The sequence below is a fragment of the Paenibacillus jilunlii genome, assembly GCF_900102965.1.
GTDB classification, from domain to species: domain Bacteria; phylum Bacillota; class Bacilli; order Paenibacillales; family Paenibacillaceae; genus Paenibacillus_AQ; species Paenibacillus_AQ jilunlii.
In genome coordinates, this window is the sequence record NZ_FNGM01000003.1 from 173,015 (window position 1) to 230,685 (window position 57,671).

Annotated in this window: 56 protein-coding genes, 1 pseudogene and 2 riboswitches (2 of these 59 running past the window's edge); of the genes and pseudogenes, 44 read left to right on the plus strand and 13 right to left on the minus strand. The window is 49.7% G+C overall.

All coding sequences use genetic code 11. From position 1 onward, the window contains the following. Both BLQ82_RS07885 and BLQ82_RS07890 read right to left on the minus strand, forming a co-directional pair. Window positions 1-137 carry the 5' end (the start) of a hypothetical protein gene (locus BLQ82_RS07885; protein WP_244280727.1) on the minus strand. It extends 265 nt beyond the left edge of the window, so the window shows 137 of its 402 coding nt (coding positions 1-137); it begins with the start codon at window positions 135-137; the stop codon falls past the left edge of the window. 346 nt (window positions 138-483) lie between these two features. Continuing rightward, a complete protein-coding gene (locus tag BLQ82_RS07890; RefSeq protein WP_062528416.1) occupies window positions 484-1,416 on the minus strand; it encodes a Gfo/Idh/MocA family protein in 933 nt (310 codons plus the stop codon). 116 nt (window positions 1,417-1,532) lie between these two features. Between BLQ82_RS07890 and BLQ82_RS07895 the strand changes: the two genes are divergently transcribed. Then, complete coding sequence (locus tag BLQ82_RS07895; RefSeq protein ID WP_062528415.1) at window positions 1,533-2,489, plus strand: helix-turn-helix transcriptional regulator; 957 nt, start codon at window positions 1,533-1,535, stop codon at window positions 2,487-2,489. A 144-nt stretch (window positions 2,490-2,633) separates the two neighbouring features. On the opposite strand, the gene BLQ82_RS07900 is transcribed toward BLQ82_RS07895, so the two are convergent. Next, the gene (locus tag BLQ82_RS07900; RefSeq protein ID WP_062528414.1) at window positions 2,634-3,872 is read right to left on the minus strand and encodes an MDR family MFS transporter; all 1,239 of its coding nucleotides are present in this window, start codon (window positions 3,870-3,872) and stop codon (window positions 2,634-2,636) included. Between the two features lie 181 nt (window positions 3,873-4,053). On the opposite strand from BLQ82_RS07900, the gene BLQ82_RS07905 reads away from it, so the two are divergent. From BLQ82_RS07905 to BLQ82_RS07915, 3 genes are all read left to right on the plus strand, one after another. After that, the gene (locus BLQ82_RS07905) at window positions 4,054-5,907 is read left to right on the plus strand and encodes an ABC transporter substrate-binding protein (RefSeq protein WP_074648020.1); all 1,854 of its coding nucleotides are present in this window, start codon (window positions 4,054-4,056) and stop codon (window positions 5,905-5,907) included. A 38-nt stretch (window positions 5,908-5,945) separates the two neighbouring features. Then, on the plus strand, window positions 5,946-6,359 hold the full coding sequence (locus BLQ82_RS07910) for a VOC family protein (protein WP_062528413.1): 414 nt from the start codon (window positions 5,946-5,948) through the stop codon (window positions 6,357-6,359). Window positions 6,360-6,471: 112 nt separating this feature from the next. Further along, window positions 6,472-7,455 carry a cation diffusion facilitator family transporter gene (locus BLQ82_RS07915; RefSeq protein WP_062528412.1) on the plus strand — a complete coding sequence of 328 codons (984 nt, stop codon included), beginning with the start codon at window positions 6,472-6,474 and terminating at the stop codon, window positions 7,453-7,455. A 129-nt stretch (window positions 7,456-7,584) separates the two neighbouring features. On the opposite strand, the gene BLQ82_RS31860 is transcribed toward BLQ82_RS07915, so the two are convergent. Further along, window positions 7,585-7,752, minus strand: a complete 168-nt coding sequence (locus BLQ82_RS31860; RefSeq protein ID WP_167529895.1) for a hypothetical protein — start codon at window positions 7,750-7,752, stop codon at window positions 7,585-7,587. A gap of 99 nt (window positions 7,753-7,851) precedes the next feature. After that, the gene (locus tag BLQ82_RS07920; protein ID WP_062528410.1) at window positions 7,852-8,601 is read right to left on the minus strand and encodes an SDR family oxidoreductase; all 750 of its coding nucleotides are present in this window, start codon (window positions 8,599-8,601) and stop codon (window positions 7,852-7,854) included. Window positions 8,602-8,806: 205 nt separating this feature from the next. Between BLQ82_RS07920 and BLQ82_RS07925 the strand changes: the two genes are divergently transcribed. Both BLQ82_RS07925 and BLQ82_RS07930 read left to right on the plus strand, forming a co-directional pair. Beyond that, window positions 8,807-9,379 carry a TetR/AcrR family transcriptional regulator gene (locus tag BLQ82_RS07925; RefSeq protein ID WP_062528409.1) on the plus strand — a complete coding sequence of 191 codons (573 nt, stop codon included), beginning with the start codon at window positions 8,807-8,809 and terminating at the stop codon, window positions 9,377-9,379. A gap of 328 nt (window positions 9,380-9,707) precedes the next feature. Beyond that, window positions 9,708-10,937 carry an aminotransferase class I/II-fold pyridoxal phosphate-dependent enzyme gene (locus BLQ82_RS07930; protein WP_425281071.1) on the plus strand — a complete coding sequence of 410 codons (1,230 nt, stop codon included), beginning with the start codon at window positions 9,708-9,710 and terminating at the stop codon, window positions 10,935-10,937. A 12-nt stretch (window positions 10,938-10,949) separates the two neighbouring features. Here BLQ82_RS07930 and BLQ82_RS07935 read toward each other — a convergent pair whose 3' ends face one another. Beyond that, complete coding sequence (locus tag BLQ82_RS07935; protein WP_062528407.1) at window positions 10,950-12,284, minus strand: outer membrane protein assembly factor BamB family protein; 1,335 nt, start codon at window positions 12,282-12,284, stop codon at window positions 10,950-10,952. 266 nt (window positions 12,285-12,550) lie between these two features. Between BLQ82_RS07935 and BLQ82_RS07940 the strand changes: the two genes are divergently transcribed. Then, window positions 12,551-13,123, plus strand: coding sequence for a nucleotidyltransferase domain-containing protein (locus tag BLQ82_RS07940; RefSeq protein WP_341874784.1), 573 nt, complete (start codon window positions 12,551-12,553; stop codon window positions 13,121-13,123). Window positions 13,124-13,447: 324 nt separating this feature from the next. Here BLQ82_RS07940 and BLQ82_RS07945 read toward each other — a convergent pair whose 3' ends face one another. Together BLQ82_RS07945 and BLQ82_RS07950 are read right to left on the minus strand one after the other, a co-directional pair. Further along, on the minus strand, window positions 13,448-14,206 hold the full coding sequence (locus BLQ82_RS07945) for an alpha/beta fold hydrolase (protein ID WP_062528406.1): 759 nt from the start codon (window positions 14,204-14,206) through the stop codon (window positions 13,448-13,450). A gap of 247 nt (window positions 14,207-14,453) precedes the next feature. Then, window positions 14,454-15,404: an alpha/beta hydrolase gene (locus BLQ82_RS07950; RefSeq protein WP_062528405.1), complete on the minus strand. Its 951-nt coding sequence runs from the start codon at window positions 15,402-15,404 to the stop codon at window positions 14,454-14,456. 176 nt (window positions 15,405-15,580) lie between these two features. Here BLQ82_RS07950 and BLQ82_RS07955 point away from each other — a divergent pair, with 176 nt between their 5' ends. Further along, the gene (locus BLQ82_RS07955) at window positions 15,581-16,117 is read left to right on the plus strand and encodes an RNA polymerase sigma factor (RefSeq protein ID WP_143013375.1); all 537 of its coding nucleotides are present in this window, start codon (window positions 15,581-15,583) and stop codon (window positions 16,115-16,117) included. After that, window positions 16,114-17,190 carry a DUF4179 domain-containing protein gene (locus tag BLQ82_RS07960; protein ID WP_062528404.1) on the plus strand — a complete coding sequence of 359 codons (1,077 nt, stop codon included), beginning with the start codon at window positions 16,114-16,116 and terminating at the stop codon, window positions 17,188-17,190. The genes BLQ82_RS07955 and BLQ82_RS07960 overlap by 4 nt, the downstream gene beginning before the upstream one ends. Window positions 17,191-17,295: 105 nt before the next feature. Here BLQ82_RS07960 and BLQ82_RS07965 read toward each other — a convergent pair whose 3' ends face one another. Then, entirely contained in the window at window positions 17,296-18,606 is a 1,311-nt protein-coding gene (locus tag BLQ82_RS07965) for an APC family permease (protein WP_062528403.1), read from the minus strand. Window positions 18,607-18,736: 130 nt separating this feature from the next. Here BLQ82_RS07965 and BLQ82_RS07970 point away from each other — a divergent pair, with 130 nt between their 5' ends. Together BLQ82_RS07970 and BLQ82_RS07975 are read left to right on the plus strand one after the other, a co-directional pair. Continuing rightward, window positions 18,737-19,672: a LysR family transcriptional regulator gene (locus BLQ82_RS07970; RefSeq protein ID WP_062528402.1), complete on the plus strand. Its 936-nt coding sequence runs from the start codon at window positions 18,737-18,739 to the stop codon at window positions 19,670-19,672. A 60-nt stretch (window positions 19,673-19,732) separates the two neighbouring features. Then, entirely contained in the window at window positions 19,733-20,644 is a 912-nt protein-coding gene (locus BLQ82_RS07975) for a tyrosine-type recombinase/integrase (protein ID WP_062528401.1), read from the plus strand. 281 nt (window positions 20,645-20,925) lie between these two features. On the opposite strand, the gene BLQ82_RS07980 is transcribed toward BLQ82_RS07975, so the two are convergent. Next, the gene (locus BLQ82_RS07980) at window positions 20,926-21,852 is read right to left on the minus strand and encodes an L-lactate dehydrogenase (RefSeq protein WP_062528400.1); all 927 of its coding nucleotides are present in this window, start codon (window positions 21,850-21,852) and stop codon (window positions 20,926-20,928) included. 279 nt (window positions 21,853-22,131) lie between these two features. Between BLQ82_RS07980 and bcaP the strand changes: the two genes are divergently transcribed. From bcaP to murB, 16 genes are all read left to right on the plus strand, one after another. Next, window positions 22,132-23,517: a branched-chain amino acid transporter BcaP gene (bcaP, locus tag BLQ82_RS07985; RefSeq protein ID WP_062528399.1), complete on the plus strand. Its 1,386-nt coding sequence runs from the start codon at window positions 22,132-22,134 to the stop codon at window positions 23,515-23,517. A gap of 28 nt (window positions 23,518-23,545) precedes the next feature. After that, window positions 23,546-24,835 (plus strand): WD40/YVTN/BNR-like repeat-containing protein, encoded by a 1,290-nt coding sequence (locus BLQ82_RS07990; RefSeq protein WP_163704421.1) that lies wholly within the window; start codon window positions 23,546-23,548, stop codon window positions 24,833-24,835. A 211-nt stretch (window positions 24,836-25,046) separates the two neighbouring features. Beyond that, window positions 25,047-25,223 carry a hypothetical protein gene (locus tag BLQ82_RS31865; protein ID WP_020432222.1) on the plus strand — a complete coding sequence of 59 codons (177 nt, stop codon included), beginning with the start codon at window positions 25,047-25,049 and terminating at the stop codon, window positions 25,221-25,223. Between the two features lie 280 nt (window positions 25,224-25,503). After that, window positions 25,504-25,896, plus strand: a complete 393-nt coding sequence (locus BLQ82_RS07995; protein WP_062528580.1) for a DUF2500 domain-containing protein — start codon at window positions 25,504-25,506, stop codon at window positions 25,894-25,896. A 261-nt stretch (window positions 25,897-26,157) separates the two neighbouring features. Further along, window positions 26,158-26,580 carry a cell wall hydrolase gene (locus BLQ82_RS08000; RefSeq protein ID WP_062528397.1) on the plus strand — a complete coding sequence of 141 codons (423 nt, stop codon included), beginning with the start codon at window positions 26,158-26,160 and terminating at the stop codon, window positions 26,578-26,580. Between the two features lie 361 nt (window positions 26,581-26,941). Beyond that, entirely contained in the window at window positions 26,942-27,343 is a 402-nt protein-coding gene (gerQ, locus tag BLQ82_RS08005; protein WP_244280745.1) for a spore coat protein GerQ, read from the plus strand. Window positions 27,344-28,005: 662 nt separating this feature from the next. Continuing rightward, window positions 28,006-29,322, plus strand: coding sequence for a hemolysin family protein (locus BLQ82_RS08015; protein ID WP_062528396.1), 1,317 nt, complete (start codon window positions 28,006-28,008; stop codon window positions 29,320-29,322). 175 nt (window positions 29,323-29,497) lie between these two features. Further along, on the plus strand, window positions 29,498-31,417 hold the full coding sequence (locus BLQ82_RS08020; protein WP_062528395.1) for an ATP-binding protein: 1,920 nt from the start codon (window positions 29,498-29,500) through the stop codon (window positions 31,415-31,417). Window positions 31,418-31,511: 94 nt separating this feature from the next. Next, the gene (locus BLQ82_RS08025) at window positions 31,512-32,267 is read left to right on the plus strand and encodes a DsbA family protein (RefSeq protein ID WP_062528394.1); all 756 of its coding nucleotides are present in this window, start codon (window positions 31,512-31,514) and stop codon (window positions 32,265-32,267) included. Further along, window positions 32,267-32,698 carry a disulfide oxidoreductase gene (locus tag BLQ82_RS08030; protein ID WP_062528393.1) on the plus strand — a complete coding sequence of 144 codons (432 nt, stop codon included), beginning with the start codon at window positions 32,267-32,269 and terminating at the stop codon, window positions 32,696-32,698. The genes BLQ82_RS08025 and BLQ82_RS08030 overlap by 1 nt, the downstream gene beginning before the upstream one ends. Before the next feature lie 228 nt (window positions 32,699-32,926). Further along, a riboswitch (cyclic di-AMP (ydaO/yuaA leader) is annotated at window positions 32,927-33,085 on the plus strand. A 126-nt stretch (window positions 33,086-33,211) separates the two neighbouring features. Then, a complete protein-coding gene (locus tag BLQ82_RS08035; protein WP_062528392.1) occupies window positions 33,212-35,029 on the plus strand; it encodes an APC family permease in 1,818 nt (605 codons plus the stop codon). 213 nt (window positions 35,030-35,242) lie between these two features. Further along, window positions 35,243-36,280 (plus strand): iron-hydroxamate ABC transporter substrate-binding protein, encoded by a 1,038-nt coding sequence (locus BLQ82_RS08040; RefSeq protein WP_062528391.1) that lies wholly within the window; start codon window positions 35,243-35,245, stop codon window positions 36,278-36,280. A gap of 190 nt (window positions 36,281-36,470) precedes the next feature. Further along, the gene (locus BLQ82_RS08045; protein ID WP_062528390.1) at window positions 36,471-37,529 is read left to right on the plus strand and encodes a FecCD family ABC transporter permease; all 1,059 of its coding nucleotides are present in this window, start codon (window positions 36,471-36,473) and stop codon (window positions 37,527-37,529) included. Further along, window positions 37,526-38,560: a FecCD family ABC transporter permease gene (locus tag BLQ82_RS08050; protein WP_062528389.1), complete on the plus strand. Its 1,035-nt coding sequence runs from the start codon at window positions 37,526-37,528 to the stop codon at window positions 38,558-38,560. Before BLQ82_RS08045 ends, BLQ82_RS08050 begins: the two co-directional genes overlap by 4 nt. A gap of 116 nt (window positions 38,561-38,676) precedes the next feature. Next, on the plus strand, window positions 38,677-39,471 hold the full coding sequence (locus BLQ82_RS08055) for an ABC transporter ATP-binding protein (RefSeq protein WP_062528388.1): 795 nt from the start codon (window positions 38,677-38,679) through the stop codon (window positions 39,469-39,471). Window positions 39,472-39,681: 210 nt separating this feature from the next. Next, window positions 39,682-40,593, plus strand: a complete 912-nt coding sequence (gene murB / locus BLQ82_RS08060; protein WP_062528387.1) for a UDP-N-acetylmuramate dehydrogenase — start codon at window positions 39,682-39,684, stop codon at window positions 40,591-40,593. Window positions 40,594-40,647: 54 nt separating this feature from the next. Here the strand turns inward: murB and ymzB are convergent, their stop codons facing one another. Further along, entirely contained in the window at window positions 40,648-40,983 is a 336-nt protein-coding gene (ymzB, locus tag BLQ82_RS08065) for a protein YmzB (RefSeq protein WP_062528386.1), read from the minus strand. Between the two features lie 155 nt (window positions 40,984-41,138). Here ymzB and BLQ82_RS08070 point away from each other — a divergent pair, with 155 nt between their 5' ends. From BLQ82_RS08070 to BLQ82_RS08115, 10 genes and pseudogenes are all read left to right on the plus strand, one after another. Continuing rightward, window positions 41,139-41,876, plus strand: a complete 738-nt coding sequence (locus BLQ82_RS08070) for a ZIP family metal transporter (protein WP_062528385.1) — start codon at window positions 41,139-41,141, stop codon at window positions 41,874-41,876. 79 nt (window positions 41,877-41,955) lie between these two features. Further along, window positions 41,956-41,999, plus strand: a riboswitch (PreQ1 riboswitch). Window positions 42,000-42,199: 200 nt separating this feature from the next. Next, window positions 42,200-42,700 carry a preQ(1) synthase gene (queF, locus tag BLQ82_RS08075; RefSeq protein WP_025708122.1) on the plus strand — a complete coding sequence of 167 codons (501 nt, stop codon included), beginning with the start codon at window positions 42,200-42,202 and terminating at the stop codon, window positions 42,698-42,700. A gap of 30 nt (window positions 42,701-42,730) precedes the next feature. Beyond that, window positions 42,731-43,393, plus strand: a complete 663-nt coding sequence (gene queC / locus BLQ82_RS08080) for a 7-cyano-7-deazaguanine synthase QueC (protein WP_062528384.1) — start codon at window positions 42,731-42,733, stop codon at window positions 43,391-43,393. Then, entirely contained in the window at window positions 43,393-43,875 is a 483-nt protein-coding gene (locus BLQ82_RS08085) for a 6-pyruvoyl trahydropterin synthase family protein (protein ID WP_062528383.1), read from the plus strand. Before queC ends, BLQ82_RS08085 begins: the two co-directional genes overlap by 1 nt. Beyond that, entirely contained in the window at window positions 43,868-44,590 is a 723-nt protein-coding gene (gene queE, locus BLQ82_RS08090) for a 7-carboxy-7-deazaguanine synthase QueE (protein ID WP_074648032.1), read from the plus strand. Before BLQ82_RS08085 ends, queE begins: the two co-directional genes overlap by 8 nt. Window positions 44,591-44,750: 160 nt before the next feature. After that, window positions 44,751-45,278 (plus strand): cysteine hydrolase family protein, encoded by a 528-nt coding sequence (locus tag BLQ82_RS08095; RefSeq protein ID WP_062528381.1) that lies wholly within the window; start codon window positions 44,751-44,753, stop codon window positions 45,276-45,278. Window positions 45,279-45,302: 24 nt separating this feature from the next. Further along, a pseudogene (locus BLQ82_RS08100) lies at window positions 45,303-46,099 on the plus strand (VanW family protein). Window positions 46,100-46,192: 93 nt separating this feature from the next. Next, on the plus strand, window positions 46,193-47,329 hold the full coding sequence (locus BLQ82_RS08105) for a zinc-dependent alcohol dehydrogenase (RefSeq protein WP_062528380.1): 1,137 nt from the start codon (window positions 46,193-46,195) through the stop codon (window positions 47,327-47,329). A 115-nt stretch (window positions 47,330-47,444) separates the two neighbouring features. After that, window positions 47,445-48,359 carry a DMT family transporter gene (locus tag BLQ82_RS08110; RefSeq protein WP_143013376.1) on the plus strand — a complete coding sequence of 305 codons (915 nt, stop codon included), beginning with the start codon at window positions 47,445-47,447 and terminating at the stop codon, window positions 48,357-48,359. Between the two features lie 32 nt (window positions 48,360-48,391). Continuing rightward, the gene (locus BLQ82_RS08115; protein ID WP_082722844.1) at window positions 48,392-49,246 is read left to right on the plus strand and encodes a class I SAM-dependent methyltransferase; all 855 of its coding nucleotides are present in this window, start codon (window positions 48,392-48,394) and stop codon (window positions 49,244-49,246) included. Window positions 49,247-49,595: 349 nt separating this feature from the next. Here the strand turns inward: BLQ82_RS08115 and BLQ82_RS08120 are convergent, their stop codons facing one another. Beyond that, on the minus strand, window positions 49,596-50,498 hold the full coding sequence (locus tag BLQ82_RS08120; RefSeq protein WP_062528379.1) for a LysR family transcriptional regulator: 903 nt from the start codon (window positions 50,496-50,498) through the stop codon (window positions 49,596-49,598). 317 nt (window positions 50,499-50,815) lie between these two features. On the opposite strand from BLQ82_RS08120, the gene BLQ82_RS08125 reads away from it, so the two are divergent. The 5 genes from BLQ82_RS08125 to BLQ82_RS08145 all read left to right on the plus strand — a co-directional run bounded on the left by BLQ82_RS08125 (window position 50,816) and on the right by BLQ82_RS08145 (window position 55,441). Continuing rightward, a complete protein-coding gene (locus tag BLQ82_RS08125) occupies window positions 50,816-51,778 on the plus strand; it encodes a phosphate ABC transporter substrate-binding protein (RefSeq protein WP_062528378.1) in 963 nt (320 codons plus the stop codon). 98 nt (window positions 51,779-51,876) lie between these two features. Continuing rightward, entirely contained in the window at window positions 51,877-52,779 is a 903-nt protein-coding gene (pstC, locus tag BLQ82_RS08130) for a phosphate ABC transporter permease subunit PstC (protein WP_062528377.1), read from the plus strand. Then, entirely contained in the window at window positions 52,776-53,672 is an 897-nt protein-coding gene (gene pstA / locus BLQ82_RS08135; protein ID WP_062528376.1) for a phosphate ABC transporter permease PstA, read from the plus strand. Before pstC ends, pstA begins: the two co-directional genes overlap by 4 nt. A 37-nt stretch (window positions 53,673-53,709) precedes the next feature. Then, the gene (gene pstB / locus BLQ82_RS08140; protein ID WP_020432278.1) at window positions 53,710-54,486 is read left to right on the plus strand and encodes a phosphate ABC transporter ATP-binding protein PstB; all 777 of its coding nucleotides are present in this window, start codon (window positions 53,710-53,712) and stop codon (window positions 54,484-54,486) included. A 157-nt stretch (window positions 54,487-54,643) separates the two neighbouring features. Then, window positions 54,644-55,441, plus strand: coding sequence for a hypothetical protein (locus BLQ82_RS08145; RefSeq protein ID WP_062528375.1), 798 nt, complete (start codon window positions 54,644-54,646; stop codon window positions 55,439-55,441). A gap of 84 nt (window positions 55,442-55,525) precedes the next feature. On the opposite strand, the gene BLQ82_RS08150 is transcribed toward BLQ82_RS08145, so the two are convergent. Continuing rightward, on the minus strand, window positions 55,526-56,539 hold the full coding sequence (locus tag BLQ82_RS08150) for an alpha/beta fold hydrolase (RefSeq protein WP_062528374.1): 1,014 nt from the start codon (window positions 56,537-56,539) through the stop codon (window positions 55,526-55,528). A gap of 232 nt (window positions 56,540-56,771) precedes the next feature. On the opposite strand from BLQ82_RS08150, the gene BLQ82_RS08155 reads away from it, so the two are divergent. Together BLQ82_RS08155 and BLQ82_RS08160 are read left to right on the plus strand one after the other, a co-directional pair. Next, a complete protein-coding gene (locus BLQ82_RS08155; RefSeq protein ID WP_062528373.1) occupies window positions 56,772-57,491 on the plus strand; it encodes an MBL fold metallo-hydrolase in 720 nt (239 codons plus the stop codon). Window position 57,492: 1 nt separating this feature from the next. Next, window positions 57,493-57,671, plus strand: the beginning of a protein-coding gene (locus BLQ82_RS08160; RefSeq protein WP_062528372.1) for a TetR/AcrR family transcriptional regulator. Its footprint extends 409 nt past the window's final position; only the first 179 of its 588 coding nucleotides appear in the window; its start codon is at window positions 57,493-57,495; its stop codon lies beyond the right edge, outside the window.

The following is a 57,671-nucleotide window of genomic DNA, read 5'->3' on the forward strand; positions in this document are numbered from 1 at the left end:
CTCATGGTTTCCATGTGCCAGACGATATTTTCCGGCTCTATACCGTGACGAGAGTGGGGGAGACCTGCAATATTGGGCTCTGGACTTTTTATGAATTCCACATAACTTGCCTCTTTCTGGTCATCGTCCTCTTTCATCCAACATTCCTCCCAAGCATGTATTTTACCTTATTATAGCAAAAAGACGGGCTTGGATTCTGAGTGAATCTCCAATAGTTAAGTCAAATTCAGAAAGGGAACAATACACAGTTAACATAATAATAACTATGACAACAACTTGCGAGTTATTATAGGTCTATGCGCCAAAAATTCCAGGCTAAAACAGACATATAATGAATATTACAACATATGAAAAATTCACAATAATAAAACAAAAACCAGACACCACCCACCCACTTCACTCAAATACACCATACGACGGTCCTTTTATACAACAAGACAGAATAAGGTGGAGGTGCCCGGCTCTCAAAACAGCTATGTATTGTCAAAACAATTTTCGGCTAATCTCAAAAGCAGCTTCAGCGGCATTTACGGCATGATCCAGTGAAATAATGGAGGCGGAGCCGCCGGCGAAGCTTTGGAGCGCGTAGCGTAAGCTTTTCTCATAAGGGTTACCTTGATCCAGTACAATCTCCTGTTTTCCGGCCGGTCCATATTCGTGCAGTGTGGCTTCCACTTTGCCATCCGGATAATCTACTTCATGGAACACAAGCTTAGCTTGTTCAAAATAGGCTTCATACCCTACGGTGAACGGATAAGCTTCCGGCATTTGGGAGGAGACAAGGATTTCGGCAGAGAACTGTGGTGTATCAAAATCTGCATGGACCAGCGCTTGGCCATCTTTGCTGCTGCTTCCCCAGATGGAGGAGATTGGAGGATTACCCAGCAGCCAGGTTACCATATCCAATTCGTGGATCATGAGGTTTGCTGCAATTTTACCCAAACCCAGGTCGCCCCATAAGGGTGCGGTTTCTCTTTTCAGGCTTACATGCAGCAGCTTGCCGTACTGTCCACTGTTTACGGATTCGTACAGATAGGTATAAGCATGATCGAATTTGATAAACTGATTGACCATGATCCGCTTCCCAGAACTATCTTGAGCTTGCCGCATAGCCAATGCATCCGCACTGCTCAGGCAAACCGGAGTTTCGCAAAATACATGTTTTCCGGCTTTCAGCGCCTGGATGGCGTATTGACTGTGCAGATGAGATGGCAGGCAAATATCGATCAGATCCAGCGAGGGATCGGATATAATCTCTTCGATGGAGGTAGTAGTTTCAACTCCCAGTTCCTCCTTCAGCTGGCCCAGCTTGGCTTCATTTCTGCCAAAGATGACGATGCGTGTGACACCTTCCATTTTTGCGAATAGGCTTGCATGATAGGCTCCAAAGCCTGTTCCCAGTATGCCAATATTCATTTACAGCAGCTCCTCTCTTTGATACATTCATCATACACATGTATTGTTGACAACAGAGTGGCGAGAATAGTGTGACATGGCAGAATATATTTACTATCGCATGAGGGGGCTAAAATATGAGGCTGCATCGCTTGATTGCAATACTTCTATTGATTGAATCCAGAGGGAAAATGAAAGCCAACGAGCTGGCGGAAGCGCTTGAAACCTCAGTTCGCTCTATATACAGAGACATTGATGTCTTAGCAGAATCCGGGATTCCTATGGTAACAACACCTGGTCCGGGAGGCGGGATCTCGCTGATGGAAGGCTACTCGGTCAACCTGCAGAAGCTGCACGGTGAAGAAGTGATCAATCTGTATTTGACGGGGATGGGTATTCCTTTTGACGCTCAGACTGAATCAGGACTAAAGCTTAAGAATGCGCTGCTGAAGCTCGAAAATACCTTGCACGCTGCCTATCAGGAGGATATTCACAAAGCCAAAACCCGGTTTTATTACGATAACGCCCCATGGTGGGAGGAACGGGCAGAGCTTCCTTGCCTGGAGCAGCTTCGCTCGGCCGTCTGGAGATGCCGGTTGATCCGCATTCAGTACCGCAAAGTAAATGGAGAACTGTCCTCCCGCATTCTGCATCCCTATGGAATGATTGTGAAGCAGGGGGAGTGGTACCTGGCAGCTTACTGCGAGGCAGCGGATGAGATTCGTACGTTCAAATGTGAGCGGATTGTATCCGTTGATGCGATGGATGGAGAATACACAGTCCCGCCAGATTTCTCCCTGGAGGAATATTGGCTGCGCGGGAATGATGTTTTTAAGCAAAACTGCAGGCAAGAAGAGTTCTATCCTGTGGTGGTGCGGGCAGCCAAGGAGCGGCAGCAGGGCTTGAGACAGTACGAGATCGTCGAAGCAAAGGAAACCGAGGAACACCTGGAGTGTACACTGAATCTGTACAGCTATGAATTGGCATGCAGGCAGGTAATGAATCTGCTGAACGATGCGGTAATCTTGCAGCCTACAGAAATCAGGGAATACATTAAAGAGCAGCTTCAAATGCTGCAAAAGGTGTATGTTTAACAAAGTTCATGCAACGAGGTTACATATTAAATATTATGTTAACTTAACCTGTTTAAGGCAAAACCCCGCCCAACAAAGACCCGCTAAGCGCTTCGGCTGCTGGCGGGTCTTAATAGTGAGGTTCAGGCTAGAGCATTTTCTGGATTAGGCGCTTTGAGAGGGGCTTGCGGCTTCAGCGCGTTCTCTGGCATGCAGTCGTTTATGTGCAGTGATAAGGAAAGGAAGGCCCAGTGCAGTGCTTAGAGCCAGCGGTACAAATACAGCCGGGCCATTCGTGGCGCCAAATTCATCAAGCAGCAGCCCCCCGAGAATAGGTGCCATCACATTACCCAGATTATTAAAGCCTATCGTGCCAAAATACGTGCCTTTCCATTCCGGCTTGGCAATCCGGTCAATCAGCATATCCATCATGGTAAAGAGAAGGACCTCCCCGACGGTGAACAGCACCACACTGAACATCAATAGGGCTACCCCGCCTGCAACACCGAACAGAACCAGACTGAGCGCTACGCAGATATTCCCCAGAATTAACGGAACAAGCGGCGGATATTTGCTGGCTGTACGGACGATCGGGTATTGGACCACAAGTACGGTGACTGCGTTAAGCGACAGCATGTAGGAAAAGACCTGACTTCCATTCGAGAAATGAGTGTCGACCGCCAGATACTGAGCCAGCGTGGAACTGAAATGCCCATAGCCCAGCACACAAAAGATAGTCCCCACCAGCACCGGCAGAAATACACGGTCCCGCCCGGTGACTGCGAGCGCTTCACGCAGTTTGGGAGCACGTGCTTCCGAACGCACAGGCAGACTGGCGCGATGGGCCGAGAATTGCATAAAGAGTACGATTCCGTAAGCAATATATACCACTCCGGCGATCACGAACGGGAAGGTGGATTTAGCCGAGCCCAGCTGCAAACCGATAATCGGGCCAAATACTACACCCAGATTGACTGCCGCATACCGCAGATTGAAAACCAGCAGTTTATGATCCGGAGGGGTAATATCCGAGAGCAGTGCACGCGAAGTGGGTTCAAATACGGCACGGCACAGGCCATTCAGCGTATTCACCAGGAAAAAGACCCAGACATGCTGCGCGGAAGAGAAGCCGAAAAAGACACACGCCCAGCCGAATACGGAGACCAGCATGACGATTTTACGGCCGAAGACATCGGAAATGTATCCGCCATAGAAGCTGATCAGCACGCCTGCCAATGAGCTGACAGCTACGGTTATGCCGGTTTGTGAATGGGATGCGCCAAGAACCTGGGTTAAATAAATGGATAAAAAAGGAATACTCATCGAAGTTACCAGGCGGCCGAACATGGTGCCGATGATAATCGTCCAGGCCAGGGGATGGATTTGCTGCAAATGCTGTTTCATGTAATCGTGGATCTCCTAATCTGATTGCTGTATTTTTGGGGGAAAGCTTACGGGTTTCTGTTCTAATATACGGATAGATAGGACACAGCCGTGTTTGCATGTGTATAATTGTATAGATAAAAGGGGGAAATAAAAGTGTAAGCTTTCTCTCCTCTCTTTCACCTTTAAAGGAGCACTTTATATGGATAACAATGTCGTACATTTTCTCCGGCTGGTTTCGGCCTTGAATACTCCCTCCAGACTCCAGGAGCCGATTCCGGTGACCATAGAGCTGCTGGCTTCGGTCCTGTGCTGTACTCCCCGCAATGTGAAGTTCATTCTGCGCAAGCTCGAAGAGAAGGGCCTCATACAGTGGCAGCCGGGACGGGGGCGGGGACATAAGTCCGGGATGACCTTTATGCGGAGCGTAGAAGAGGTATTGGAGGAGCATCTTCAGGACCTCACCGGCAAGGGGAAAATCAAACAGGGGATCGAGCTGATTGGATTGCCCGAGGTGAACGGTGCGCTGCAGGAGCGCCTCTTGTCGCTTTTGAATATGCATATGGGCTACCACAGTGAGACTGAATCCATTACCGGGCTGGATACTCTGCGCATTATCCGCAACCGGCGAATGGAGAAGCTGGACCCCGCTTCCGTGTATACAGCCTTTGAATCCTACCTGATCGAACAGATCTGCAGCACGCTAGTAACTTATGATGCCAAGAGCAACAGCTTTTTGCCGGGACTGGCCCATATGTGGGAGGCTAATACGGAGCATACCAGCTATATTTTCTATCTGCGCAAGAGAGTCCGTTTTCATCACGGCAGGTTTCTGACTTCAAAAGATGTGAAAGAGACACTGCTGCGACTGACAGATGAGAAGAGTCCTGTTTCGTGGCATTACCGGGATATTGTGCGGATTGAGCTTCAGGGGGATCACCGCATCCGCATCGATCTGGCACGCCCCAATCTGTTCTTTCTGCATTTATTCAGCTGTGTGCACATGTCCATACTGCCTTACGATGTGGATGTCCTGAATCAACCGATTGGAACCGGCCCTTACCGCCTATTGGATTACAACGAGAATGTTCTGGTGCTGGCAGCTTTCGATGATTATTATGCGATACGGCCGCTGCTCGACCGGGTTGAAATCTGGTATGTGCCGGAGCTGGGCTATAATGACCGTACTTATCAGCTGCCTGACGCGGAGACGGGCGGGACCGGCGCCGGAGAGGGGGAGTGTGCCAATCTTAGCATTGACTATCCGGCACTGGGCTGCAGGTATATTATGATGAACTTTCACCGGAATGGGCGGCAGCATCACCCGTTATTCCGGCAGGTGCTGCGGATGCTGTACCACCCGGAGGCGCTGGTCCGTGAATTGGGGGGCAACCGGATTACACCGGCGGACAGTTTTTTGCCCTGGATAAGCCGCCGCACCCTCTGGAAACAGCCTTCCATGGAAGAAGCGCAAAAGCTGCTGCGGGCCGCCGGCTATCAGGGAGAAGTAATCATGCTTGCCTATGCATCCAGACGGGAAGAAGAACGGGAAGAAGCGGAGTGGCTGCAGCGGCGCGGAGCACGGATTGGTCTGAATATACGTCTTGCACCCTATTCCAATTTTAATATTAGGGAGCTTTTGCTGCAGGCCGATCTGCTGCTTGCGGAGGAGGTGCTGGAGGACGACTGGCAGTGGGGAATGATTAACTATTTTATGAATCAATCCAATCACTTTTATTCTCTGCTGCAGCAGAGTCAGCGGGACGCGATCGAAGCACAGCTGCAGGATTTTGCCGAGGTGCCGGAGGCAGCTAGAATTCTGCTTTTGGAATGTACGGAATCCTTGGTCCGTGACAACTGCTGGGTATTATACGGCTCTCATCTGAACAAAAGAGCGCAGCTCAACCAGAGCCTGTTCGGTCTGCATGCCGGTTCTTTTGGTTTTCTTGATATCTCCAGGCTGTGGATCAAAACGGGATTTGCAGAAAAAGCGCATGGAGGCGGCATTGGCACTGGTACTGGAACTGGCATGTCCAATTCCGATTCGGTAGAATAAGATAGGGAAGCCAAATTATTAAAGGGAGCTGTGAACAAATGAACCATGCACAACCAGGGATCAGCACATTTCTGATGTTTGAAGGACAGGCTGAAGAGGCGATGAATTTCTATGTTTCATTGTTCGACCGTTCAGAAGTAACCAGCATTAAGCGTTATGGCCCAGGTGAAGCCGGAGCAGAGGGAACGGTCATGCATGCGTCATTTACGATCAAGGGAGCTTCCTTCATGTGCATTGACAGCTATGTGAAGCACGGCTTTTCCTTTACACCGGCGATTTCTCTGTATGTAAATTGCGCAAGTGAAGCAGAGCTTGATACTGTTTTTGAACAACTATCTCAGGGGGGCAATGTTCTGATGCCTTTAGGCGAATATCCCTTCAGCCGCAAATTCGGATGGGTTGCCGACCGGTTTGGCGTGACCTGGCAGCTCAACCTGCCGGACCCGGAGTAAATTAACAAGTGCCTCCTATCTCCGCAAGTGATAGAAACCGGCTGCAAAGGGTAAATACCATACATGGCCCCGCAGCAATGGCTAATCACAGCGTAAGGAGGCATTCATTCCGATGGAACAAACCAGTGAATCGCTTGGAAGCTTAATCCGTAAAGGAAACAAATCGTCAGGCTCGGCCGCGATCGGCAATACCTGCATTGCCGTCGTCAAAGCTGTCGCTTTCGCGCTCACCGGCAGTGGCTCGATGTTCGCCACGATGATGCATTCGATTGCCGATGCAGTGAACCAGATGTTTGTGTTTACCGGAAGTGTGCTCGCTGAGAAAAGACCGACCCGCCGCTTCCCGGACGGCTTCGGCCGTGTCATTAACCTGTTCTGTATGGTGGCCGTGATTGTCGTAACCATTATGGCTTATGAAACGATGCTGGAGGGCTTCCATTTGCTGAAGCATCCGGCGGAGGAATCGGGCGGGTATTGGATCAATGTGATCGTACTGCTGCTTTCCATCGGTGCAGATGGCTTTGTCTGGGTGAAGGCGATGAATGAAGTGCTGCATGAATCGAGAGTCGAAGCCAAAGGATTGAGGAAACTCACCGCATCACTCAAAAATGTAAAAAGAGCCGCGCCGCCGACCCGCCTGGTGTTCTATGAAGATCTGGTGGCCACAAGCGGCGGGGCACTCGCGATGCTCGCCGTGCTGGTGACCGCTTTTACCAGTTTCAAGCTGCTTGATGGTGTGTCCAGCATTCTGATTGCCTTTATGATGATCGGTGTTGCTTTTCGAGTAGGGTATGACAATATGGTCGGGCTGATCGGTGTAGCTGCCCCTCCGGAGATTGAAGACCGGGTCGCCCGGATCATCTTCAGCGATCCGCAGGTGACGGATATTTACCAAATGCGTATTTTGCAGGAGGGACGATATTATCACGTTGAGGGGCTGATTGAGCTGAAGAAGGGGATGTCCCTGGCGGATGCCGATGATATCAAATTCAAGGTCAGAGACAAACTGCTGGCAGATCCGCACATCTCGGACGTGACACTCGGAATTCTGGAGGATAATGGCATCCGCAACTGGGAGCCGCAAGCAAATGGCTGAACTTGTTTATGTAATGTAAAAGGAATAAACATGGAAGGGGAGTGCTGTGAATGCGGCATTCCCCTGTTTGTTTTTGACGATGGGGAAGGGGGCAAAGTCCGCCATCTCAACTAATCCTTCTGTCAGTACTTACCCCACTTGTTTCCCATCGCATTTTTTGCAGACCGCAAGCTTGTCGCCGGAGGGATCTTTGCCAAAATATAAAAGCTTGATTCTTGTGCTGCCGCAGATCGGGCAGGTGCCTCTGCTCCGGGAGGGAGTCCGCCATAAGGCTTTGCCGCGTTTGTTCTTAGACATATTCTGTTCCACCTTCGCGCTTGATATCCTATCATATGCCCAAATTGAGGGCAGCGTGAAAGGAGACGAAGGGAGAATGGGAGGTGTCTAATAGGTGGATCAATGAATCTTTGGAGGTTGAGACTTCATCGAATCGTTAAACTGGGTCACAAAAACACCTTCGTTCGGGCCAGAGTTATTTCGAAACATTTTTGCTTCTTCAACCAGAACTTCGTCTGTATCCGTACCAAGTACCTTTATCGTTGCTTCAATGAATGACGCGAGTGGCATCGCACGCGGTTCATTGTTGTTGCTTTGAACCCATGGCGGCACAATTTCTAATACTTTTACCGATGTGTCTTTAAGCATGTACCGTTGGGACAGTGTATAGGTATGAAGTGCCGCCTTCGTCGCGGAATATACAGCAGTCGCCGCTAATGGCATAAATCCAAGTATCGAAGTCGTGTTGATGACAACCGCTTCTTCTTTGGATTTCAAATGCTCGATCAATGCAGAAGTCATACGAATTGGTCCTAGCAAGTTTGTCTTGACTGTCGAAACCAAAACATCCTCATCAATCACACCCGCCGCGTTATCGGAGTGGATGATGCCGGCGTTGTTAATCAAGACATTTAAATCCGGGTGTTCTTCGATTAACTGCTTAGCGGCCGCCTCTATGCTGGCAGGATCTTGTACATTCAATTCCACTGCGGATATGCCGGGATTCGCGTTGATTGTCTCCTCCAGACGCTCTTTACTCCGGCCAGAGATAATAACTTTATTTCCAAGATTGTGTAGAGCTTCTGCTAACGCACGCCCAATTCCCGAGCCGCCGCCTGTAATGAAAATCGTGTTTCCTGTAAGTTTCATTTTGTAAACCCTCCTGATTTAATATAAACGATTTTTGTATACCTCTTCTTAAATTAAACATATGTTGAATTAATAACATACGTTTTATATAGTGAATGTACCAGAGCGAAAAATGGTGTTCAATGGTTAAAGCAAGCTCCGTTGTTGATTTTTCAACAAAGGGCTTCGATGTGTTCATTCTATATGGGATAAAGGAGAGAAGGATATGGACAGGCGTATTCAAAAATCGAGGCAAGCGATTATTGATGCTTTTATGAGGCTGATGTCAGAAAAGGAATTCGAGAGCATAACGATCAATCAAATTGCTGAGGAAGCGAATGTCAATCGGGGAACGGTGTATTTGCATTTCAAAGACAAGTACGATCTGCGCGATCAACACTTGGAAGCTCAAATTAACCAGTTACTACATAATTGTATGTCTGAAGATAACATGGTTCATCTCCCTTCCAAAACCACACTATTACGCACGTTTGAATATTTGGAGCAACATGCTTCGTTCTATTCCTTAATGCTGACGAGCAAGGGAAACACGGTTTTTCGAAACCAAGTGGAGACAATGTTGCGGCAAAAACTGACCGAGCATCTGGATTCGATCAACCTCGATGGGAAACTGAACAGGGACATTACGGTGCAATTTTTAATTTCAGCGGCAGTGGGTGTATTGGAATGGTGGATTATCCGTTCGATGCCATATCCGGCATCGGTCATGGTGGAACAGTTTTGGAATTTGCTGAATCAAGGTATCGAAGGACACCAGCATGGTGCTATTTCCGATTAGATAACGACCTGAATTTATTTTACGCATTGTGAATTAGGGTCAGAGAAATCCAAATGATTGCCGGCAATTGGAGATTTAGAGAGTATGTGCAAATAGTCTATTTAACGCCGAAAAAACAGCGTATAACATAAATTATACGCTGTTTTTGGTGAGAGCGATTTTATTTAAGGAAGAGGGCACTTGTACGACGAAAATCAATGATATAAAGAGGTAAAATATAATAATATAGTTTATATATAACTATGGAATTGAACTTATCAACATCCGCCTAAAATTTCGAAATCAACGACTGCTGCATCGTGCTATAATTATTCAAAAAAACAAGTAGGTGGACTCGTTGACATATAGCAGTTCCAAACGAAGCTGGAGATCGGACAAGTTGTCCCGGCTCGGCTCCTCGATATTTGCGGAAGTGGCAGCATGGAAAGGGGAGGCGGCCAAATCAGGCCTGGACGTGATCGATCTGGGGATCGGCAGTCCGGACCAGGCGCCCGCTCCAGAAATCCGGCGGGCTCTAAGTGAAGCCGTACTCAGAGAGAATAGCTATTCCTATCCGTCGTCCAAAGGAAGCCCGGCATTCCGCAGGCAGGCAGCGGCATGGATGGAAGCAAGGTTTGGTGTAAAGGTGGATTCGGACGATGAGGTCGTGGCACTTATGGGCTCACAGGATGGACTTGCACACTTGGCGCTTGCCGTCTGCAATCCGGGCGATCTGGCAATCGTGCCTGACCCCGGTTATCCGATTTACTCCGGTTCGCTCGCAATAGCCGGTGTGAAGGCGTGGACGCTGCCTCTGCTGGAGCAGAACGCCTTCGTCCCTGATTTGGACAGCATTCCAGACGGGGTATGGCAGGAGGCAGTATTTATTCTGCTAAGTTTCCCCGGCAATCCCATCTCGACAACGGTGGATCTGGCATATATGGAGAAATTAATTACGCTGGCCCGCAAATGGAACGTGCTGGTCATTCACGACCTGGCTTATTCAGAAATGGGTTTTGACGGGTATAAGCCTGTGAGTATACTGCAGGTGCCGGGGGCCTTGGATACCGCAGTTGAATTCCATTCCTTCTCCAAAAGCTTCAACATGGCCGGCTGCCGGATTGGCTTCATGACCGGCAATCGTGAGGCAGTTGGAGCGCTGAGAGAACTTAAAAGCAATGTGGATTATGGCGTATTTGACCCAATCCAGGAAGCAGCCGTTGCTGCGCTGGAGCTGGCGATGAAAGCCGGAGCGGACCAGGGTGTTGCCCCGCTGTATGAACGGCGCCGGGATATGTTCATCGCGGAGTTAGCCCAGCAAGGCTGGGTGGTTCCGAAGCCCAAAGCGACAATGTTTATTTGGGCGCGCCTACCTGAAACTTACAGTGCCGGACTGGAAGAAGGAAGATCACGCAGCTTCGCGCGTGACCTTTTACTAAAGACAGGAGTAGCAGTCATTCCTGGGGACGCTTTTGGAGAACAAGGGGACGGATTCGTCCGAATAGCGCTGGTAGAAGAAGAAAGGCGGCTCTTGGAAGCCGCCCGGAGAATAGGCGAGTATCTGCGTAGAATTGGCTAATCTTCTGGAGCGTTATTGCCAATCTTTTGGCAAGGCTACCGCAATTAGTCGGTGCTCCGTTGGAATCAGTGCCGTACCGTTAACAATGCTGATATTTCCAAAATAGGGGGTAGCGGCTCCGCTCTTAATCATCCCCAGCAATGCTCCGGTATCGGAATGATTAATGGAAATGTACCCGTTCTCGTAAATTGCGAATACAGCCTTGCCAACCCGCTCCAGATGTTCTACCTTGCTTGCCGGATTGTCGAATGTAACCACGCTGTCGTCGGCGAGATGAACACCGGTAATTTGGGTGCCTTTTTGAAAAAATGCCATCCCATCAACAGGTCCGGCCAGCCATTTTCCGAAGCTTTCATAGCTTTTTGGGGCAGTGCTGGCATTCGACCCGCGAGTAAAGCGCGTTAAAATATATTCGTCCTTGTCGAGATTACCGTCTACTGAATAGACATAAGGGTTCTGAATGGAAGTGAAGAAATTTCCCTGTCTGGAGATGTCGTTCAGAGCCTGGTAGTTTTCCTTGGTGGTCACTTTACCTGTAACGGGATTCATGCTCACCAGTGTCATTAGATGGCCCGGTACAGGTGCTTTCACATTTTCATATGCGGCCTTAGCTTGCTCCCGCAGCACCAAATGCCCCTCCTGATAAGCAATCATGCTGTAGATCCCTTCGGTTCTCCAGAGCTGCTTGCCGGTAGCGGGGTCAAGGCCAAAAAATTGTGTGCGAATATTATTGACAGTACTGGAAACAACAAGTACGCCCTTGTATTCTCCATGCAGGGTACCGACGTACATGGGGATTCTTTTATTTTCCCATAATTTCTTGCCGGTTCCCGGATCGTAGGCGGCCACACCGCCGCTCTCATTGGCGAAATAGACTTTGCCGCTCATCAGGCGGGCTTGCCCGCCAATCTCCATAGGGCGCTCCGATACTTTTACCTTCCAGAGCAGCTTACCGGTTGAAGCGGAGACTTTTACTAGTTGTTCCTTATTGTCAATGAAGAAGACGGAATTATTCGTAACAATTTGCGGATGTTCACCGGTTTTGTACGACCACCGGATTTGGCCGGAAGCAATATTTTTGGCATAAAGCGTATTTTTGGCAGAAAAATAGAGGAATCCATTCATAACCGGTTGTGTGGTGTCATACATGCCGATGCCATCCGTTGCGACTTGCCACTTGAGAGGTAATAGGGTATCTTTGGAGACTGTAGCGGCAGCGCTCTTTACGGATGCTGCGTGTGCTGTACCGGTATGGATGGCTTGTAATGAAAGGCCGATACCGGTAGACAATAGGGAAATGGAGAGAAAGGCAGATAATACAGGTTTAATGGTTTTATTCTGTGGCAAAGGTTTCCACTCCTTGTGATTATTCTAAATTGTTAGACGCATGAACCGATATTTAGTTGCTAAAATAAGTAAGTTGTCTAAGTTAACATAATAATTAATATGGTAACTTATAATAACTTAGAAGTTGGTTTGTTTTTCCCCCATAATGAATATTAACGTCAGTTTGTATTCAGGGAGTGATCCACAAACGGTTGTAGCTCACTCATTGTTAATGTTATGCTTTAATAATACCCATTTTATGGGTCGCAATTTAAGGAGCGTTTGACATGAAGTTACCTTTACACGACCGATTCATTGAGCAAGCAATTGAGTATGTGAGTCAAGATCAACGACTTATAGGTCTCCTCGCAGGCGGATCTATGATGTACGGTGAAATGGATGAGTATAGTGATCTGGATTTAATAATTGTCTACAATCATGCTTTTCGAAGCGAGATTATGGAGCAACGGCTTCTAATTGCCGAAAAGCTCGGCAACTTACTTTCTGCATTCACAGGCGAGCATGTCGGGGAACCCAGATTGCTTATTTGTTTATATGGCCCAACCCCTCTTCATGTCGACCTTAAATTTGTACAACTGGAAGAGCTCGAATCCCGAATTGAGAATCCACTGATTCTATGGGAGAGAGGTACTGATATTACAATGATAATAAGTAAAACAAGTCCGGTTCTTCCTTTCCCTCATCATCAATGGATTGAAGATCGCTTCTGGGAGAGGCGAATTATTCGAATTTATCGATACTTTAACATTTATGCGCAATGTAGTGTTGGGCCCGTTGGTACTCATTTGCAACGGCCATCCCCCGAGAGGGGTTCGAAAGCTCGAGAAATACGCTCTTAAGGATCTGGGGGAACTAAAGGGAACGATTCCCATCCACAGCTTTGAAAGTTGCTACCATGCGCTAAAAAATACAATCAAGATGTACCAACGTCTACGCCAAGTTTCGGAAATTTCACCTAGGAAGGAAGCAGAACGCATCTCAATTGAGTTTCTTGACGGTATTCAGACAATTCCAGAAGCAACTTATTCAACTAAAGTAGAAACCGAGTAAAGCAGTGGGCAACATTTTTTAGAAAAGAGCCTCATATGTAAGATCCCTGCCGATTCGGCAGGAATCTTACAATGAGCAATGAGCAGAGGGGCAGAATTGTGCAGTAGGGGATTTTACAAGTTACGTTTGATTTGTTCGAAGCCCTCTTTAATTGTATCAATGACAATTTTCGGCTCGGAAAACTGAGGGAAATGCCCGCTTTTTGGAGCGGAAATATGTTTGCTGTACCTGGACAATGAGAGCAGTTCCATTTGATGCTGCATCCGTTGTTTTTGGACAATATCGGGGATCATGCGATTTTCTTTCCCGCCAGTGATCACATATACAGGAATATCGGGGAACTCAGCGCTTGCCTCGATTTGCCCCACTGTTTCTTTCACATATTTGTCTTCATTGAATTTTTTATGTGGAGATAAGAAATCAAATACCGTTAACATTTTGTTAATGGTTTTTACAGCTTTTCCTTGATAATCCCCAAGACTTAAATCTTTCGGGTGGCTGGATTCCAGAAACACAACACCCGCTACTTCTCCCGGGTAACGCCGGGCATATAAATTTGCATATAATCCGCCTAATGAATGTCCAACCAGCAAGAAGGGAGGCTCAAAACCAACGATTGTTAATGCTTCCCGTAAGGTTTCAACAATCGTTAGCCCATCTTGGGGTTCTAGTGGCTTATCACTGCCCGCAACGCCAAAACGGTTATAGGAAAAAACAGAGCAGAACTCCGAAATTTCCGGCAGGATATTCATCCAGCCCTCTATAGGTCCAGAACCGCCATTGATTAAAACAACATTGGGTTTGTGGTTCCCGCATATATTGTATTGCAGCTTCCCCCGTGATGTATTCAGATTTAATAACTTTAGAGTCAACGCCTCTCACCCCAACTTTGTAATCTCTGCTTTACGGGTAATACGATGGTGATTAGATTCTGGTTTCGTAGGAGATGGATTTGCTGTTATGCCAGGCGAATTAATAACAAATGAAAGTTAACATAATATAAAATATGTGAACTGAGTAATATTGTAATCTCATGAACTAACAGGCCTGCACCGGAGAAGATCCAATGCAGGCCTGTTTGCTGTTGTATATTAGATGAAGTAAATGCTAAAACGGGATCTATTGACGCAGCCAGCTGATAGCCAGCAGGAGTGCTCCTTTTTTGGCGTTGGTCTCAGCCAGGGCATTCAGCATCACAAAGTCATGAATAATCCCCTGGAACCGGACTGCGGTTACGGAAACTCCGGCTTCACGCAGTTTATTGGCGTAGGCTTCACCTTCATCCCGGAGGACATCGGCTTCACCGGTGATAATCAGCGCTTCGGGAAGCCCGCTAAGCTGCTCCAGACTGGCCCGCAACGGGGAGGCGGTGACCTGGGCACGCTCTTCTTCGCTGGTTGTATATTGGTCCCAGAACCATTTCATTCCGGTCCGCTGCAGGAAGTAGCCTTCTGCAAAGAGATGGTAGGATTCGGTATCAAAAGAAGCGTCCGTTACCGGATAGAACAATAGCTGCTTGGAAATTGCCGGGCCGCCCCGTTCCTTGGCCATCAGGGTAATGGCAGCAGTCATGTTGCCCCCGACACTGTCGCCGGCAACGGTTAATTTGCTTGTGTCAAAGCCATATTCAGAGCCATGCTCAGCAATCCAGGTCAGCACCGCATATATTTCTTCAATGGCTGTAGGGTATTTGGCTTCCGGCGAGAGGCTGTATTCCGGGAATACGACTGCTGCTCCGGCACCTGTCGCCAGTTCACGGATCAGCCGGTCATGGGTGTGGCTGTTGCCAAACACCCAGCCCGCCCCGTGGATATACAGAATGACAGGCAGAGTTTCACCTGAAGTATTTACCGGGCGGATAATCCGCACCCGAACCTCTCCGCCTGGCCCACCAGGAACCGTGAGGTCCTGAAGATCCGCTTCGGGTTTGTAAATCTCACTGGACTGTACGGTGTTCACCGTTTCGCGTCCTTTTTCAGGTCCCAGGTCAGGCAGAAATGGAGGTTCGGCATTGTCGTCGGCAAATTTCCGGGCTGCCGCTTCAAGAATGATTTTATTATCTTTTGACATCGTCAATCGTCTCCTTCTATCCCATTTGGGCAGTCTCCTTTCATTCATAACCAGGTTTGCCTTTTCTGAAACGTCAGATGCTGCCAATAGAGGAGTCAGGAAATTGTATTGAATGAAAAGCGAACGGTTTGGCATGAAGGAAGTGTATAGTTTTTGATAGATAAGGGGGAGAGTGTGTGAAGGATTATCCTATTGCGAAGGAGAGGGCCAGGGAGATGTTCAAAGAGCATTCTTCCTATATCTACGGAGTTGCCTTGATGCTCACCCGCCAGCGGGTGCTGGCAGATGATATTACGCAGGAAACGTTTCTTCGCGCTTTTGCCAAATTTGATCATTATGACGACTCCAAACCATTAAGACCTTGGCTGTACCGGATCACCGTCAATACGGCGCGAAACATGCTGCGGAAAAAAAGCTGGAAGCAGCTGTTCACGGGACTACCAGTAATGGATGCAGAGGATTCTGCTGAATACATGGCGATGCAGGGCGAAGATAGTCAAATGTTATGGCATGCGGTAAGCCGGCTAAGCTTAAAACAGCGTGAAGTGATTACGCTTCATTATTATGCGGGACTGCCCCTGCCAGAGACGGCCTCGGCTTTGGGCATACCGCTTGGAACCTGCAAATCACGCCTGCATGCGGCACTGGAGAAATTGCGGCTGCACTGTGAAAAAGAACCGGAGCTTCAGACACTGAAGGAGGGGTTGAAATGAAACTTCATAACCGTCGGGAGGCAGCCGGGCATGAGATATTGGCTGATGATTTGCAGCGTGAAGGTAAAAGATTGGCGGAACAGTACAAACCATCTTTTGAATTCGAAGAAGTGTGGTCGAAATTCGAGCAGGCCGGCAATCTTCCCTGGACCAAACAGAGACCCTTTTCCGGATGGCTCACATGGGGGGCAGGTATTGCTGTCTCACTGGTCGTAGCTTCAGGCGTGTTAATCGGCATTGGGGCAGTTTCCCCACAAGTGGCCGAAGCTTTGCGGAGCATCCCTTTTTTCGATTATTTATATGCCAAAGGGCGAGATACCGATGATTTGAAGCGGATAGAAGAGAAAAATCTAAGTACAACTGCGAACGCTTCAGCAAAGGATAAAGGAATAGAATTTAATGTGGTTAATGTTTTTTATGATGGCATTCAGCTGGTGTTGAACTATGAAGTGAGTTACCCTGAATCCACTCCTAAGTTGACCGAAAAAGAAGCTCAGGTGTACTACAATCTTACCTTCTCAGGAATTCAGCCTCAAGCGATCTCCACGCATGATTTTACGATTACCGGCGAGCATACTTTTGTAGGTACGACCCGCATGAGTATTGGGGACAAGGATATGCCTGCGCAGTTGCAGCTTAACATGACGGTGGATTGTATCGGCACCACAAGGGGAACGTGGGATGTTTCCATCCCTCTAAACAAACAAAAAAGTGATGAACTGACGAAAATCGTCTACCCTAAAAACCTGGAATTCACCTATAAAAACACCAAATATACTATCGATAAGCTGGTATTCGGCCCGGTAACCACTCAAGTAGTGATTGGAAATGTTATGCCCTATTATCTGTTTGATTTGGCGATGGAGGATGATAAGGGGAACTTATACAGGAACTATGGAGGGAGTGGAGCTACTCAGGATTACTATTATTTTAATTTGCCGCCGCTGACGGAGCTGAATTCCCATCCCAAAGATGTAACATTAACTTTGACTGAGCATGGAGGTCCCAATACCCCTTCCGATGAAGTACAGTTGTTCAAATGTAAAATTCCTTTGGAGTGGGATAAAGAATAACAAGAACAGGCCGCAGCGGCATTGGGAACAAGGACGGTTGCGGCCTGCTGTCTGGTGCGTGGTAGCTATATAAATAGTCACCGTGATTCGTTCACTGCGATGAAGTTAAAGTACTTGGCGCTTAGCCTCTTCCGGCTCACCAGGGGCCAGCTTAAGCTGGACATTCCTGCGTCCCGTTCTGATATAGACAATCAGGAAAAAGAGGGCGGTAATCAGCAGCGGATAGCCAATGGCCCAGCCGGTAAAAGGAAACACAGCCGCAGTCGCGGCAAAGGAAATCCAACTGATTCCAACGCCCAGCCGGTTGCCTTTCAGCAGCCGGATTCCTGCTGCGCAGCCCCCGATATACGTCAAAATGAAGGTGGCATTGGGAAACTGGATCAAGGTTGTGATCGACAGCCAGCCGGTGCCATACAGAAACAGCACCGCAGCAAAACACAGCAGCAGGAAGCCGATGGCACCTGTCGGTGTCTGATAGCGGCTGGACAAGCGGCCCATCCATTTCGGGGCGTAGCCCTGCCGGGATAGGGCGAACGCTACCCGTGAAGCCGCTCCGGTATACGCGATAATGGTTGCGGTGCAGATGAAGAGCCCGGTCAGACCGGCGATAAATCCGCCCCAGGAGCCCAGCGGCTGGCTGATGATCCAGACGAGGGAGGAATCCGCTCCGCCCCGCAGATAGCTCTGGGTACCGACAGTGGCAAGAGCGGACAGGAAGTATAGGACACCAACAATAATGGCAGCGATGGTGACGCCCCGGACTGCAGCCCGCTGCGGGTCTTTGAACTCCTCTGACAGGTGCGAAACGGCTTCCCAGCCGATAAAACACCAAAACAATATTGCCGCTGCCTGGCCGATGCTCATCCAGCCATGCGGAGCGAAAGGCGTGAAGTGCACACTTTCCATCCGGGGAAGCGCGGCGGCGAAGGAGAATACCAATACAGCGATGATAGCGATTACCACAGCAATCTGTACTTTCCCGGCAACCTGCATCCCGATCCAGTTCGTAACCAGACCAGCTCCCAGCATGGCTGCGGCCAGGGCAATTCTGGCGTTGTCTCCCCAGCCCATAGCTGCGGTCATGTAGCCTGCACCGGTTAATGCGGCGACGGGACCGCCAATCGGTACTGACATCAGGAAGAACCAGCCGACCAAGGCTCCGGCCTTCGGGCCAAAAGCCAGCGTGACGAAGTGGGAGACACCTCCCGCATTCGGAAACCGGGCAGAGAGAAGACCCATCGATAGAGCCAGGGGCAGAATCAGGAGGGTCATAAATCCCCAAGCAAGCAGGGAGGCCGGCCCAGCCATCTCTGCCGCAAGTCCGGGGACGATCAGGACCCCTGACCCCAGCACGGCGCCAATATACAGGGCGATGGCCTGCGGCATTCCGATATTGCGTTGTAAAGTTTCTTTCATAATAATTATGGCCCGCTTTCCTTGTATTTATATATAGAGTATCAGATAATAGATCCATTGGAAAAACGGAATTATCAGATCATATCCATTCAAAAAACCGATGATATAGTTCAGCAAAGGGGGAAGTCAAGTGGAATCGCGCCACCTGTTCACGTTTCTAGTCGTAGTGGAAACCGGCAGCTTTACACGAGCCGCCCAGAAGCTGGATTATGCGCAGTCCAGCATTACTGCGCAGATCCAGGCGCTTGAAGCAGAGCTGGGCCAGCCGCTGTTTGACCGTATCAGCAAAAAGATCATTCTCACCGACGCCGGACGCCGTCTGCTCCCCTACGCTCAGGAAATCTCCCGGATGCATACCTTGGCTGAGGTTGCGCTGCGTTCGGATACTGAACTGTCCGGAGCACTGCGCATTGGCGCACCGGAGTCGCTGGCCGCGTTCCGGCTGCCGGGCATTATTAAGGAATTCCGCGGGCGCTATCCTCAGGTGCAAATCACCCTGAAGCCGGGTGCCTGCTGGGAGCTTACCGAATTCGTCCGTTCCGGAGAGCTGGATCTGGTGTTTCTCCTGCAACCGGAGACGGAGTATAGGGATCTTCACACGGAGACGCTCATTCATGAGGCGATGGCGTTGGTTACTCCGCTGGGTCATCCGCTTCTGGAGCTCGCTGAGGTACTGCCGCTTCATCTGAAAGATGAGACTATTCTGCACACCGAAACCGGCTGCACCTACCGGACCTTGTTCGAGCGCCATTTGAACAGTCACGGTGTATTCCCCGATCCGAAACTGGAATTCTGGAGTGTTGAAGCGATCAAGCAGTGCGTGATGGCCGGTCTGGGCCTTTCATTTTTACCGATGATTACAGTCCAGAGTGAGCTGGCCGAAGGCAAGCTGGCCCGGCTGCAATGGAATGACGAGTCGCAGCGGGTAGCTACCCAAATCGCTTACCACCACAAAAAGTGGAAATCACCGGCACTTGCAGAATTCCTGTCTACAATTCAGAAACACGCGGCAGAGTGGAGAAATGGGGCACCATACACAACAAAATCGAGCCTGTTATCTAGTTAATTCTTATGAACTTATTCTATGGTAGAATAGATTGTTATGAACTCGGAGAGGAGATAGGACATGAATGATTCTGAGCCTGATTATGAGGAAGAACTGGAGGCTTTTCTCATTTGGATGAAGGATGCCGGATTTACCCCTTATACCCAGAAGTCCTATCTCGCCGATGTGCGGGAGTTCCTGGGGAGTCTGAACGGCAAAAGCCTGGAGAACGTCAAGAAGCTGCACATCATCTCCTATTTAACCTCGGTCCGTGAGCGGGGGGTCAGTGATGCTACGCGTAACCGTAAGCATGCTTCGGTCAATTGCCTGTTCAAGGCGCTGATGGAGCTGGAGCTGCTGGCCGCCAATCCTGCAGCGGGAATCAAGAAATCCAAGACCGAAAAAAACCGTGAGCCCGTCTACCTGGAAGAACATGAACTGCAGCGGTTTTTGTCTGCGGTTGAAGGCAAGTACAGAAGCAGGAATCTGGCGGTCTTTCTGCTAATGTCCTACATGGGATTGCGGGTAGGGGAGGTACATACCCTGAACTTAAGTGATTATAATGCGGAACGCCCGACGCTCCGTGTTTTCGGAAAAGGCCGCAAATGGCGGAATATTCCGGTGCCTGCGGAGCTGGCTCCTTTTTTGGAGCAGGCCCTGTCTGAGCGGCTGGAGCCTTGGCGCAGCAAGGAGGAAGCGATGTTCATTTCGCAAAAAGGGCGCAGGCTCTCGATTCGCGGTATTCAGGGGATTGCTGCTGACACCTTTGGCCGTTACCAAGCGGAAGTTCCCGCTGCCCGCCGCAGGCCATACTCCAGCCATAAGCTGCGCCATTCTTTCGCCACCATGCTGCTGCGCAAAGGGGCAGACTTGCGGACCGTGCAGGAGCTGCTGGGCCACTCGTCCATCCAGACCACTACCGTGTATACGCATATCACCAGCCGGGAGAAGGAAGAAGCCATGGCCCGGCTGCAGATCAGCATGCCAAAGTAATTGTTACATTCTATTTGCGGCAGGCCGTCCAGCACGAACTTTAATACGGGGACAGCATAAAGCCGGAAAGCTTTAAATGGGCAAGGACCTATTTCATTGGCAGACATGACGATTCATGTTATATTTGTTGAGTTCAGAAGCTCCGTCCTTTCAGTATGGGGGTTATTCTCCATGACTTGAAGGGCGTTTTCTTTGTTTGCCGCTTTTCAGCAGCCCGACAAAAAGACTATCTCCTCCCTCGATGTGAGGGGGAGATAGTCTCTGTTATTGCTAAGCTTGTCCTACAGTTCCAGCTTAGAGATTTCACTCTTCAGCTTCTCAGCGGATTGCTGGAACAAGGTTTTCTCATCTTCACTGAGCGGAAGATCCAGCACTTCACGTACACCGGAACGGTCAACAACGCATGGGGCACCCAGGAATACATCGGATACTCCATTATAGTTGTTCAACAGTGTGGAGACATTCAGTACAGCACCTTCATTGTGCAGAATGGAAACTACGATCCGGTCCAGTGCCAGTGCGATCGCATAGGAGGTTGAACCTTTGGCATCAATGATTTCGTAAGCGGCATTTTTGGTATCCTCGAAGATTTCCTTGCGTTCCGCATCGTCAAAGCCAAGATCGATTCCGGCAACGTTGGCCAGACTCCATACCGGAAGCTCGGAATCTCCATGCTCACCGATAATCTGACCGTGAATGCTGCGCGGGTCGATTTCTTTGTGCAGGCCGATCAGGTAGCGGAATCTGGCACTGTCAAGCACCGTACCCGAGCCGATAACACGTCTGCGGTCGAAACCGCTGATCTTCAGGGTGGCATAAGCCAGAATGTCCACCGGATTCGTCGCGATCAGCAGAATAGCGTGCTGGTTGTATTTGGTGATTTTTTGGATGATGTCTTTAAAAATGGAAATGTTTTTACGCAGCAGATCAATCCGGGTTTCCCCCGGTTTCTGGGAGGCGCCGGCGGTCACAATAATGATATCTGCTTCGCGGCAATCTTCATAGGTTCCTGCCCAGAGCTTCACACCACCGACAAAAGGCATGCCATGGTTCATATCTAATGCTTCACCAAGTGCTTTCTGATGATTGACGTCAATAAGCACCAGTTCCTGCATGCGTCTGCGCAGAAGCAAAGTATAGGCAGTTGTCGTACCGACAGCACCTGTACCGATCACTACGACACGATTTGGTTTGAATGGGGGGGCCATTGCTACATCTCCTCCTGAGTTTTTGAAGTTTTTGTGTCCAATCTTATCCATCATAATCGCTAAGGTTAGTGTTTTCAAGCGGTCTGCTTTTAATCCATTACCCGAAATTGGGCGGGTTAACAAGAATTTTGGAAGAACGGAGCAAGTTATGTTTAGTATTTCCACGTTTCCTGTAATTATCGGTGCTGGGGCTTAAAAGGTCAGCCCCTTCACAATAGCAATATCTATTAATACCTATTAATACAAGAAGTTATTAAGAAGACAGGGGAGAATTTACGAATGGATTTATTCCGCAAGAAGCCTTTGACCGCTCCAGTAAGCGCCGGGGGAGAGAAGCTCAGCAAGACACTTGGTGCGCTGGATCTGACTCTGCTTGGAGTGGGGGCGATCATCGGTACCGGTATATTTGTAATGACGGGAGTGGCAGCTGCCGAGCATGCAGGACCAGCCCTGGTGCTCTCATTTGTGCTGGCAGGTATTGCCTGTGTATTGTCGGCTCTGTGCTATTCCGAATTTGCTTCCACACTACCGGTGTCCGGCAGTGCATACGCTTACAGCTATGTGGCTTTTGGTGAATTGTTAGCCTGGATTCTGGGCTGGGATCTGGTGCTGGAATACGGGGTGGCTGCAGCTGCAGTGAGCAGCGGGTGGTCTGGTTATTTCCAGGGCCTCCTCGAAGGCTTTGGCCTGCATTTGCCCACAGCACTCTCCGGGGCGTATAATGCGGACAAAGGAACGTTTATCAACCTTCCCGCGATTATCATCATTTTGCTGATTTCCTACCTGCTGACCAGGGGGGTCAAGGAAACAGCCCGTTTTAATGCCATTATGGTTGTAATCAAGCTGTCAGTCGTTATTCTCTTTATTGTCACTGGCTTGTTTTATGTGAAACCGGAGAATTGGACACCTTTTATGCCCTTTGGGTTCCATGGAGTAGTCAATGGTGCGGCTACTGTATTTTTTGCCTATATCGGATTTGATGCCCTGTCCACTGCAGCAGAAGAAGTCAAGCGCCCGCAGCGTGATCTGCCGATCGGGATTATTTCCTCCCTTGCCATCTGTACGGTGCTCTATATCGTTGTATCGCTGGTGCTTACCGGGATTGTCCCTTATGAGAGACTGAATGTCAGTGATCCGGTTTCCTATGCGCTGCGTTTTGTGGATCAGAATATGGTCGCCGGGCTGATCTCCGTAGGTGCCATTGCTGGAATGACTACGGTTCTGCTTGTTTTGCTGTTTGGCCAGACCCGGCTCTTGTTCGCAATTTCACGGGATGGGCTTTTGCCGGAATCCTGGTCCAAAGTGAGCAAGAAGACACATACTCCCGTACGCAGCACCTGGTTGGTAGGCGGGATTATTGCCGTGCTCACCGGCTTTGTCCCGCTGGACCGTCTGGCCAACCTGACCAGTATCGGCACCCTATTCGCCTTTCTTGTCGTTTCGCTGGGTGTCATCATTCTCCGGTATACCCATCCGAATCTGAAGCGGGGCTTCACTGTGCCGTGGGTTCCGGTTGTGCCCTTGCTAAGTGCGGCGGCCTGCGGCTATTTGATGTATAATCTGGGGAGAGATACCTGGACTGGCTTCTTGATCTGGCTGGTTATCGGTTTGCTCATTTACGGATTATATGGCTACAAGCGCAGCAAGCTGAATCATAAAAAATAATGAATGAATGAAGGAAGTGGGGAGAGCTTTGTCATATAAACATACAGGTTACAGGGTTCTGGGGGCTGTAATCACGGTATTCCTGACCCTGCTCATACTCTCGGCTTGCTCTTCTTCTCCTCCGGAGCCTTCCCAGCCCCCACAGCCGACGGAAGCGCCGGAAGAGGGGCAGACCATTACGTTGATTACCCCGGATGCCAAGAATGTTAACAATGAAAATACCCCGAAATACCAGATTCAGACCCGGCTGACTGATTTCAGACTGTTAAATGACTCCATAGGACTGGCTTGGGGTGTGACCAAAAACGAACTGCGGATCTACATGACCAAGGATAACGGCGAAACGTGGAGCAACATTTCCCCGTCAGCAAATGTTCAATTTTTATCGAACCCTGTCTATGGGAAAGATATATTGTTCACTGATCCCAGCAATGGCTGGATTATCCGAAGCGCCTCCGGGCTTACAGAAACGGTTGTATTGCGTACAACAGATGGGGGAAGCACCTGGAAAGTCTCTTCTTTTCCTGATGCAAACGGCATCTCTTCCATCTATTTCAACTCTCCTGATTATGGCTGGCTGATGACTTCCTGGGATGCCAAAGCGACCAAAGAGAGCAAAGCGCTGTATGCAACAAGTGACGGTGGCGCTACATGGAACCTGGTGATGCAAAATGAGCAGTATAATCCGAATTTGCCGAATAATACGATCCCGATATCGGGTGTGGTTACAGGGATGGTATTCAAGGACATCAGCCATGGCTTTGTGACGATGCAGACCGGCGCACTACCCAAGATCTACATGACCAAGGACGGAGCGGCAACCTGGAATCCGGGTCCGGAATTCCTTGTGAATGATCAATTAAGGGGCTGTGACAAGGTGATTACAGGGGAGCCTGATTTTTTTGATAAAGGCAGTTTGAACGGCTGGATGCCAGTAGGGTGCCAAGTAGACAAAGCAGGCAGTATCACCTATAACGGTTATTTCACGGCCAATGGGGGGGAGAACTGGAAATTTGTATCCTTCGGGCTGGGAAGCCTGACCGGGATCAACCGCCATATTCCTCCAACCTTTTTAAACTCCCAGGTGGGCTGGGCCCTTAAGCAGGATGTGTTATATAAGACTACCAACCAAGGCAAGACCTGGACGGCGCTGTCGGCCAGCAGTGTGCTGAAATCCAAGCTTGTGGATTACCCGGAAATTGTGAAGCTGCAGTTCATATCCAGTGAGGTGGGCTGGCTGCTGATCGAGAAAAAAGAAGACCGCAAGTCGATTCTGCTGCAGACCACTAACGGTGGTGTAAGCTGGCGGGTGATGTAAACATAGGGGTGTGACCGGCAAGCTGGTTTTACGGTTTGCAGGTCGCATCTTCTTTTTTTGGGTTATAAAATTAAAATAAAATCTTAGTTAAAATTTTCTTTAAAAATGTGAAAAAAATCACATGACAAATGAATCTCCCTGTGATATATTTAACACATAGAGAGCAAGTTCATTTTTTCACAAACTTTCATCCCGAATAGGAGAGATTATAATGAAAACTTTCGAAACGGATTATGTAACCAGAAACCTGCTGCAACTCTGCTACAACTGTGATGATGCACACCTCTGTGAAACAGAAGAACAATGCAGAGCCTGCTGGGCGGACAATGGAATGCTGCCTGAAGAAAATGATGAAACTAAGCAATTATTAGACCTCGTTCACGCTTAATAGGAGTTAGTGAAGGCCACCCTGATCTCTGCCCCAGAGAACAGGGTGGTTTTTTTGATATAGAAGAAAGGATTGATTGAGACCCCCGCGAAATACCCGAATCAGCTTCCGTGCAAAGGCCACACTTCGTGGGTTTATTTACCGATACCGTCCGTAGAAGGCGGCAAAGCCGTTTCTGCTTGTGCTGTATGGAAAAGCCGGGGCATATACATGTACAGAAGTGCCTGTATCCCTGCAGAAAGCGGGATAACATGGGAAATAAGGGGGAAGAGTCATGGGAATGGGCCCGGATCCATCTTGGATGTTTGATCTTACGGGAACGGTAATACCGATCTTTCTTGCCGTTGTTATTGGCATAATTGCGTTATCAGCAAGCCGGGGGCTGCTGCAGTGGAGCCGGAACAACAAATCGCCCATCATGACCATCCCCGCACGCATCGTCAGCAAACGCACTGAGGTCCGGCAGCAGCAGCTGCAGGATGACAGCAATAACAGCCGTACCAGCACAACCTACTATTTAACCTATGAGTCGGACCTTGGAGTGAGGATGGAATTCAAAGTGGACGGCAATGAGTATGGCATGAGCGCTGAAGGAGATCGGGGAATTCTTACGTACCAGGGCACAAGGTACCACGGTTTTCAGCGGCAGCCTCACTACTCAACGGCAGAATAGATTAAATGTATACGTTGTTTACAATATATTGTGCATCTTATACAATCCCCTTGTTTCCTGTAAGTGGAACAAGGGGATATTTGTATTTTGTAAGATCTGAACACAGTTGGTGATTGATACCGGGTTGACACATAAAATGATCTACGGACTGTAATCAGCTGTATCCGGGATGGGAAAATTGGGCGTGACTGTCACCTCTTGGGCGAATGCACATACAATACAGCGAGCAGTTGAGAAAGAGAAGGCTAAGGAGGAGAAAGCGTGGCCGTAATTAAAGCAAACACGGAAGATGTAAGGACGCTTGCACGGCTGATGCGGGCGGAAGCCGAGGAAGACGGGGAGTCCGGCATGCTGATGGTCGGCAATGTCGGCGTCAACCGGATACTTGGAAACTGTCTGGACTTCAGAAACATCCGCAATGTCAATGACATGGTATTTCAAAGTCCGGGTGGGTTCGAAGCGCCGCAGAAGGGCTATTTTTACCAGCGTGCCAGAGAATCCGATATCCGCCTCGCCAGACGCGCCATTGCGGGTGAAAGAACAAGGCCGGCTTCCAATGCGCTCTGGTTCTTCAGGCCGGTTGGAGACTGTCCGGCCACCTGGTACAATCAGCAAAATACCGGAAGGTACAAAGCGCATTGCTTCTTTGCCCCCGCTAGTGGGGAATGTCCGGCAGTATACTAGAACGTTAGGGGTGACGGATGCGGGTGCAGCCAGAAAAGCCTGGCGATTCGCTTCCACAGCCCACTTCAATTCTTCTCCGGTCAGAAATTCTCAGCGAACTTTAGCATGTAAACAAGTCACATTGCCTAAGCTGGCCAAACCGCCAGCATACTAATTATCAGGAGGTTTTTAACAGATGATAGCACAACCTTACCGCCCCGTAACCTATACGATCGGCAGCAATCCTTCAGGTGCAATGAACAACATGAACAATGTAAACAGCTTGAATAATATGAATAATATGAACGCCATGCACAGCATGAGCCCCATGGGTATGGGCAGTATGAGCCCTACGGGTATGGGCAGTATGAGCCCTACGGGTATGGGCAGCATGAGCCCCATGGGTATGGGCAACATGGGTACCATGGGGGCAACACCTCCCCAAGTCAGCAGCGGCAGCCCGATGACTCCAGCAGGCGGCGTCGTAACGACTACGGCTCCAGTATATGAACAATCATACATCGAAAACATTTTCCGGCTGAATCTCGGCAAAGTCGGCACCTTTTACTTCACATACGAGAACAACAAAGATTGGAATGCCAAGGTCTACACAGGTGTACTGGAAGCTGCAGGCCGCGACCACATAATTATCAGCGACAAGGCCACCGGACAACGCATTGTGCTGTTGATGGTGAACTTCGATTATGCTACCTTTGACGAACCTCTTATTTATCAATATCCCGGCACCATTGGAAATCCGCCGACAACACGAAACTTCCGGTAATAGCTGTTATTGGATTCGCTGGATTTCTTAAATCCCCGTCTAAATGCATCTGGCATCGGACAATCAGCTTGAAGCATATGGGTTATATAAAACCTTCAAAGGCGGATGATATGGCCCATGCTTCATAATCAAGAGTTTAAAGTTTACATTATAACCACTGGAGATATTATGCGGTTCTTTGTTGTAGAGGTCATAATCGGAACAATGACATACTCCCTGGCTATGAAGATTTTTCATAATGTAATCCTGGCCAGTGCAGGCGGATGGATTGGCACAGAAACAATAAAACGCCTGAATGCCGCTGTGAAAATTTTGCTGAAATAGAACCGCTGGCTCCCCAAAAACCGCTCCCTGACAGGGCGGTTTTTGGGTTTTCTTTAACCTTATTAAACAAGAATAAACAGAACAAAAGGTTCCTTTCATCTCTTATGTTTATGCGGCAAAAACAAAGATCATATTTTTACGCCTGTTCGCATCTGTTTTTATATGCGAAGAAATATTATAATAATGTGTATATTTATATCCGTGATTCCAGTCAGGAGATGAAAACATTGGGAAATTGATGTGGAAAGGAACAGCTGCTGCACAAGCCGACATTTTGAACAAACGAAGGAGGTGGGCCTATCCGCCTGAATCGTGGAGACGGTGGATAGGAGTATAAATTGAGCGACCCTTTACCCGGTATATTACATGTAGGTCTTATTATTTTGCTGGTGCTGTTGAACGGCTTTTTTGTTTCGGTTGAATATGCGATGGTGAAAGTACGAAGCGGCCGCATAGATTCCCTGATGGAGGAAGGCAGTAAACGAGCAGTGGCAGCAGGTAATATCGTACACAATCTGGACGGATATCTGTCCGCCTGCCAGCTGGGCATCACCCTTGCTTCACTGGCACTTGGCTGGCTGGGGGAACCGGCTGTTGCAACGATTGTGGGGCCGATTGTAACAAGCCTAGGATTTGGCGAAACCTCGGTTTATGTTATTTCGCTAATTATTGCGTTTATGTTCATCACCGTTCTGCATATCGTACTCGGAGAGCTTGCTCCCAAGACGATTGCTGTGAACAAAGCCGAAGCGGTACTTCTGCTAACCGCGGGTGCGATGAATGTTTTTTATCGGATTATGTATCCTTTTATTTGGATCGTAAAAGGCCTGGCCAGCGGGCTGCTGCGGATTTTCCGCTTAGCGCCTGCCTCGGAGCTGGCTACAGCACACACGGAAGAAGAAATCCGCATCATTATGCAGGAAAGCAACAAAAGCGGGCTTATCGACAACACGGAAATGACTTTGGTGGACAATATTTTCGAATTTGCCGACACCATGGCCCGTGAAATTATGATCCCGCGTACTGAAATGATCTGTCTGAACAATCATTTGACAGTCGAAGAGAATATGGAGGTTGCGTTTGACGGGATGCGCACCCGGTATCCGGTATGTGACGGTGACAAGGACCACATTCTCGGCTTTATTCATATCAAGGATCTGATCCGGGACAATGCGCCCAAATACAGTGAATTGATTCGTCCCATTCTTACCGTTCCGGAGTCGATACAGATAAGTGCCCTGCTTAAGGTCATGCAGCGTGCGAAGACACAGATTGCCATTCTGATCGATGAATACGGCGGTACGTCAGGTATGGTTACGCTCGAAGATATCATGGAAGAGATCGTCGGTGAGATTCAGGACGAATTCGATGAAGAGCGGCCGGGCGTAGAGAAACTGGGGGAGGATGAATTCTCCATTGATGGTCTGATGCTGATTGAAGAAATCAATGACCGGCTTGGATTGAACATGGAGACAGATGATTATGATACCATCGGCGGCTGGTTGTACTCCAAGCTGGAGGTGAACCCGCCGCAAAAAGGCCAGACCGTGGAATTTGACAGCCACTTATTCGTGGTGGAGGAAACCGACAACAAACGGATATCCCGTATTAAAGTGATGAAGGTGCAGTTTTTGACTGAAGAGGCGGGAGCCTGACAATAACATAAGAGATGTTTCCAGACATGGCGTCAGGTTGGGCGCTATGTCTTTTTTTATACAAAGATTACCTCAGCTGTTAGGCCGAAATTCTGGATTCGGGACGTTTGAGGGCGGGTATATGGAGTGTATCTGGCTGAAGTAGTTCATTCATAAAAAGAAAGGAGAGAGGCCGATGTCTGATTATCCGGTTTACACGGATTTCCTGGTCCTCTTTTCTATTGTCATAGCAAGCTTATCCAGTTTCATAGCTGTGGACCTCGCGGAAAGAATGGTACGTCATAAAAGAAGTGTCTTTTTTGTCCTATTCAGCTCCGGTGCCCTGGGAATAGGGATGTGGAGTATGCATTATCTCAGCATGATCGCGATGAAGCATGAGAGCACGGCGTCTTATTATATCCCGATGCTGTTACTCTCCCTGTTTGTACCCATTGCGGCTTCCTTTGTCCTGCTGATGCTGTTCAATAATCCCCGTACGCGGAGCAGCAAGGCGACTCTTGGATTTGGCGGGCTGCTGTTCATCTGCGGTATTCTGATCATGCATTGCAGCGGGATGATGAGCGTGCGGTATACGGCGGCTTTTGAACAAAGCGTGGGTTCGGTTCTGGGGTCCTTTGTACTCTCTTTGGCGATCCCTGCGATAACAGCTTCTTATCACCCTAATTGGGCAGCGAAGCGGTATAATATGTTTTCCGCCAAAAAGTTATTGCTCATCCTTGTACTGACTGCTGTGCTGTCGGGAACAAATTATATCGCGATGGCCGGAGTCTCATATGTAGACACAGAGCCTTACATCTATATGGGCCGGACTCCCCTTTTGAATGATTCAATGCTGGGAATGATTCTTGCCTGCACGTTCCTGCTGGTGGTGGCCGTTGTGCTTGGACTTATGTATAAAGACCGGAAGCAGGTGCTGTCCACAGCACAATTTAATGAGCAGCGCTACACCGCCTTATTCGAGTTCAGCCCCGATATGGTAGTGTGTATCGACCCTGTGCGCAAAAAAGTGATCAGCGCCAATCCCTCGCTCCGGCAGACAACAGGTTACGGACAAGAGGAACTGAGTGACTATAAAAGTGTATTATTCAGTGCCGGGGATGAACAAGCCCTCAAAGCAGCCGTTAAACTCGCTGCGCGGGGACAGTCCGGAAAGCTGGAATTGACCATCAAAACCAAAGGCGGAGCCAGGCTGATCTGTAGTTCTACCGTTTTTCCGCTGGTGAATGACAAAGAAAATTACGTGTACATTATCGCTGAAGACATCACGGCTCTGGCTGAACAACAGCAGGAGCTTCTGATCGCCAAAAATGCGGCCGAAAGCGCTGCGCGGATGAAAAGTGAATTTCTGGCTACGATGAGTCATGAAATCCGGACACCGCTTAACGGCATTATTGGCATCAACCAACTGCTCGCCGAAGAAATCACGGTACCGGAGCATCAGGAATTGTTGAAGCTGCAGAATACAAGCAGTCTTGCATTGCTGAGTGTGATGAACGATGTGCTCGACATTTCCCGGCTTGAAGCTGAGAACATGCTGCTGGTAAAAGCACCGTTCAAGCTTCCTGTACTGCTGCGGGAATGCATCAATCTGTTCACGGTTGCGGCGGGCCACAAAGGGCTTACTTTGACCCTTGAGATTGCTCCGTCCATTCCTGAACAATTAATCGGGGACAGTGCACGGATCCGCCAGATCCTGGTGAATCTGATTGGCAATGCAGTCAAGTTTACTGACGAGGGAGGCATAGCAGTTGCAATTGAGCCCTACAGCAAAGAGGGGACTTCCCTGGGACTGCTGTTCAGAGTCAGTGACACAGGAATCGGGATTGCGCCGGAAAAGCAGAAGCTGTTGTTTCAGCCCTTCTCACAGGTGGATGCTTCCCATAACCGCAAGTACCAGGGAACTGGTCTGGGGCTGGCGATCTGCAAAAAGCTTGTTGAGCTAATGGATGGAAGTATCTGGACGGAAAAGGAAAGGGAAGGGGGAACCGATTTCTTTTTTAAGATCCCGCTGCAGCTTATGGACACCTTACCCCGGGAGGAATATTCCTATGAACAGGGAGTCCGGGAGAAGCGGGAGAAGTCGGAAGTGGGCTGAACGAAGGTTTGCCAAGCGGAGAGTTTTAATTATATAATTTTAAAGAATATGATATCCTCACAACAGTCCCTCCAGGACAGAAAGGAACTCTCTTTTGGGCAAATCTAAAACAAACAATGTCATGGTTTCCGGGCTAAGTAAAGCTGAGAAACGCAGGGCTGAGCTGGAGCAGCAGAAACAGAAAACGAGAATTCTAATTATTAGTACGGTCGCAATTGTGGTGATTATTTTTGTCGGACTCTTCATGCTGGCATCGAGGGATTCCTCTTCAACGGCAGGTTCAGGCAAGGCGGTTGATTTTAATTACAGTGACTTCCCAAGACTGGGGAAAGAGGATGCCCCTGTCAAAATCGTCGAGTTCGGTGATTTCAAATGCCCGGCCTGCGCCCAGTTTACAGGTGTAATCAAGCCGCAGATTGTGCAGAAGTATGTGAATCAGGACAAAGCAGCCTTCTACTTCGTAAATATGGCTTTTATCGGCCCGGATTCCGAAACGGCTTCACTGGCGGCATTATCAGTCTATCATCAGAACAATGACGCTTTCTGGACCTACTTTGATGCGCTTTACGCCAATCAGGGGGATGAGAATGCAGAGTGGGCCACAGAAGACTTCCTGGTGAGCCTCGCGGAGAAGGAGAAGCTGCCTGTCGATCTGGAGCTTTTACGTAAAGATATCCAGGAACGAACTTATGAAAGTGAGCTGCAAAGTGATATCAGCACCGCCAAGGATACCGGTGTAACCTCTACACCTGCTGTATTTATTAATGGACACAAAGTGGATGAGCCTTTCAATATGGAAGCTATTGATGCTCAGATTAAGTCCGCTTCCGAGGCTGTGAGCGCCGAGTGATGAAGATCGCTGCTTTCTGTAGACGCCACTGTCTCTATCTGGCCTGGTTTGTTTCTGTTATCGCAGTAGCGGGAAGTTTGTATCTCAGTGAGGTATTGAAGTACGAGCCCTGCAAGTTATGCTGGTTCCAGCGGATATTCATGTACCCGCAGCTTATTCTGCTAGGCATTGCGACCTACCGGAATGACAAAAAGATTATACCCTATGTGCTGCCCCTAAGTCTCATCGGCGGCTGCATCTCTATTTATCATTATGCGGAGCAGAAGATTCCGGCACTCAGCAAGGTGCTTCCCTGCACGATTGGCGTGCCCTGCAACAAGGATTATCTGAACTATTTCGGGTTTATTACGGTCCCTTTGTTAGCCTTGATTGCCTTTGCGCTAATCGCAATTCTGCTCTGGACCGGACGCAAAGAGGACACCGTAGAATAGAGAATATCGCAGCAGAATGAAGAGGTCTAAACATTCCTGAAATTTTTGACACAATTAAGGATCAAAACCTTGAAAAAACAAGCGTTGAGGGGATAATCGCAGAGAATGAAAGATTCATATCTCCCTCATTGTGGTTTTGCGTAAAATGGATCATTTTTCAATCTTTTTTCATTTTTTTCACCGCTTTACGGAAGGCTCATTGTAGACTATCATTAGACCTTGTGAGAAGTTGAATATGCGCTGAATTTTCCGTATGGAAAAACGGGGGAACCAACATTGGCCTAAGCGCCAACGGGGTGAATCGGGGCGGTCCGCAAGGGCTGCAACCGTAGGGCTACCACAGCCCGAATCCGCCAGCTAACCTCGTAAGCAATGGTGGGATAATGACGATGCGTAAGCATGCGGATCATTTCCGTATGCTTATTTTTGTGCCTGCATTTATGAAAATCCGCCAATGAAAACAGCGCACGGTATTACCGTTTCAACCTAACAAAGAGAGGAACTGTTACTACAATGGTAAGCAAGGTAAAACGACTATTGATCGGGCGTCCGATGAAGTCGAACGAACTCGATCATGAAAAGTTATCCAAGGTGAAAGCACTGGCTGTCCTGTCTTCTGATGCGCTCTCGTCTGTAGCCTACGGAACGGAACAAATCCTGATTGTGCTGGTGGCCGCAGGCTTCACGGCTATCTGGTACTCATTGCCAATTGCATTAGCCGTATTGGGCCTGCTGGCTATACTGATTTTATCCTACCGTCAGACCATCTTTGCTTATCCGCAGGGCGGCGGCGCGTATATCGTAGCCAAAAGCAATCTGGGTGTTCCAACCGGACTCCTCGCGGGAGGATCTTTGCTGGTGGATTATATTTTGACCGTTGCGGTTAGCGCATCGGCGGGTACGGATGCGATCACATCCGCTTTTCCAAGTCTTCATAATCATAGCGTATTTATTGCTGTTGCCGTAATTCTGCTCTTGACCATCGTCAATCTGCGGGGGGTAACAGAATCTGCCTCATTCATTGCTATTCCTGTGTATCTGTTCGTGGTATCGATCTTCGTATTGATCATTGCTGGGGTATTCAAATATGCTACCGGCGGAGCACATGCCAATGTTCCTGAAATCGGTTCTGCTGTGTCGAATGTCAGTTTGTTTTTGCTGCTTAAAGCCTTCAGCTCCGGCTGTTCGGCTCTGACCGGGGTAGAGGCTGTATCGAACGCTATTCCGAACTTCAAGGCGCCTGCGGAGAAAAATGCCGCGAAAACCCTGATGATGATGGGGCTTATCCTGGGAATTATGTTCACCGGAATCACGCTCCTGGCTTACTGGTATGGAATTACGCCGGATGAAAAAGCTACCGTGGTCTCGCAAATTGCCGAATCTACGTTTGGGCGCGGCGGTTTGTACTTTTTTATCCAGGGGATCACAGCTGTCATATTGTTCCTGGCTGCCAATACAGCCTACTCAGCGTTCCCGCTGCTGGCATTTATGTTTGCCAAAGACAAGTATCTGCCCCATGCATTTATGGTCCGTGGTGACCGTTTGGGCTTCTCGAACGGCATTATCTTTTTGGGTGTATTGTCTGCTCTGCTGGTCACGGCTTTTCACGGAAATACTGAAAGTCTCATTCCATTGTATGCGGTGGGTGTTTTCATTCCGTTTACGCTGTCCCAGCTAGGTATGATGGTGCATTGGTACAAGACCAAACCTAAAGGGTGGCAGAATAAATTTGCCGTGAACACGGTGGGGATGCTTACGACTCTGACCATTACCTTAATTTTCATTATCACCAAATTCTCCAGCGTCTGGATGGCCTTTATCTTCCTGCCGATTGTAATGTTCGTGTTCCACCGGATTCACCACCATTACCTGAATACTGCGGATCAGCTGCGGATTTGTCCGGCAACGGATAAACCCTGCATCAAGGGAAGTACAGTAGTCGTACCTGTCGCCGGTGTAACGCGCGCGGTGCTGCATTCGATCAGTTATGCCAAGTCCTTAACGGACAATGTGGTGGCTGTGTATGTAGGCTTTGATGAAGAAGAGATCAACAAGATGGAGCAGAAATGGGAGGAATGGAATCCGGGCGTGCGCCTGATTGTCCTCCGCTCCCGTTACCGCAGCATTCTCCGTCCGCTGGTCAAATTCATAGATACAGTAGAGTGGAAGACTGCTTCAACCGACCATATTACTGTACTCATCCCGCAGTTTATTACTAAGCATTGGTGGCAGGCCGTTCTGCACAATCAGACCAGCTTGTTTATCCGTTCTTATCTGATGAATCAAAAAGACATCGTCGTTGCCACCGTACCTTATCATTTGCATAAATAGACAGATGGCTGCCAACATTAAGGCTGTTTCCGGATTCCGGGAGCAGTCTTTTTACATATATAAATGAGTTCGTTAGCCAAAACCTGAATAGTTGCAAAAGCAAAATAATTATATTGACATAGAGAATGAGAATCAATATCATTTAATGAGGTAAGGCCAAGGCCTCTAAGACCTTTGACCATTTCAGATTGTACATATACAGGGGGGGTATTCATGTATTCGATTAACTTAAAGAGAGCAGGCCACAGGAAGCTGGCCTCAATCGGGCTTTTAACGCTGACGCTTATTTTATCAGCCTGCGGCAATAACAACAGCGCAAATTCAACAGGGGGTGCGGCCAATGCACCCGCAGCTTCAGCAGACGCTACAACAGCACCTGCTTCAGAAGCTCCGGCAGCAACAACTGCTCCTGCGGTAGAGAAAACAGTAACTGATGCCATGGGGCACAAGGTAACCGTTCCGGCTAATCCGCAACGCGTGCTGGCTTCATACCTGGAGGATTATCTGGTAGTGCTTGGGGTAACTCCGGTAGCACAATGGTCGGTAACCAACGGGATTCAGGATTATCTGGCAGATGAATTGAAGGATGTTCCAACGATCAGCTTTGATCTTCCCCTCGAGGCTGTGACGGGCTTTGCGCCGGATTTTCATATTGTACAATCGGAAGCCAGCGTGCAGAATGGCCTCTATGACCAGCTGAACAAAATCGCACCTACCTATGTGCTGGGCGATGAGATCAGCAAAGACTGGCGCAAGTCTCTGCTCAAGATCGGTGAACTGCTGAACAAGAGCGCCGAAGCTAAGCAGGCGATAGCCGCTTATGATCAAAAAGCTGCCGATGCCAAAGCAAAAATCTCCACTGTAATTGGAGATGATTCTGTTGCGATCTTGTGGCTTGTTAAAAAGAACTTCTATATTGTAGACGAAACACGCAGCAGCGGGGCGGTAGTATACGGTGACCTCGGTCTAAAGCTGCCTAATCTTGTTACAGAGATTCCTGCGGCTTCCAGAGCAACCTGGAATCCGATTTCTCTTGAGAAGCTGGCCGAGCTCACTGCAGACCATATCTTCCTGGTTAACAGCGACAAGACTGAAGGTTCAGAAATTTTGAACAGTCCGATTTGGAAAGGCATTCCTGCTGTAAAGGCGGGAAATGTTCATGAATTTGCCTCCAACCACAGCTGGCTGTACAGCGGAGCGATAGCTAATTCCAAAACCATTGACGATGTCTTGAACAGTCTTGTGAAATAAGAAATCCTCATCAACAGGGTGAAACTCCCGGACATGTGGAAGGTGCAGGACGTTGTATCCCCGGATACGCGAACCCTGCACCTTTTTTAGAGAATTGAATGCTTGTGCATCATTCACAGATTTGCGATAATGAGAATGATAGTTGTTATCATTTAGATTATCAGTAATTATCCTGGTAAGGGGACGGCTTATGGTCACATCCACACACTCACAACCCCGTACTCATCCGGAAGGGGAAAAACAGCTGAAATCCCGCCCTGCTGCAGCAGTAGTTATATTGATTGCAGGGCTTGGGGCTATACTGTTCGGTCTGGCGCTTTCCGTTTCGGTAGGTGCGGCGGATATTCGGCTGGCATCCGTATGGGAAGCGGTATTTCGCTTCAATCCCGAACTGCCGCAGCATCAGGTGATCCGGGAACTGAGAATTCCCCGTGCATTGGCCGGAGCGCTGGTCGGAGCTTGCTTTGCAGTCGCAGGAGCGATTATGCAGGGCATGACACGGAATCCGCTGGCGGATTCGGGACTGCTTGGCCTGAATGCAGGCGCAAGCGTTGGACTGGCATTGGCTTTTGCCTTTGCACCTTCAATGTCATTCATATATATCATGCTCTATTGCTTCATTGGAGCCGCAGCAGCTTCTCTTCTCGTCTTCGGGATTGGTTCGCTGTCGCATAGCGGACTGACTCCACTGCGGCTTACACTCTCCGGAGCTGCGGTGAGCGCCTTGCTGCTCGCCATCAGCCAGGGTGTTGCGATTCTGTTCCATCTCTCGCAGGATATCGCTTTTTGGATGGCTGGAGGGATTGGGGGGACAAGCTGGACACAACTGCGGATCATGTTTCCTTGGGTTGCTGCAGCTCTTATAGGATCACTGATGATATCGCGTTCCATCACACTACTCAGTCTGGGACGGGATGTGGCAGCTGGTCTCGGGCAGAGAACCCGTCTGGTGCAGACTGCCGGAATCCTTATAGTAGTCGTGCTTGCCGGAGCAGCGGTATCCGCGGTGGGGCCAATTGCTTTTATCGGATTAATCATCCCACATGTTACACGATTTCTCGTCGGGGTGGATTACCGCTGGATTATTCCGTGCTCGGCAGTGCTTGGAAGCGTACTGATCATCTTTGCGGACATTGCTGCCAGAATGATCAATGCTCCTTATGAGACGCCGCTGGGTGCATTGATTGCTGTAATCGGGGTCCCGTTCTTTATCTATTTGGCCAGCAAGCGCAAGGGAGGATTGACATGAGCCGCAGCCAGCTATCCTCCACACCGAAAAAGCGCCGGACCCGGGAAACCGCCATATTATCTCTCCTGGCAGTTCTGATCGTTGCCATGTTCATCATCAGTATGAACACCGGACTTATCCGGCTATCGCCAACGGAAGTTATACATACTCTGCTGGGAGAAGGCAGCCAGCAACAAAAGCTGATTCTCTTTGACTTCCGTCTGCCGCGGATCGTCATTTCCTTGCTCGTTGGAGCCGGATTTGCGGTAGCAGGCTGTATTCTGCAGAGTTTGTCGCGCAATGCGCTGGCGGAGCCCTCAACCCTTGGCATTAATGCCGGAGCAGGCTTTGCTGTACTTATCTTTATTTCCTTTGTCCCGGCAACAACTGCAGCTCCAATCTTTATGCTGCCGCTGATGGCGCTGGCCGGGGCCGGACTTACCGCAACGCTGATTTATGTTCTGGCCTTCCGCCGTGAAGACGGTCTGTCACCGACAAGACTGATTCTCATCGGGATTGCCGTTGGCGCAGGCATCTATGCGTTTCAACTGATTTTATCCTTAAGGCTGGACCCGGAAAATTATCAATTTGTTGCCACCTGGCTGGCAGGGAAGATCTGGGGCGGCGACTGGCGGTTTGTTATGGCGCTCCTGCCATGGATCTTGATCCTGGTGCCGTTTGCCTTCTACAAGGCACGGGTTCTTAATGTCCTTAACCTGGGTGATGAGATCCCTGTGGGACTAGGGCTGCCTGTGGAGAGAGAACGGGTTCTGCTGATGGCCGCTGCAGTTGCACTAGCTGGTTCCTGTGTCGCAGTCAGCGGAGGTATCGGCTTTGTGGGACTGATCGCCCCCCATCTGGCCCGCCGGATTGTAGGACCGAGGCATCAGATTCTGCTGCCTGCCTGCGCCTTGGTCGGCGCATTGCTGCTGTTGACTGCTGATACGATTGCCCGCTGGATTCTCCAGCCTTCTGAGATTCCGACAGGAATTGTGGTAGCTATCATCGGGGCTCCGTACTTTTTATATTTACTGGCCAGATCCAAGGCCTGATTCCCTATTGGAGCATTAGCTCCATGAAACTCAAGCACATGCTTTCAAAGCAAGTTTTATTACGAAGTAAATTCAGAGGAGCAAAAGCTCCATAAAACTTTTGAGGAGTGAAGATCATGTCGGAACGTTTGAATACAGAACAGTTAAGTATCGGGTATGCTGAGGCGATGATTGTCAAAGGGCTGAACCTGTCGCTTCCTACAGGTAAAATCACAGCGCTTGTCGGGGCCAATGGCTCCGGGAAATCTACGATTCTCAAGACCATGGCGCGGATCATGAAGCCCAAGAGCGGCAGCGTGATGCTCGACGGGAAATCGATCCACAACCTGTCTACCAAAGAGGTAGCCCGGCAGCTGGCGATTTTGCCGCAGAATCCTACCGCTCCTGACGGGCTTACTGTCTCCGAGCTGGTCGGCTATGGACGGTATCCGCATCAGAAGGGCTTTGGCACACTGACTCCGGAAGACCGCAGTATTATTGCCAATGCGATCACGGTAACGGGGATGGACGAGTTCCACGACCGCCCGATTGACCGCCTGTCCGGGGGGCAGCGCCAGCGGGCGTGGATTGCTATGGCGCTGGCCCAGCAGACCGATATTCTGTTCTTGGACGAGCCGACAACCTTTCTCGATATGGCTCACCAGCTGGAAGTTCTCCAGCTCCTGCAGAAGCTGAATCAGGAGGAAGGCCGCACGATCATTATGGTTGTGCATGATTTGAATCATGCTTCCCGTTATGCGCAGCATATGGTGGCGATCAAGTCGGGGCGTGTGATCAGCGAAGGCGCTCCTTCAAAGGTCATGACGTCCGGTGTGCTGCGTGAAGTGTTCGGTATTGAAGCGGATATTGTTCCTGATCCGCGTACGGGAGTGCCGCTGTGTCTTCCTTATGAATTGGCGGCTTACGCCTAGGGATAGGGTATAATCGTGAAATTCGACTCATAATGATTACGTATGCAGCAAGCCGCAGGCTCCCGTCATTGACAAGGGAGCCTGTTCGTTGTTAAAGTTGTGGATGCCCTGGTTAAATTCCATCTTATTTCATTGCATATAAACAACAGAGCATCATTAATTCGGCAAATCAAGGATTATTATTTTTATAGAGTCAAAGGAGCAAAAAAGATGAATATCAGCAAAATACATGAGGATCTGCAGAAGTTGGTTCCAACCGGAAAGGTTAAGCGCCATGAGGTGCTGGAGAGCCATGTGTTCACCCGCATCGGCGGCCGGGCCGACATCCTGGCAGCGCCTGCGACATATGAGGAGCTTCAATCTATTGTTACATATGCCCGTGTAAATGAAATTCCGTTGACCGTTCTGGGCAACGGCTCGAATGTCATTATCCGTGACGGGGGTATCCGCGGCATTGTTCTCCAGACTTCCGGCTTGACCGGAATGGGACTCCGGGACAATGTGCTCTATGCGCAGTGCGGTGCAAAAATTATCGATGTCTCCAGGTTTGCCTGGGAAAAGCAGCTTGCGGGTCTTGAATTCGCCTGTGGAATTCCGGGGACGGTCGGGGGGGCATTATATATGAATGCCGGCGCATACGGCGGAGAGGTCAAGGATGTGCTGCAAAGTGCGCTCGCGATCAGCAAAGCCGGGCGGATGGTGACGCTTCAAGGGGATGAGCTGGAATGGGGCTACCGCAAAAGCGTCTTTGCCAGTGGTGAATTTATTGTGCTGGAGGCCAGATTCGCCTTGCAGCCGGGTGATTCAGCGGCAATCAAAGCGGCTATGGATGATTTGACCCTTCAGCGTGAATCCAAGCAGCCACTGGAATATCCTTCATGCGGAAGTGTGTTTAAGCGTCCCCCCGGAAGGTTCGCCGGACAGCTGATCCAAGAAAGCGGGCTGCAGGGAACCCGAATCGGAGGAGCTGAAGTGTCCCGTAAACACGCAGGCTTTATCGTGAACACAGATCACGCGACAGCGAAGGACTACATCGGGTTAATACAGTATGTTCAGGCTACGGTAAAGGATAAGTTCGGTGTGGAATTGGAGACGGAAGTAGAGATTATAGGCGAAGAATAACAGGACAGGACGCAGGCCCATATGCCGCGTCCTGTTTTTTTGGATCCGGTTCACTCAGGCTTTGGAGATGGAATATTTCGCCCGTTCTGTTCGAAGCTCCACTTGTCCGTCATCAGCATTATCCAGTTGAAGCCCGCTGACAGCAATTTCATAATTCTGTTGGGGAAGCGGCACCAGCTCGCCATCCCTGTTCAGGGTATTACCCGTACCCCGGAGGATCAGCGCGCTGTCCAAATATTCATCAATCACATCGTCGGTGTTACGGTAATCCACAGTTTCCAGATTGAAGTGGACGGTGTCCAGGTCATTCATCTCCTGTTTCTTAATCACAATGGTTCCGCCAGCTTGGGCGGTCAGCCAATCCATAAGTTTCAATACGCTTTGATCCATCAGATGATCCCATCCTTATCAAGGAGATTATAGAAATTAAGTTACCCTTTTCTTCGGAATTGAATCCAAGGTTCTGTGATTGTATTTCCCTCCTCAAGTGTAAACTATTATCATGCACTTCTATCTATATTAATTAGCTAAAGAAGGTGAATCCATTGTGGAGTGCTCTGTTATGGGGGGCCATTTCCGGCTCTGCGGTGCTGCTTGGGGCGCTGCTGGCGCTGTATCTGCCGATACCGAATAAGCTGATCGGGTTCATTATGGCCTTCGGAACCGGTGTGCTGATTGGTGCGGCGGCATACGAGCTTCTGGACGATTCAGCCAATGAAGGAGGACTCATTCCGACCATCATCGGCTTCACAGCCGGGGCGCTTGTGTTTACGCTCTTTGACTGGTACATCTCGCGGAAAGGGGGTGCCGGCCGCAAACGTTCGGTCAGGAGCAGCGGCGGGACGAAGGTGCAGGGAAGCGGGTTGGCTATTTTTGCGGGAACGGTACTGGATGCGATTCCTGAATCGATTATGATCGGTGCCAGTCTGATCTCCGGGCAGGGGGTAAGCATACTGCTTGTGGCTGCCATCTTCATTAGCAATATTCCCGAAGGGTTGTCCAGCACAGCAGGACTTATACAGGATAATTACAGCAAAGCTAAGATTCTGATGTTGTGGCTCGGCGTACTCCTGGTTTCAACAGCCGCTTCAGGTGCGGGCTACACGTTCATGGATCATGCCAGCGGTTCAACAACGGCGCTGATCGCTTCTTTTGCCGGAGGAGGGATTATCTCTATGGTCTCTTCCAGCATGATGCCGGAGGCTTATGAGGAAGGCGGGCCGTTGACCGGGCTGCTCGCTGCACTGGGTATGCTGTGTTCTCTGATTTTGGATCAGCTGTGAGGGTTGTCAACCTGCCGCCGGACATGGTATAGTTCATTTCGCAAGTATAGGCATAAAGAAGAATTCTGCGCTTTGAGCCGCAGGAGAGGTTCGCAAACTCCCTCTATAAAAAACTAAGACCGCCCAGGCATAAACGTCCCCGGAAACTAAGGGGCTGTGGTATATGCTGTGCACAAAAAGACAGCGCCTGTCAGTCAGTATACTTATATCCGTTCAAGAATGGATACGGGAAGGCGTTTCTTCTTAGTAGAGCCAAGTTTCCGAAACTCGTTCTTCTTTCCATTTCCGGCACAAGCCGGGGGAAAAGAGAGGGGTTTTTTGTCATGTCAGAAGGCAGATTGAAAGAGGAAATGCAAGAGGTTACCCTGCTGGGGAACCAAGGTACAACGTATAAGTTCGGGTATGACCCGGATATTCTGGAGGTGTTTGACAACAAGCACCCCGGACGTGATTATTTTGTAAAGTTCAATTGTCCGGAGTTTACCAGCCTGTGTCCCGTTACCGGCCAGCCGGATTTCGGCGCGATGTATATCTCGTATATTCCGGAACAGAAGATGGTTGAGTCCAAGTCACTGAAGCTCTACCTGTTCAGCTTCCGCAATCACGGGGATTTCCACGAAGACTGTGTAAACATTATTATGAACGATCTGATCTCCTTGATGGAGCCGCGGTATATTGAGGTCTGGGGCAAGTTCACTCCGCGCGGCGGCATTTCCATCGATCCATACTGCAACTGGGGGCGTCCGGGGACCAAATATGAAGCGATGGCCGAGCACCGGCTGATCAATCATGATCTGTATCCCGAAAAAGTGGACAACCGTTAATCCCGGGCAAGTGAGAGGAGACTCATAACAATGAACAAAAAAGCACTCGTCGTCTTCAGCGGCGGCCAGGACAGCACTACCTGCCTTATTTGGGCACTGAAGAACTATGAAGAGGTCCAGGTGGTAACCTTCAATTACAATCAGCGCCATGCGGCTGAGATTGAAGTCGCCAAGGAAATAGCCAAGAAATTCAACGTGAAGCAGCATATCCTCGATTTGGGCCTGCTCAATCAGCTGGCGCCGAACGCGCTGACCCGCGATGATATAGAGATTGCCGCCGGTGATGGGGAGGAGCTTCCGAGCACATTCGTAGATGGCCGGAATCTGCTGTTTCTGTCCTTTGCGGCGATTCTCGCTAAACAGCTTCAGTTCGCCAATATCATTACCGGGGTATGCCAAACGGACTTTAGCGGTTATCCGGACTGCCGGGATGTATTCGTGAAATCACTGAATGTAACTCTTAATCTGTCGATGGATTATGAGTTTGTCATTCATACGCCGCTGATGTGGCTGGACAAAAAAGAAACCTGGAAGCTGGCCGATGAGCTCGGCTATTTCGAATATATCCGTGAGCATACACTGACCTGCTACAACGGAATTATTGGCAGCGGCTGCGGGACTTGTCCGGCCTGTCTGCTGCGCCAGCGGGGGCTGGACCAGTATGCAGCGGAACGAAATGAGGTCGTTTCCTGATGCTTGGTGAGGTATCTGTATGTAAAATCTTTACCTTTGACTCGGCTCATCAGCTGATCGGACATAAGGGGAAGTGCAGTAACCTGCATGGTCACACCTATAAGCTGGAGGTGGTGCTGAAGGGCAAGCCTCTGGCAGTGGAGGGCCACTCTGATGAAGGGTTTGTAGCAGATTTCAGCGATATCAAGGCAACGGTGCAAGAGAGACTGGTGGATCATCTGGATCATGCTTTTCTGGCCATGGGCAACGAGCCTGTATTGGAGACCCTGAAGAATACCGGTTCCAAGGTCGCTCTGCTCTCGTTCCGCACAACGGTGGAGAATATGTCGGCATACATTGCCTACACGCTGAAGCAGGCCTCACTGCCGCTGTATTCCGTCAAGCTGTGGGAAACGCCAACCTCCTGGGCGGAGGTGCTGGCTGCGGATATTCCTGCCGAAGGGCCTTCCTACCGCCTGAATGGGGGTTGTGACTGTGAGTAAGCTGCCGGTGATAGAAATCTTCGGGCCGACGATCCAGGGTGAAGGAGCAGTAATCGGCGTCAAAACGATGTTCGTCCGCACCTACGGCTGCGATTACCGCTGCGGCTGGTGTGATTCCGCTTTTACCTGGGATGGCTCGGCGAAGGATAAGGTGCGGATGCTTGCTCCAGAGGAGATTATGGATGAGCTGACTGCGCTGGCCGGAGATAATTTTGATTGTGTGACCCTCTCTGGGGGCAACCCGGCACTGATTGGCGAGGGAATGGGCATATTGATACAGCTGCTGCAAGAACGCGGCATTCAGGCAGCCATAGAAACGCAAGGCAGCAGATGGCAGGACTGGTTCTACGATGTCGATGTGCTGACGGTCAGCCCTAAGCCGCCAAGCTCCGGGATGAAGACGGATTGGAACATGCTTGACGGTATTATGGACAAGATGAAGGCGCAAGGCAGAGCGGCCCACAGCCTGAAGGTGGTCGTGTTCAACGAAGAGGACTACCAGTACGCCAAAAGCATTCACCGCCGCTATCCGGGAGTACCGCTTTATCTGCAGCCGGGCAACGAGGATGTAACTGAAGAGGGAGATATCTCGGTACGTCTCCTGGGGAAGCTGGAATGGCTGTTCAACCTGGTCATTGCCGATCCCGAGATGAATAAGGCGCGGGTGCTCCCGCAGCTGCATGCACTCATTTGGCATAATAAACGCGGAAAATAAACGGAGATGAAGAACGGGCCTTTGCGATGATGCAGAGGTTCGTTTTTTGTGGAAAAGGGGGTCACAAAAAAGGAATTCTCACCCGGTGCTGATCTGTTATACTTTAGCTTAGAGGAACAGGCAGTGGAACGAATTCAATATGCAAAGGAGAGATTAAGAAGTGGCTGACCATTCAACCGCATTGGTTATTATTGATGTGCAAGAGGCGATGTTCTCTTATCCTGACATGAAGCTATATGATGAAGAGGGTGTGATGAACAGAATTATTTCACTTCTGCATAAAGCCCGTACCGCAGGTACAACTGTTGTGTATATTCAGCATACCGAGGATCAGGAATACACCAAAGGCACTTCCACCTGGGAGATCAGCAGCCGCATCACTCCGCAGGAAGGGGAGTTGGTCATCGAAAAGCCGACCTGGGACGCATTCCATCAGACAAGGCTGCATGAGGAGCTTCAGCAGCGGGGAATTACCGATCTGGTGATCTGCGGCATGCAAAGCGAGTTCTGTGTGGATTCCACTACCCGGCGCGCGTTCAGTATGGGTTACTCCAGTGTGCTGGTGGAGGATGCCAACAGCACTTTTGACAATGGAAGTCTAAGCGGCGGCCAGATTGTGAAGCATCACAACTCCGTACTCGGAGGAAGATTTGCCAAGCTGCGCAAAGCCCAAGAGGTGGAATTCTAACCTATGGAGACTGCCAAAGCTGCCATGAAGCCGATTCACCGGTCCCGGTTAAGACAAATTGCAGGGAAGCGTTATTTTATCTGGAAAAGATACGGACAATGGCTAATGCAGCGGAACAAGAGAGCAAAGTCATATCTTGCAGCTGACCTTCAATATACCACTGCTGATCACGCCACGCCGCTCCTGCGCAGTTTGCGGAATGTTGATATGCAGCTGCAGTATAACAAAATAACAAACCTGAAGCTTGCGGTCTCGAGGCTGAACGGACTTGTGATACGCCCTGGCGAGACCTTCTCTTATTGGCAAAGCATCGGCAAGCCGACCCGGCGCAAAGGATACCTGGATGGAATGGTGCTCTATTACGGAGGCTTTCGTTCCGGTACGGGAGGCGGGCTATGCCAGTTGTCCAATCTGATCTACTGGATGACACTGCACACTCCGCTGAGTGTAACGGAACGGCACAGGCATAGCTATGATGTATTTCCGGATGAGCAGCGGACCCAGCCTTTCGGCAGCGGAGCAACCTGCGCCTATAATTATCTGGACCTGCAGCTGCTGAATCAGACGGAAGAAACGTATCAGCTTAAGCTGTGCTCGATGATACTCACTTGCATGGGGAATGGCGCTGTGATGCACAGCCACTCTATGAGTACGAAATTTACGAGGCGGATCACAGGATCAATCTGGAGCCCTGGGGCGGCTATATCCGCAGCAACCGCATCCGGCGCAAGGTAATGACATGTACCGGTGAGGTTCTACGCGATGAAGCGGTTGCCGAGAACGTTGCGCTCATGATGTATTCTCCATTGCTAAATGGATAGTCCTGAAGGATTTGGGGGTATAACATAGTATGGCTTGAAGCAAGAACGGCCTGCTGGGTTCATATCCCTACTTCCGAAGGAGTGTTTCACACCATGAGAGCAGTTACTTATCAGGGTAAAAGAAAAGTGGAAGTCAAAGATGTTGCCGATGCAAAGCTTGAGAAAAAGGATGACATTATTGTACGCGTTACCTCTACCGCAATATGTGGCTCGGACCTTCATATCTACAATGGAGAGATTCCAGGGATGCATGATGATTATATTATCGGACATGAGCCGATGGGGATTGTTGAGGACGTGGGACCGGATGTCACCAAGGTGAAGAAAGGCGACCGGGTAATTATTCCTTTCAATGTAGCCTGCGGCCAGTGCTTTTTCTGCCAGCATGAGATGGAAAGCCAGTGTGATCATGCCAATGATGCGAAGGATACAGGCGGCTATCTGGGTTATTCGGATACGTATGGCGGGTTTGCCGGCGGCCAGGCGGAGCTGCTGCGTGTTCCTTATGGCAATTTTGGCCCTTTTGTCGTGCCGGAAGACGCCGAGATGGAGGATGAACAGCTGATGTTCCTCTCGGACATTGTACCGACAGCCTGGTGGGGTGTAGAGAACGCTGGGGTCAAACCCGGGGATACGGTGATTGTACTGGGTTGCGGACCGGTTGGACTGCTGACCCAAAAGTTCGCCTGGATCAAAGGAGCGTCGCGCGTCATCGCCGTGGATCATGTCCCGTACCGGCTGCAGCATGCCAAACAGGCCAACAAGGTGGAAGTTTTCAATTTTGAGATAACCAAGGATATCAAAACCCACCTGAAAGAAATTACACGCGGCGGAGCGGATATCGTCATCGACTGTGTAGGGCTGGATGCCAAAAAAACTGTGGTGGAAAAAGTGGAAACCACCCTTATGCTGCAAGGCGGCTCCCTAGGCGCGTTCCGGATTGCGACCGAGGTCGTGCGCAAATTCGGAACGATTCAACTGGTTGGCGTGTACGGCCTGAACTATAATATGTTCCCCCTGGGCCAGCTGTTTGAGCGTAATATCACACTGAAGATGGGACAGGCACCGGTCATTCATTACATGCCGGCTCTATATCAAATGATCAAAGATCAGGTGTTTGACCCGACAGATATTATTACGCACCGGCTGCCGCTCAGCAGAGCGGAGCATGGCTACAAGATTTTTGATGACAAGGAAGAGAATTGCATTAAGGTTGTGCTTAAGCCATAGGCCTGATATTGGATTGGAGCCTGTAAGGTATGTACAAGCAGCATGGATCTTCGCCGGACAAGCGGGGTTCATGCTGTTGCTGTGTGATTTTATCCAGTCCGAAAGGAAGCTAGATGTGAATACTCAAAAACCGCCCGTTCCTGTACCGCTGCTGATGCTGATTGGAATTGTGGCTGTCTCGTTTTCTGCGATCTTTATTAAATGGTCGGCGGCTCCGGCTTCCGTTCAGGGAATGTACCGGCTGCTCTTCACCTCGCTGCTGATGCTGCCTTTTGCCCGGCCATACAGCGGAGCTGCCTGTGCCCTGCGCCGTAAAGACTGGCTGCTGCTTGGTGCCTCAGGCATGCTGCTGGCCCTGCATTTTCTGCTGTGGATGGGCTCGCTGAAATATACCTCTGTCGCCAGCTCGACGATGATTATGGCGCTCGAACCGGTATTTATTATGCTTGGAGCCTACATACTGTATAAGGATAGAAGTACCGGAGCAGCTATACTAGGTTTAGCCATCTCCATCTTTGGCGTTGTTTTTATCGGTTGGGGGGACATCGGCCTCTCTCCGGATAATCTGAAGGGTGACTTGCTGTCCGTTGGCGGAACCGTCGCGGTTGCCGGCCATTTGCTGATCGGACAGAGGCTTGTGGCACGTATGCCATCATATCTCTACAGCCTGATCGTATTTATCTCCGCGGCCGTGATTTTTGCTGTTTATAATATGCTGGCCGGCATCTCTTTCTTGAACTATCCTCCGCGGGAGTGGGGCATCTTTGTGCTGTTAGCAGTAGTGCCGACTGTATTCGGCCATATCCTGTTCAACTGGCTGCTGCAGTTTACTTCGGCCACTACCGTTTCGATGAACATTCTGGGGGAGCCTGTGGGGGCTAGCGTTCTGGCCTTTTTGCTGCTGGGTGAGCAGCTGACCGGACTGCAATGGACCGGTGGGGTGTTAGTGATGGTTGGACTTGCCGTATACTTGTTGTCTGGACGTAAAAAAGCGGTGAAGGTTAATGAATCCCTTCAGAGCGCATCTTGAGAGACATGATATAAGAAAAGGGGTTCTATCGAATGAATGAACATGAACAATCTTCAAAGGCTTCAAATCCAACTGACCAGGCAGAAAAACACACAGCTGTCCCATCCAGTGAAGAGCTGTGGAACGAGGATACCTATGCGGCCTGGACTACCCGCTTTGGCAGTCCTGCGGAGGCGGCGGCTAAGCTTATGAAAGATCCTGCCGCTAAACTTTATCCTTTGCTGAACTATCTGGGTGAAATCCGCGGTAAAAAAATATTAAATCTCATGGGCTCAAACGGCATGAAAGCCGTGGCACTCGGGCTGCTGGGGGCAGAGGTGAGTGTAGCCGATTTCTCGGAAGCCAATGCCCGCTATGCCGGCGAACTGGCGGAAGCAGCGGGTGTTCCGCTGGCCTATACCGTGTCCGACGTGCTGAAGCTGCCGGAGGAACTGTTGAACCATACATATGATATCGTTTTTGCTGAGATGGGGATTGTGCATTACTTTACAGATCTGGCACCTTTTATGGATACGGTATGCCAGCTGCTCACTTCCGGAGGCCGGTTCGTCCTGCGGGATTTTCATCCGGTGACGACGAAACTGATTTCCTCGAAAGGGTCTACGGCAAAGGTCCGCAAGCATAAGGTGAGCGGGGATTATTTTGACACTGCGCTGGAAGAAAAGAAGGTATCCTATTCCAAATATCTGCCTGCTTCGGGAGGAGCGGAGGGAGACGGCAGGCACAGTGTTGTATACTGGCGGCGCTGGACGCTGGGAGAGATTGTGACCGCAGCAGCCAGAAGCGGCCTGGTCATCCGTGAATTGGCCGAAGAGCCAAATTTATCTTCCGACATATATGACAAAGGGATTCCCAAGACCTTCGCTTTGGTGGCGGAGACCATCTAGCGGATTGCACGAAGTCACCGGTATAGCCCTGCTGCTCCATAAGAGCTTTTATTTAAGCTCATCTTAAATAGTTGGAAAAAGGGAACTTATTTCTCCTCAAAATCAACAATTGTGAGATTTAAGTGGAAAAAGGAAACTTAATTGGGTCATTTTGCCTCGTGAGGAGCGAAATGAGCTGAATTAGTTAACCTTTTTCCACTTCACCTGCGGCGAATGGGGTGCACACGAGCAAATTAGTTATCCTTTTTCCACCTGGAATTGTCGAAGGATTCGTAAAGGGTTCTCCAGGCAACGCTAAAATGAAATCCAAAACGGCTACGTTGTCCGGTGAAGGACGGTGAAGCCGTTTTTACTTGTATTCTTCTTCGGCAGGAGCGGCTGCCAGCTCTACGAAAGCCTTCTGCAACGGGGTCAACGGATAATCCTTCCGCCAAGCCAGCACGAATTCGCCATGATCCGGCTGCACTCCCGGAAGGGGAATATAACGCAAGCTTCCTGAAGCGGCTTCAGCCCTGATTCCCGCCTCTGAGAAGAGTCCCACGCCGCCGCCTTCGCGGATCATTCCTTTGATCGCCTCCGGCGAATTCAGCACCGCATGCCCCCACACCCTGACTCCATTCAGTTGGGCCCACTCATCAGTGATACCGCGCAGGAATGAGGCGGGCTCATGCTGTATCCATGGCTCCAGCACAAGCTGCTCCGCTGATAAATTCTTAATCTCCCCAAATGAATGCCCTGGCGCGAACACCAGCACAGCTTCATTGCGGGCGAGGCTTCGCGTCTCAAAAGAACTGTCCTGCCCCTCTGTACTGTGCAGAACTGCCAGTTGGATTTCCCGGCTCCGCAGCCGCTCGCGAATTGCAGTCTCGGGCTGCACGGACACTGAAATATCGAGATCCGGGTATTGGCGGATGAATTGCGAAACTGTTTTGGGCAAAAGATATGTACCAGGCATATAGCCTGCTTCCACCTGCAGGTGACCAGCAGCGAGGGTGGAATATTGCTTCATGCTGCGTTCTGCGTCAGCCGTTAACGCGACAATTCTGGCTGCATATTGGTACAGCGTCCGTCCGGCATCGGTCAGCAGCACCCGCCCGCTCCGGTATTGAAAGAGTGGAGTGCCCAGATCATTTTCCAGGCTTTTCATATGAAAAGATACCGTTGGCTGCTTCAACCCCATTTCGGCGGCTACATCAGTGACCTTTTTATATTTTTCAATCAGAACTACAATTTGAAGTTTAACAATATTCATGATGAACCCCCGCTTATAATAGCGTTTTATTAGTTTTGTAATTCATATTATAGATTATATCTATTGAGATATTCAATTTATATTATGTTTTTTATCTTTCATTTTACATACTTAAGACTTTTCCCTGACGAACGGGCTCTAGAATAAGAAATGTCAGATGTGACACGGACACAGTCTGATGCTTCCAAAGGTGAGTTTTGTACGAAGCAGATAACAGGTGGCAGACACTCACAAAACATAGCATTGCCGGGCAAAGGATAGCGTACAGCTGTCATTCCGGCACATGTTATACAAAACACTCAGGAGGAGACAAAAAAATGCAATTTAGAAAAACGTGGGTCATGGCTTTGGCATTAACAAGTGTAGTAGCACTTTCAGCATGCGGCAACAACAACGGTGGAAACAATGCAGCAACCAATAATGGAGGAACTAACGCAGCTGCCACGAACGCACCAACAGAAACAAGCAGCGGCGCAGATTTGAGCGGATCTATACTGGCTTCAGGCTCCACAGCACTTCAACCGCTGGTTGAGCAGGTAGCTGAGAAATTCATGGAAACCAACAAAGATGTTGATATCCAGGTGCAAGGCGGAGGGAGCGGTACGGGTCTGACACAGGTTGCCGAGAAGCAGGTGGATATCGGTAACTCCGATGTGTTTGCCGAAGAAAAGCTGAAGGATGCCGATGCCGAAAAAGCAAAAGCTCTCGTTGACCACCAGGTAGCGGTTGTAGCGATTGCAGCAGTTTCTCATCCGGATGCAGGCGTGGATTCCCTGACCAAACAACAGCTTGTTGACATCTTCACCGGTAAAGTAACGAACTGGAAAGAGGTTGGCGGTAAGGACCAGAAAATTCAGATCATCAACCGTCCAAGCAGCTCCGGTACACGTGCTACCTTTGAAGGCTTCGCACTCGGAACCAAGACAGAAGATCTTCAAGGCTCGATCCAAGAGGATTCCTCCGGTACTGTTAAAAAAATGATCGGCGAAACTCCGGGAGCCATTGGTTATCTGGCACTGTCTTACTTGGATGATTCAGTTAAAACACTGAAATATGACGGCGTTGAACCTTCCGTTGATAACGTGGTCTCCGGCAAATATCCGGTATGGGCTTACGAGCATATGTACACTAACGGCGAACCGAATGAAATTGTAAAAGCATTCCTTGATTATATCATGACCCCTGAAGTGCAAACAGGCGATGTAGTGGAACTGGGATACATCCCGGCTTCGCAAATGCAGGTTTCCCGCGATGTGGCTGGAACAGTTACTAAGAAGTAATCTAGTACACACATTTAAAGGTATCAAATACTTGAACTTCATGTGAACAGAGGCGGATTTCTTCTGCCTCTCTTTTCACTTTAGAAAGAGGGAGCATCTTGAGGGTAGAACCAAAGAAAAAGAAGATCGAAAAACATCATCTGGAAGATTTTGTAGGGCGGGCTTATATGTCCTTTTGTGTGCTGTTATTAATCGTAATCATTGTTTCAATGGTGTATTTTGTAGCTTCCAAGGGTATTTCCACTTTCACCAGCGGAGATGTCAAAATTACGGAATTCCTGTTCGGCACCAAGTGGTCGCCTGAAGGGGACACGCCTTCTTATGGAGCATTCCCATTCATCGCCGGTTCCTTTCTGGTTACGCTGATTGCTGCATTGATTGCAAGTCCGCTAAGCATCTGTGCCGCACTGTTCATGACCGAGATTGTCCCGGGCTGGGGCAAAAAGCTGCTGCAGCCGGTCATCGAGCTGTTGTCGGGTATTCCTTCCGTCGTTTATGGCTTCGTGGGCTTAAGTGTCATCGTCCCTTTTCTGCGTAATACGTTCCCTGGTCAGGGCATCGGGGTTGCTGCAGGCGCGCTTGTCCTGTCGGTCATGATCCTGCCGACGATTACAAGCGTGGCTGCAGACGCGCTGGCTTCATTGCCGCAGAACCTGAAAGAATCCTCTTTTGCGCTCGGTGCCACCCGCTGGCAGACGATTGCCCGTGTGATTCTCCCGACTACATTCCCGGCGATTATGACCGGGGTGGTGCTGGGGATGGCCCGTGCGTTCGGTGAAGCCCTTGCTGTGCAAATGGTAATCGGGAATGCGCCTTTTGTACCGAAATCGCTCTTTGAATCTGCTTCGACCCTGACCAGTGTAATTACACTGAGCATGGGCAACACCACGATGGGCTCACCGCAAAATAACGCGCTGTGGAGTATGGCGCTGGTTCTTATGCTGATGACATTTGTTTTTGTCCTCCTCGTAAGAATGCTTGAAAGGAGAAATAAAATTTGAAGCCGAGAACCGCAGACAAAATTGCCACAGCGCTTATCGTATTTTTCGCACTGCTCATAGTAGCCATCCTGATCGGACTGCTTGGATACATTCTCGTTCGTGGCCTGAACCACATCAGCTGGGATTTCTTAACCTCGGCACCGCAAAAGATCCGCGCAGGCGGAGGTGTCGGTCCACAATTGTTCAACTCCATCTACCTGCTGGTGCTGACACTAATCATCACCGTACCGCTCGGCCTTGGTGCCGGAATCTTCATGGCGGAATATGCCCGCCCTGGCAAGCTGACCAACTTCATCCGTCTGATCGTGGAGGTATTATCTTCTTTTCCTTCAATCGTTGTCGGCTTGTTCGGCCTCTTGCTGATCGTGAACACGTTTGACCTTGGTTTCTCCCTGGTCTCCGGCGCATTGGCGCTGACCTTTTTCAATCTCCCGCTCATGGTGCGTATCACAGAACAGGCTTTCCGCACCGTGCCCAAGCAGCAGAAGGAAGCGGGTTTTGCCCTTGGATTATCCAAGTGGAAGATCGTAACCAATGTGCTGTTTCCGGTCGCACTGCCGACCATTATCACCGGAACCATCCTGTCGGCGGGCCGGGTCTTTGGTGAAGCGGCAGCGCTGATGTTCACGGCGGGCATGAGCAGTCCGCGTCTGGATTTCACGAACTGGAATCCGTCCAGCCCGACTTCACCGCTGAATCCTTTCCGTCCGGCCGAAACGCTGGCTGTGCACATCTGGAAGATCAACAGTGAAGGCCTGGCCCCGGATGCCGCACAGATTGCAGCCGGAGCTTCGGCTGTGCTCGTCATTACGGTGCTTATCTTCAATCTGGCGGCGCGTTACTTCGGCCGCTTAATTTACCGTAAGCTTACAGCTTCCAAAAGAATGAGCTAAATGCAAGTATACGATGGACTATTAGGAGGAGTACAAGATGGGTATAGCGGAACCGGTGGTGCGCGAATCCTTCCAGACAGAGGACTTGAGCATATTTTATGGCACATATGAAGCAGTTAAGGGGATCAGCCTTCCTTTTGCACAGAATACAGTTACAGCACTGATCGGCCCTTCAGGCTGCGGCAAATCGACCTTTCTCCGCTCGCTGAACCGGATGAACGATGAAATCTCCGGTTCGACAACGAAGGGAAGCATCTGGATCGACGGTGTGGACATTAATGCTCCCGGCACGGATGTCATCAAGCTTCGTCAAAAAATCGGCATGGTCTGGCAGAAGCCCAATCCGTTTTATAAGTCGATTTACGACAACATCGCGTTTGGTCCCAAATATCACGGCATCAAAGGCAAAGCGGCTTTGGATGAAATCGTGGAGAGCAGTCTGCGCCGCGCCGCCCTGTGGGACGAAGTTAAGGACCGGCTGAAGGATTCAGCGCTCGCCTTGTCCGGCGGGCAGCAGCAGCGTCTCTGCATTGCCCGGGCATTGTCGGTTAATCCGCAGATTCTTCTGCTGGACGAACCCGCTTCCGCGCTCGACCCGGTATCTACCGGCAAAGTAGAAGAGCTGATCAAGGAACTGAAGGAGGAACTGCGGATTGTTATTGTGACGCACAACATGCAGCAGGCTGCGCGGATCTCTGACTTTACGGCTTATTTCTACCTGGGTTCACTTGTGGAGTATGACAAAACAGAAAAGGTATTCAGCAATCCCGAGAATCAAATGACCCAAGAATATATTATGGGCCGCTTCGGCTGATTACATGTTATATTAGAAACGGGTAAAGCCCCAGATAATAAGGAGCTTTACCTGTTTTTTTATGCAGGAAATAAGAAATCCCGCAAAATATGAATAATAATCATACAATGCAGGCTTTTGAGTTGGCGATGAACCTGGTAAAGAAAGGAAATGAAGAATGGACAAAAAAGCGAAGAAAATTCTGCAGACCACCTTCTGGTCTTCGGCAGGCTGGAAGAATGTACCCGCTGCTTATTCCGGTGAAGATTTTGACTATGCCAAAAGCCATGGTCTGATGTTTGATCCCATAACCATCACACATGACGAATGTGTGCGGCAGATCCGCAGGTTCCATGAAGGAATCATCACCAAAGAACGTGTAGCCGCTGCTTTTCTACATAGTCTGTCTACGAGAAAGGTCCATCTGCGGAGTGCGTTGTCCAGCTGGGCGCTGACTTCCGGTATGGAGCTGCACGCCTATGAGCAGCATCCGCTGGAGAGGGCCAGTTACAGCTGCTGCGGCGATTGCAACGCCAGTAGAGTTATGTCTGATAAAAGCTATGTAGGTGCAGACCTGAATGTGCTGAATTTTGAACGGGTTAAATGGGGCGGCATTCGCCTCAACCACCTATTGTATTGCTGGCTGGATCTGGAACTGCTGAGCAGAGAGGAGGAGTTCAGTTTCAGCAGAGAAGACCTGGACATTCTGAAACGGATGGCAGAAGCGGTTAGGGAGTGTGACCCTGGCGATACGGCACGGAAGCTGGAGAAACGCTGGAAGGACCTGCTTCCGGCAAATCAGCATGAACGGGATGTCATCATGGAGATTTGGGGATATGCAGGTATACTGGCACCGCAGGAAAAGCCCCGGCTAGGCCGGGGCGGGGATAGTGATTTTAACTCGGTTGCCAACTGGCGGGGGGAAGACGGCATTTCAATGGAGAGGTTAAAATATTTTTTTGGCCCAATGCTATAAGCCCAAGGATAATGCCGAGTTTAACTACCAACGGCGCTACACACCTGCGCTGCATACAATTGAGAAAAATCTGCAATAAGCTGATTATTTCTGTTTCAACAAGCTGCGTATCGTCTCGATCACCAGCTCCGGCTGGTCATGAATAACCATATGGCCGCTTTTTTCGGCAATTGTGAGTTTGCTGTCTGTAGAGAGCTTCAGCATGCTGCGCTGCCCGGCTTGCCAGATGGCTTCAAGCTGCTTGCCGCCTGCTTCGGAGAACCCGAATGATGCATAATCCTGAGGTAGCCCCCGGGCAATGATGCGTACCGGAAGAGCGCCGAAATTTTGCCCGCGGATTGCATCCTCGGTGGAGCTTGCCAAGTCTCCTTCTTGCTCCTTGGCGGCAAAATAGCTTGGTGTAGAAATGACGTTAATGAATTTGCCCCGGTCTTCCTTCGCTACCATACCTTCCAGCAGGCTGTCCTGGAACAACCGCATAACTCCAGAGCGCTTCAGAAGGGTGAGGATGGCGGCTGATGGATTCCCTGCGAATTTCTCTGCTTTCAGAATGGCTGCTGTCTCCCGTTCGTCATTCTCCGGTCTGGCATCTACCAGTACTAGACCCATAACGTCATCCCTGTAAGTCTGAGTGAAGAGGCGGGCGTACATTCCGCCCAGGGAGTGGCCTACAACCAGATAAGGGCCGGGCAATCCTTCATTCATAAGTGCGTTATGCAGCTCCCGGACGATATTAGCGCCGGTGCGTTCGTTAGGGGAAGACTCGCTCCAGGCATAACCGGCCCGGTCATAACTGACCACAGTCGCGGATTCGGCCAGCCGTTCAGGGATATCTCTCCATGATAAGCTGGTCTCACCGCTCCCTGATTCGAGAATGATGGTGGGACTTCCGGTACCTTGCTTATGGATATGCAGTTTGAAGCCTCCTGCATCTACCAGTTTTCCTGGCGGGGGATATTGCTTTTTGGCTGCATTTGAGGCTATAGCTTCGTACAGAAATCCTGATCCAATAAGGAGGATTATTGCAGACAAAACAAATAGCAGCAGTTTTTTCCATAAGCGTTTTGATGATTTTTTCTCAGATTTGGCTTGGTTCATGATGCAGCATGTCTCCTTTATTTAATACAACTGTATTATATAAAATGTATGATAACATGTTATGGTTTGAAATAGTAGGACTTAAAATAACAGCGAAACCAATATATGGATGGTAATCGCCAGACGTTAAGATCAATACTTAAAAATTTTAAATAGTGAATAGTGAACACTTGAAAAACTAACTATATTAGTTTATATTATAACTAACGATATTAGTTTTGGAGGGATCTCTATGAGAGTAATACAAGAGGGCCATCTGCTGCAGCTTACCTGGTTGCCAAGATTATTTCCCGTAAACTGTTACCTGGTTGAAGAAAATGATGGACTGACGTTGATCGATGCTGCCATGTCATTCAGTGTGCAAGGAATTCTGGCTACAGCAGCCAAGCTGAATAAGCCCATTAACCGCATTATACTGACACATGCCCATGGTGATCATGTCGGAGCACTGGATGAACTCAAGCAGCGGCTTCCGGCAGCCCGGGTATACATTTCAGAGCGGGATGCGGCATTGCTAAGAGGGGATCGTTCCCTGAGGGAGGGCGAGCCGCAGACACCCATTAAAGGCAGTGTGCCAACCAAAATCACCACTGTACCAGATATCCTGCTGCAGGAGGGCGATGCGGTAGGTTCGTTAACAGCGGTCGCTTCGCCCGGACATACACCGGGTTCGATGTCTTTTCTGGATGAGCGTACAGGAGCGCTCGTTGCCGGGGATGCTTTGCAGACCTTCCGGAGAACAGCAGTCGCGGGGACTGTAGTGCCGTTATTTCCTTTTCCTGCTATGGCTACCTGGAATAAGGCCAGTGCCTTGGAAAGTGCAATTAAGCTTCACAAGCTGTCACCGAAGGTGCTTGCTGTGGGACATGGCAATCTGCTGTATGCACCACTTGAACACATGAAATATGCGATACAACAAGCTGAACAGCTTCAGCGGAAAGCGGGGAAATGAAATGTCGCCACGGGCAGGATTAGACACACACACATTAGTGCTGGCAGCTGCAGAGATTGCCGATGAGCAGGGCATTGAGGAAGTAACCCTGGCTGCGCTCGCAGCCAGGCTAGGCGTACGATCACCGTCGTTATATAATCACATTAACGGTCTTCAGGGGCTGCGCTCGCTGCTTGCTGT

What these genes read in the sequence shown, in the direction of transcription:
- BLQ82_RS07890 (WP_062528416.1), bottom strand. Translation starts at nt 1,416, where the DNA reads ATGAATATTGGCATACTGGGAACAGGCTTTGGAGCCTATCATGCAAGC.
- BLQ82_RS07895 (WP_062528415.1), top strand. Translation starts at nt 1,533, where the DNA reads ATGAGGCTGCATCGCTTGATTGCAATACTTCTATTGATTGAATCCAGA.
- BLQ82_RS07900 (WP_062528414.1), bottom strand. Translation starts at nt 3,872, where the DNA reads ATGAAACAGCATTTGCAGCAAATCCATCCCCTGGCCTGGACGATTATC.
- BLQ82_RS07905 (WP_074648020.1), top strand. Translation starts at nt 4,054, where the DNA reads ATGGATAACAATGTCGTACATTTTCTCCGGCTGGTTTCGGCCTTGAAT.
- BLQ82_RS07910 (WP_062528413.1), top strand. Translation starts at nt 5,946, where the DNA reads ATGAACCATGCACAACCAGGGATCAGCACATTTCTGATGTTTGAAGGA.
- BLQ82_RS07915 (WP_062528412.1), top strand. Translation starts at nt 6,472, where the DNA reads ATGGAACAAACCAGTGAATCGCTTGGAAGCTTAATCCGTAAAGGAAAC.
- BLQ82_RS31860 (WP_167529895.1), bottom strand. Translation starts at nt 7,752, where the DNA reads ATGTCTAAGAACAAACGCGGCAAAGCCTTATGGCGGACTCCCTCCCGG.
- BLQ82_RS07920 (WP_062528410.1), bottom strand. Translation starts at nt 8,601, where the DNA reads ATGAAACTTACAGGAAACACGATTTTCATTACAGGCGGCGGCTCGGGA.
- BLQ82_RS07925 (WP_062528409.1), top strand. Translation starts at nt 8,807, where the DNA reads ATGGACAGGCGTATTCAAAAATCGAGGCAAGCGATTATTGATGCTTTT.
- BLQ82_RS07940 (WP_341874784.1), top strand. Translation starts at nt 12,551, where the DNA reads ATGAAGTTACCTTTACACGACCGATTCATTGAGCAAGCAATTGAGTAT.
- BLQ82_RS07950 (WP_062528405.1), bottom strand. Translation starts at nt 15,404, where the DNA reads ATGTCAAAAGATAATAAAATCATTCTTGAAGCGGCAGCCCGGAAATTT.
- BLQ82_RS07960 (WP_062528404.1), top strand. Translation starts at nt 16,114, where the DNA reads ATGAAACTTCATAACCGTCGGGAGGCAGCCGGGCATGAGATATTGGCT.
- BLQ82_RS07965 (WP_062528403.1), bottom strand. Translation starts at nt 18,606, where the DNA reads ATGAAAGAAACTTTACAACGCAATATCGGAATGCCGCAGGCCATCGCC.
- BLQ82_RS07975 (WP_062528401.1), top strand. Translation starts at nt 19,733, where the DNA reads ATGAATGATTCTGAGCCTGATTATGAGGAAGAACTGGAGGCTTTTCTC.
- BLQ82_RS07980 (WP_062528400.1), bottom strand. Translation starts at nt 21,852, where the DNA reads ATGGCCCCCCCATTCAAACCAAATCGTGTCGTAGTGATCGGTACAGGT.
- bcaP (WP_062528399.1), top strand. Translation starts at nt 22,132, where the DNA reads ATGGATTTATTCCGCAAGAAGCCTTTGACCGCTCCAGTAAGCGCCGGG.
- BLQ82_RS31865 (WP_020432222.1), top strand. Translation starts at nt 25,047, where the DNA reads ATGAAAACTTTCGAAACGGATTATGTAACCAGAAACCTGCTGCAACTC.
- BLQ82_RS07995 (WP_062528580.1), top strand. Translation starts at nt 25,504, where the DNA reads ATGGGCCCGGATCCATCTTGGATGTTTGATCTTACGGGAACGGTAATA.
- gerQ (WP_244280745.1), top strand. Translation starts at nt 26,942, where the DNA reads ATGGGCAGCATGAGCCCCATGGGTATGGGCAACATGGGTACCATGGGG.
- BLQ82_RS08020 (WP_062528395.1), top strand. Translation starts at nt 29,498, where the DNA reads ATGTCTGATTATCCGGTTTACACGGATTTCCTGGTCCTCTTTTCTATT.
- BLQ82_RS08030 (WP_062528393.1), top strand. Translation starts at nt 32,267, where the DNA reads ATGAAGATCGCTGCTTTCTGTAGACGCCACTGTCTCTATCTGGCCTGG.
- BLQ82_RS08035 (WP_062528392.1), top strand. Translation starts at nt 33,212, where the DNA reads ATGGTAAGCAAGGTAAAACGACTATTGATCGGGCGTCCGATGAAGTCG.
- BLQ82_RS08040 (WP_062528391.1), top strand. Translation starts at nt 35,243, where the DNA reads ATGTATTCGATTAACTTAAAGAGAGCAGGCCACAGGAAGCTGGCCTCA.
- BLQ82_RS08045 (WP_062528390.1), top strand. Translation starts at nt 36,471, where the DNA reads ATGGTCACATCCACACACTCACAACCCCGTACTCATCCGGAAGGGGAA.
- BLQ82_RS08050 (WP_062528389.1), top strand. Translation starts at nt 37,526, where the DNA reads ATGAGCCGCAGCCAGCTATCCTCCACACCGAAAAAGCGCCGGACCCGG.
- BLQ82_RS08055 (WP_062528388.1), top strand. Translation starts at nt 38,677, where the DNA reads ATGTCGGAACGTTTGAATACAGAACAGTTAAGTATCGGGTATGCTGAG.
- murB (WP_062528387.1), top strand. Translation starts at nt 39,682, where the DNA reads ATGAATATCAGCAAAATACATGAGGATCTGCAGAAGTTGGTTCCAACC.
- ymzB (WP_062528386.1), bottom strand. Translation starts at nt 40,983, where the DNA reads ATGGATCAAAGCGTATTGAAACTTATGGATTGGCTGACCGCCCAAGCT.
- queF (WP_025708122.1), top strand. Translation starts at nt 42,200, where the DNA reads ATGTCAGAAGGCAGATTGAAAGAGGAAATGCAAGAGGTTACCCTGCTG.
- queC (WP_062528384.1), top strand. Translation starts at nt 42,731, where the DNA reads ATGAACAAAAAAGCACTCGTCGTCTTCAGCGGCGGCCAGGACAGCACT.
- BLQ82_RS08085 (WP_062528383.1), top strand. Translation starts at nt 43,393, where the DNA reads ATGCTTGGTGAGGTATCTGTATGTAAAATCTTTACCTTTGACTCGGCT.
- BLQ82_RS08105 (WP_062528380.1), top strand. Translation starts at nt 46,193, where the DNA reads ATGAGAGCAGTTACTTATCAGGGTAAAAGAAAAGTGGAAGTCAAAGAT.
- BLQ82_RS08115 (WP_082722844.1), top strand. Translation starts at nt 48,392, where the DNA reads ATGAATGAACATGAACAATCTTCAAAGGCTTCAAATCCAACTGACCAG.
- BLQ82_RS08120 (WP_062528379.1), bottom strand. Translation starts at nt 50,498, where the DNA reads ATGAATATTGTTAAACTTCAAATTGTAGTTCTGATTGAAAAATATAAA.
- BLQ82_RS08125 (WP_062528378.1), top strand. Translation starts at nt 50,816, where the DNA reads ATGCAATTTAGAAAAACGTGGGTCATGGCTTTGGCATTAACAAGTGTA.
- pstB (WP_020432278.1), top strand. Translation starts at nt 53,710, where the DNA reads ATGGGTATAGCGGAACCGGTGGTGCGCGAATCCTTCCAGACAGAGGAC.
- BLQ82_RS08145 (WP_062528375.1), top strand. Translation starts at nt 54,644, where the DNA reads ATGGACAAAAAAGCGAAGAAAATTCTGCAGACCACCTTCTGGTCTTCG.
- BLQ82_RS08150 (WP_062528374.1), bottom strand. Translation starts at nt 56,539, where the DNA reads ATGAACCAAGCCAAATCTGAGAAAAAATCATCAAAACGCTTATGGAAA.
- BLQ82_RS08155 (WP_062528373.1), top strand. Translation starts at nt 56,772, where the DNA reads ATGAGAGTAATACAAGAGGGCCATCTGCTGCAGCTTACCTGGTTGCCA.